53 protein-coding genes (2 of these 53 only partly in view) are annotated in these 56,177 nt (G+C 70.0%); 22 read left to right on the top strand and 31 right to left on the bottom strand.

Annotated features, from left to right (window positions below; translation table 11 throughout):
* Positions 1 to 877 carry the 3' portion of an acetyl-CoA carboxylase, carboxyltransferase subunit beta gene (gene accD / locus JJQ90_RS05560; RefSeq protein WP_216873450.1) on the top strand. Its footprint begins 62 nt before the window's first position, so the window shows 877 of its 939 coding nt (coding positions 63–939); the start codon falls outside the window, past its left edge; it ends in the stop codon at positions 875 to 877.
* Between the two features lie 5 nt (positions 878 to 882).
* Positions 883 to 2,208 carry a bifunctional folylpolyglutamate synthase/dihydrofolate synthase gene (locus JJQ90_RS05555; RefSeq protein WP_216873788.1) on the top strand — a complete coding sequence of 442 codons (1,326 nt, stop codon included), beginning with the start codon at positions 883 to 885 and terminating at the stop codon, positions 2,206 to 2,208.
* Here the strand turns inward: JJQ90_RS05555 and JJQ90_RS05550 are convergent.
* Positions 2,183 to 2,929, bottom strand: a complete 747-nt coding sequence (locus JJQ90_RS05550) for an AraC family transcriptional regulator (protein ID WP_230410347.1) — start codon at positions 2,927 to 2,929, stop codon at positions 2,183 to 2,185. The genes JJQ90_RS05555 and JJQ90_RS05550 overlap by 26 nt on opposite strands.
* A 105-nt stretch (positions 2,930 to 3,034) precedes the next feature.
* Here JJQ90_RS05550 and JJQ90_RS05545 point away from each other — a divergent pair, with 105 nt between their 5' ends.
* Positions 3,035 to 4,273, top strand: coding sequence for an MFS transporter (locus tag JJQ90_RS05545; protein WP_216873448.1), 1,239 nt, complete (start codon positions 3,035 to 3,037; stop codon positions 4,271 to 4,273).
* A gap of 267 nt (positions 4,274 to 4,540) precedes the next feature.
* Here JJQ90_RS05545 and JJQ90_RS05540 read toward each other — a convergent pair whose 3' ends face one another.
* Together JJQ90_RS05540 and trxB are read right to left on the bottom strand one after the other, a co-directional pair.
* Complete coding sequence (locus tag JJQ90_RS05540) at positions 4,541 to 5,449, bottom strand: LysR family transcriptional regulator (protein ID WP_216873447.1); 909 nt, start codon at positions 5,447 to 5,449, stop codon at positions 4,541 to 4,543.
* Between the two features lie 153 nt (positions 5,450 to 5,602).
* Entirely contained in the window at positions 5,603 to 6,574 is a 972-nt protein-coding gene (gene trxB, locus JJQ90_RS05535; RefSeq protein WP_216873446.1) for a thioredoxin-disulfide reductase, read from the bottom strand.
* Positions 6,575 to 6,753: 179 nt separating this feature from the next.
* Here trxB and JJQ90_RS05530 point away from each other — a divergent pair, with 179 nt between their 5' ends.
* Together JJQ90_RS05530 and JJQ90_RS05525 are read left to right on the top strand one after the other, a co-directional pair.
* Complete coding sequence (locus JJQ90_RS05530; RefSeq protein WP_216873445.1) at positions 6,754 to 7,242, top strand: Lrp/AsnC family transcriptional regulator; 489 nt, start codon at positions 6,754 to 6,756, stop codon at positions 7,240 to 7,242.
* Complete coding sequence (locus JJQ90_RS05525; RefSeq protein WP_216873444.1) at positions 7,239 to 8,564, top strand: hypothetical protein; 1,326 nt, start codon at positions 7,239 to 7,241, stop codon at positions 8,562 to 8,564. The genes JJQ90_RS05530 and JJQ90_RS05525 overlap by 4 nt, the downstream gene beginning before the upstream one ends.
* Here JJQ90_RS05525 and JJQ90_RS05520 read toward each other — a convergent pair.
* The 11 genes from JJQ90_RS05520 to carA all read right to left on the bottom strand — a co-directional run bounded on the left by JJQ90_RS05520 (position 8,551) and on the right by carA (position 22,784).
* Complete coding sequence (locus JJQ90_RS05520) at positions 8,551 to 9,060, bottom strand: MgtC/SapB family protein (protein ID WP_216873443.1); 510 nt, start codon at positions 9,058 to 9,060, stop codon at positions 8,551 to 8,553. The genes JJQ90_RS05525 and JJQ90_RS05520 overlap by 14 nt on opposite strands.
* An 89-nt stretch (positions 9,061 to 9,149) precedes the next feature.
* On the bottom strand, positions 9,150 to 11,591 hold the full coding sequence (locus JJQ90_RS05515; RefSeq protein WP_216873442.1) for a hybrid sensor histidine kinase/response regulator: 2,442 nt from the start codon (positions 11,589 to 11,591) through the stop codon (positions 9,150 to 9,152).
* Entirely contained in the window at positions 11,588 to 12,010 is a 423-nt protein-coding gene (locus JJQ90_RS05510) for a response regulator (protein WP_230410345.1), read from the bottom strand. The genes JJQ90_RS05515 and JJQ90_RS05510 overlap by 4 nt, the downstream gene beginning before the upstream one ends.
* A complete protein-coding gene (locus JJQ90_RS05505) occupies positions 12,007 to 14,646 on the bottom strand; it encodes a PAS domain S-box protein (protein WP_216873441.1) in 2,640 nt (879 codons plus the stop codon). Before JJQ90_RS05505 ends, JJQ90_RS05510 begins: the two co-directional genes overlap by 4 nt.
* 116 nt (positions 14,647 to 14,762) lie before the next feature.
* Positions 14,763 to 15,983 (bottom strand): threonine ammonia-lyase, encoded by a 1,221-nt coding sequence (locus tag JJQ90_RS05500; RefSeq protein ID WP_230410448.1) that lies wholly within the window; start codon positions 15,981 to 15,983, stop codon positions 14,763 to 14,765.
* A gap of 21 nt (positions 15,984 to 16,004) precedes the next feature.
* A complete protein-coding gene (gene greA, locus JJQ90_RS05495) occupies positions 16,005 to 16,478 on the bottom strand; it encodes a transcription elongation factor GreA (RefSeq protein WP_216873439.1) in 474 nt (157 codons plus the stop codon).
* A gap of 137 nt (positions 16,479 to 16,615) precedes the next feature.
* Complete coding sequence (gene carB, locus JJQ90_RS05490; protein ID WP_216873438.1) at positions 16,616 to 19,861, bottom strand: carbamoyl-phosphate synthase large subunit; 3,246 nt, start codon at positions 19,859 to 19,861, stop codon at positions 16,616 to 16,618.
* 1 nt (position 19,862) lies between these two features.
* On the bottom strand, positions 19,863 to 20,129 hold the full coding sequence (locus tag JJQ90_RS05485; protein ID WP_216873437.1) for a hypothetical protein: 267 nt from the start codon (positions 20,127 to 20,129) through the stop codon (positions 19,863 to 19,865).
* Positions 20,126 to 20,761, bottom strand: coding sequence for a LysE family translocator (locus JJQ90_RS05480; RefSeq protein ID WP_216873436.1), 636 nt, complete (start codon positions 20,759 to 20,761; stop codon positions 20,126 to 20,128). The genes JJQ90_RS05485 and JJQ90_RS05480 overlap by 4 nt, the downstream gene beginning before the upstream one ends.
* A 1-nt stretch (position 20,762) precedes the next feature.
* Positions 20,763 to 21,392: a LysE family translocator gene (locus tag JJQ90_RS05475; protein ID WP_216873435.1), complete on the bottom strand. Its 630-nt coding sequence runs from the start codon at positions 21,390 to 21,392 to the stop codon at positions 20,763 to 20,765.
* A gap of 3 nt (positions 21,393 to 21,395) precedes the next feature.
* Positions 21,396 to 22,784: a glutamine-hydrolyzing carbamoyl-phosphate synthase small subunit gene (gene carA / locus JJQ90_RS05470; RefSeq protein ID WP_216873434.1), complete on the bottom strand. Its 1,389-nt coding sequence runs from the start codon at positions 22,782 to 22,784 to the stop codon at positions 21,396 to 21,398.
* A gap of 125 nt (positions 22,785 to 22,909) precedes the next feature.
* Between carA and JJQ90_RS05465 the strand changes: the two genes are divergently transcribed.
* The 5 genes from JJQ90_RS05465 (at position 22,910) to JJQ90_RS05445 (ending at position 28,283) form a co-directional block, all read left to right on the top strand.
* Positions 22,910 to 23,374: a GatB/YqeY domain-containing protein gene (locus JJQ90_RS05465; RefSeq protein ID WP_216873433.1), complete on the top strand. Its 465-nt coding sequence runs from the start codon at positions 22,910 to 22,912 to the stop codon at positions 23,372 to 23,374.
* 49 nt (positions 23,375 to 23,423) lie between these two features.
* Positions 23,424 to 25,268, top strand: a complete 1,845-nt coding sequence (gene dnaG, locus JJQ90_RS05460; RefSeq protein WP_216873432.1) for a DNA primase — start codon at positions 23,424 to 23,426, stop codon at positions 25,266 to 25,268.
* A 111-nt stretch (positions 25,269 to 25,379) separates the two neighbouring features.
* Positions 25,380 to 27,299: an RNA polymerase sigma factor RpoD gene (rpoD, locus tag JJQ90_RS05455; protein WP_216873431.1), complete on the top strand. Its 1,920-nt coding sequence runs from the start codon at positions 25,380 to 25,382 to the stop codon at positions 27,297 to 27,299.
* Between the two features lie 3 nt (positions 27,300 to 27,302).
* Entirely contained in the window at positions 27,303 to 27,893 is a 591-nt protein-coding gene (locus tag JJQ90_RS05450; protein WP_216873430.1) for a GNAT family N-acetyltransferase, read from the top strand.
* A gap of 75 nt (positions 27,894 to 27,968) precedes the next feature.
* Positions 27,969 to 28,283, top strand: coding sequence for an ArsR/SmtB family transcription factor (locus JJQ90_RS05445; protein ID WP_230410344.1), 315 nt, complete (start codon positions 27,969 to 27,971; stop codon positions 28,281 to 28,283).
* A gap of 46 nt (positions 28,284 to 28,329) precedes the next feature.
* On the opposite strand, the gene JJQ90_RS05440 is transcribed toward JJQ90_RS05445, so the two are convergent.
* The 8 genes from JJQ90_RS05440 to JJQ90_RS05405 form a co-directional block, all read right to left on the bottom strand.
* Positions 28,330 to 29,913: a sensor domain-containing diguanylate cyclase gene (locus tag JJQ90_RS05440; RefSeq protein WP_216873429.1), complete on the bottom strand. Its 1,584-nt coding sequence runs from the start codon at positions 29,911 to 29,913 to the stop codon at positions 28,330 to 28,332.
* A 258-nt stretch (positions 29,914 to 30,171) separates the two neighbouring features.
* Positions 30,172 to 30,564 carry a DoxX family protein gene (locus JJQ90_RS05435; RefSeq protein ID WP_216873428.1) on the bottom strand — a complete coding sequence of 131 codons (393 nt, stop codon included), beginning with the start codon at positions 30,562 to 30,564 and terminating at the stop codon, positions 30,172 to 30,174.
* Positions 30,565 to 30,664: 100 nt separating this feature from the next.
* Positions 30,665 to 31,249, bottom strand: coding sequence for a nitrile hydratase subunit alpha (locus JJQ90_RS05430; protein ID WP_216873427.1), 585 nt, complete (start codon positions 31,247 to 31,249; stop codon positions 30,665 to 30,667).
* Positions 31,249 to 31,536: an SH3-like domain-containing protein gene (locus JJQ90_RS27455; RefSeq protein ID WP_216873426.1), complete on the bottom strand. Its 288-nt coding sequence runs from the start codon at positions 31,534 to 31,536 to the stop codon at positions 31,249 to 31,251. Before JJQ90_RS27455 ends, JJQ90_RS05430 begins: the two co-directional genes overlap by 1 nt.
* Positions 31,533 to 31,838, bottom strand: a complete 306-nt coding sequence (locus tag JJQ90_RS27450; protein ID WP_216873425.1) for an SH3-like domain-containing protein — start codon at positions 31,836 to 31,838, stop codon at positions 31,533 to 31,535. The genes JJQ90_RS27455 and JJQ90_RS27450 overlap by 4 nt, the downstream gene beginning before the upstream one ends.
* Positions 31,839 to 31,847: 9 nt before the next feature.
* Positions 31,848 to 32,828: an SH3 domain-containing protein gene (locus JJQ90_RS05415; RefSeq protein WP_216873424.1), complete on the bottom strand. Its 981-nt coding sequence runs from the start codon at positions 32,826 to 32,828 to the stop codon at positions 31,848 to 31,850.
* Between the two features lie 61 nt (positions 32,829 to 32,889).
* Entirely contained in the window at positions 32,890 to 33,264 is a 375-nt protein-coding gene (locus JJQ90_RS05410) for a DsrE family protein (protein ID WP_216873423.1), read from the bottom strand.
* A 39-nt stretch (positions 33,265 to 33,303) separates the two neighbouring features.
* Positions 33,304 to 34,128, bottom strand: coding sequence for a HesA/MoeB/ThiF family protein (locus tag JJQ90_RS05405; RefSeq protein ID WP_216873782.1), 825 nt, complete (start codon positions 34,126 to 34,128; stop codon positions 33,304 to 33,306).
* Positions 34,129 to 34,350: 222 nt separating this feature from the next.
* Between JJQ90_RS05405 and JJQ90_RS05400 the strand changes: the two genes are divergently transcribed.
* Entirely contained in the window at positions 34,351 to 35,034 is a 684-nt protein-coding gene (locus tag JJQ90_RS05400; protein ID WP_216873422.1) for an SGNH/GDSL hydrolase family protein, read from the top strand.
* Between the two features lie 166 nt (positions 35,035 to 35,200).
* On the opposite strand, the gene JJQ90_RS05395 is transcribed toward JJQ90_RS05400, so the two are convergent.
* Together JJQ90_RS05395 and JJQ90_RS05390 are read right to left on the bottom strand one after the other, a co-directional pair.
* A complete protein-coding gene (locus JJQ90_RS05395) occupies positions 35,201 to 36,592 on the bottom strand; it encodes an MBOAT family O-acyltransferase (protein WP_216873421.1) in 1,392 nt (463 codons plus the stop codon).
* A 4-nt stretch (positions 36,593 to 36,596) separates the two neighbouring features.
* Entirely contained in the window at positions 36,597 to 37,901 is a 1,305-nt protein-coding gene (locus JJQ90_RS05390; protein ID WP_216873420.1) for a GDSL-type esterase/lipase family protein, read from the bottom strand.
* A gap of 210 nt (positions 37,902 to 38,111) precedes the next feature.
* On the opposite strand from JJQ90_RS05390, the gene JJQ90_RS05385 reads away from it, so the two are divergent.
* On the top strand, positions 38,112 to 38,780 hold the full coding sequence (locus JJQ90_RS05385) for a DUF459 domain-containing protein (RefSeq protein ID WP_329959375.1): 669 nt from the start codon (positions 38,112 to 38,114) through the stop codon (positions 38,778 to 38,780).
* A gap of 12 nt (positions 38,781 to 38,792) precedes the next feature.
* Here the strand turns inward: JJQ90_RS05385 and JJQ90_RS05380 are convergent, their stop codons facing one another.
* Both JJQ90_RS05380 and JJQ90_RS05375 read right to left on the bottom strand, forming a co-directional pair.
* Positions 38,793 to 39,533 carry a sulfite exporter TauE/SafE family protein gene (locus tag JJQ90_RS05380; protein WP_216873418.1) on the bottom strand — a complete coding sequence of 247 codons (741 nt, stop codon included), beginning with the start codon at positions 39,531 to 39,533 and terminating at the stop codon, positions 38,793 to 38,795.
* Entirely contained in the window at positions 39,533 to 41,041 is a 1,509-nt protein-coding gene (locus tag JJQ90_RS05375) for a class I adenylate-forming enzyme family protein (RefSeq protein WP_216873417.1), read from the bottom strand. Before JJQ90_RS05375 ends, JJQ90_RS05380 begins: the two co-directional genes overlap by 1 nt.
* 119 nt (positions 41,042 to 41,160) lie before the next feature.
* On the opposite strand from JJQ90_RS05375, the gene JJQ90_RS05370 reads away from it, so the two are divergent.
* The 10 genes from JJQ90_RS05370 (at position 41,161) to JJQ90_RS05325 (ending at position 52,470) form a co-directional block, all read left to right on the top strand.
* Entirely contained in the window at positions 41,161 to 42,000 is an 840-nt protein-coding gene (locus JJQ90_RS05370) for a cupin domain-containing protein (protein ID WP_216873416.1), read from the top strand.
* A gap of 85 nt (positions 42,001 to 42,085) precedes the next feature.
* Positions 42,086 to 43,660, top strand: a complete 1,575-nt coding sequence (locus tag JJQ90_RS05365; RefSeq protein WP_216873415.1) for an ABC transporter substrate-binding protein — start codon at positions 42,086 to 42,088, stop codon at positions 43,658 to 43,660.
* Positions 43,657 to 44,667, top strand: a complete 1,011-nt coding sequence (locus JJQ90_RS05360; RefSeq protein ID WP_216873414.1) for an ABC transporter permease — start codon at positions 43,657 to 43,659, stop codon at positions 44,665 to 44,667. The genes JJQ90_RS05365 and JJQ90_RS05360 overlap by 4 nt, the downstream gene beginning before the upstream one ends.
* Complete coding sequence (locus JJQ90_RS05355; protein ID WP_216873413.1) at positions 44,664 to 45,515, top strand: ABC transporter permease; 852 nt, start codon at positions 44,664 to 44,666, stop codon at positions 45,513 to 45,515. The genes JJQ90_RS05360 and JJQ90_RS05355 overlap by 4 nt, the downstream gene beginning before the upstream one ends.
* Positions 45,516 to 45,660: 145 nt before the next feature.
* Entirely contained in the window at positions 45,661 to 46,638 is a 978-nt protein-coding gene (locus JJQ90_RS05350; protein ID WP_216873412.1) for an ABC transporter ATP-binding protein, read from the top strand.
* Entirely contained in the window at positions 46,635 to 47,609 is a 975-nt protein-coding gene (locus JJQ90_RS05345; RefSeq protein ID WP_216873411.1) for an ABC transporter ATP-binding protein, read from the top strand. Before JJQ90_RS05350 ends, JJQ90_RS05345 begins: the two co-directional genes overlap by 4 nt.
* Entirely contained in the window at positions 47,606 to 48,505 is a 900-nt protein-coding gene (locus tag JJQ90_RS05340) for an amidohydrolase family protein (RefSeq protein WP_216873410.1), read from the top strand. The genes JJQ90_RS05345 and JJQ90_RS05340 overlap by 4 nt, the downstream gene beginning before the upstream one ends.
* A gap of 127 nt (positions 48,506 to 48,632) precedes the next feature.
* Positions 48,633 to 50,171: an FAD-binding oxidoreductase gene (locus JJQ90_RS05335; RefSeq protein WP_216873409.1), complete on the top strand. Its 1,539-nt coding sequence runs from the start codon at positions 48,633 to 48,635 to the stop codon at positions 50,169 to 50,171.
* Entirely contained in the window at positions 50,168 to 51,832 is a 1,665-nt protein-coding gene (locus tag JJQ90_RS05330; RefSeq protein ID WP_216873408.1) for an alpha/beta fold hydrolase, read from the top strand. Before JJQ90_RS05335 ends, JJQ90_RS05330 begins: the two co-directional genes overlap by 4 nt.
* On the top strand, positions 51,832 to 52,470 hold the full coding sequence (locus tag JJQ90_RS05325; protein ID WP_216873407.1) for a YdcF family protein: 639 nt from the start codon (positions 51,832 to 51,834) through the stop codon (positions 52,468 to 52,470). The genes JJQ90_RS05330 and JJQ90_RS05325 overlap by 1 nt, the downstream gene beginning before the upstream one ends.
* Positions 52,471 to 52,476: 6 nt before the next feature.
* Here the strand turns inward: JJQ90_RS05325 and JJQ90_RS05320 are convergent, their stop codons facing one another.
* From JJQ90_RS05320 to JJQ90_RS05300, 5 genes are all read right to left on the bottom strand, one after another.
* Entirely contained in the window at positions 52,477 to 53,163 is a 687-nt protein-coding gene (locus JJQ90_RS05320) for a GntR family transcriptional regulator (protein ID WP_216873406.1), read from the bottom strand.
* Between the two features lie 149 nt (positions 53,164 to 53,312).
* On the bottom strand, positions 53,313 to 54,515 hold the full coding sequence (locus JJQ90_RS05315; protein WP_216873405.1) for a hypothetical protein: 1,203 nt from the start codon (positions 54,513 to 54,515) through the stop codon (positions 53,313 to 53,315).
* Between the two features lie 123 nt (positions 54,516 to 54,638).
* Positions 54,639 to 55,742, bottom strand: coding sequence for a chorismate synthase (gene aroC / locus JJQ90_RS05310; protein ID WP_216873404.1), 1,104 nt, complete (start codon positions 55,740 to 55,742; stop codon positions 54,639 to 54,641).
* A 73-nt stretch (positions 55,743 to 55,815) separates the two neighbouring features.
* Positions 55,816 to 55,995, bottom strand: coding sequence for a hypothetical protein (locus tag JJQ90_RS05305; RefSeq protein ID WP_216873403.1), 180 nt, complete (start codon positions 55,993 to 55,995; stop codon positions 55,816 to 55,818).
* A gap of 139 nt (positions 55,996 to 56,134) precedes the next feature.
* On the bottom strand, positions 56,135 to 56,177 hold the end of the coding sequence (locus JJQ90_RS05300; protein ID WP_216873402.1) for a hypothetical protein. 413 nt of this gene lie beyond the right edge of the window; 43 of the gene's 456 nt are visible here — the last part of the coding sequence; its start codon lies beyond the right edge, outside the window; it ends in the stop codon at positions 56,135 to 56,137.

Below are 56,177 nucleotides of genomic sequence, written 5' to 3'. Positions count from 1 at the left end.
GGTGCCGGACAATCTCTGGCACAAATGCCCGGCTTGCGAGCAGATGATCTTCCACCGCGACCTGGAGCGGAACCTGCATGTCTGCACCCATTGCGGGCATCACATGCGGCTGTCCGCCGCGGCGCGGGTGAAGGCGACGCTGGATGAGGGATGGTCGCGCATCGAGCTGCCGAAGGCGCCGGCAGACCCGCTGCGTTTCCGCGACCAGCGCAAATATGCCGACCGTCTGAAGGAAGCGCAGCAGAAATCCGGCATGGATGATGCGGTGCTGGTGGCGCAGGGCCAGATCCTGGGCCGCAAGGCGGTGCTCGGCGTGTTTGAATTCGGCTTCATGGCCGGGTCCATGGGCGCCGGGGTGGGGGAGGCGCTGGTGACGGCCGCCAAGCTTGCCGTGCTGCAGGATGCGCCGCTGATCGTCTTCACCGCCTCCGGCGGCGCGCGCATGCAGGAAGGCGCGATCAGCCTGATGCAGATGCCGCGCACGGTGATCGCGACGCGCATGGTGAAGGAGGCCGGGCTGCCCTTCATCGTCGTGCTCTGCGACCCGACCACGGGCGGCGTGACCGCCAGCTTCGCCATGCTGGGCGATATCCAGATCGCCGAGCCTAATGCGCTGATCGGCTTCGCCGGCGCCCGCGTCATCGAGCAGACGGTGCGGGAGAAGCTGCCGGAGGGCTTCCAGCGGGCCGAATACCTGTTGGAGCACGGCATCCTGGACATGGTGGTGAAGCGGCATGACATGCGCGCCACCCTGGCGCAGGTGATTTCCCTGCTGCGCGAGCCGACACTGCCGGCGGAGGCCCCGCCCGAGGCCCTGCCGGCCTTGGCGCCGCCGGAGCCCGCCGAGGTGGTGGCCGAGGCCGTGAAGCCGGCGTGAGCACCCTGCCATCCTCGCGCAGCGAGGAGATTATCGACCGGCTGCATGGCCTGCATCCGAAGCTGATCGACCTCAGCCTGGAGCGGCTGCAGCGCTGCCTGGCGGCGCTGGATCATCCCGAACGGCGACTGCCGCCGGTGGTCCATGTCGCCGGCACCAATGGCAAGGGCAGCACCTGCGCCTTTCTGCGCGCCATCGCGGAAGCCGCCGGGCTGCGCGTGCATGTCTTTACGAGTCCGCACCTCGTTTCCTTCCATGAACGCATCCGGCTGGCCGGTGAGCTGGTGACGGAAGCGGCGCTGATCGCGGCGCTGGAGCATGTGGAACAGGCGAATGCCGGGCTGCCGATCACGGTGTTCGAGGTGACGACGGCCGTCGCCCTGCACCTGTTCGCCAGCGTCCCGGCCGACCTGCTGGTGCTGGAGGTCGGGCTGGGGGGGCGGTTCGACGCGACCAATGTGGTGGACCGCCCAGCGGCGACCGCGATCGCCAGCATCTCCCTCGACCACATGGACTTCTTCGGCGAGGACATTTCCCGCATTGCCTGGGAGAAGGCTGGCATCATCAAGCCCGGCGTGCCCTGCGCCACCGGCGCCCAGCCGGCGGCGGCGCTGGCGGTGATCGAGGCCGAGGCCAGCGCCCAGGGCGCGCCCCTGGCGGCCCGGGGCCAGGCCTGGGACATGACGCGCCATGCCGACGGCACGCTGACCTTCCGCGACGGGGCCGGCACCCTCGACCTGCCGCGCCCCGGCCTGATCGGCCCGCACCAGGCGGACAATGCCGGCATTGCCATCGCCGCGCTGCGCGGCTGGAACCCGCCTTGGCTGACCGAGGCGGCGATCCGGGACGGTGTGGCGACCGCGAACTGGCCGGCGCGGATGCAGCGCCTGACCGGGCTGGCGGCGCTGCTGCCGCCGGATTGGGAGCTGTGGCTGGATGGCGGCCATAATGCCGGCGCCGGCGTGGTGCTCGGCCAGCATATCCGGGAGAGCTTTGGCGACCGGCCGCTGCATGTGCTGGTCGGCATGAAGGCCGGCAAGCAGGTGCCGGAATTCCTCGCGCCCATCATTCCCGCGGCCAGCAGCCTCTGGGCGGTGGCGGAGCCGGGGCAGCACCTGGCGATGAGCGTGGAGGGCGTGGTCGCCGCCAGTGGCGGCACCGCCCATCCGGGCGGCACGGTGGAACAGGCCCTGGCCGCCCTGCCGCGCGAGGGTGGCCCGGCCCGGGTGCTGATCTGCGGCAGCCTTTACCTGGCCGGGGAAGTGCTGAAACTCGAAAATCTCAACGGCGCGCCGCGTCCTATTCTCAACGGCGCGCCGCGCCGGGCGTGACCCCGAAGGCGGCCCGGAAGGCGGCACCGAAGGCCGGCGCGCTGGCATAGCCGACGGCGGCGGCGGCGCGGGCCGGGGGCTCGCCACCGGCCAGCCGGGCGGCGGCCTCGGTCAGGCGCAAGGTCTGGCGCCAGCGGGCGAAGGACAGGCCGGTTTCCGCCTGGAAGCGGCGCTCCAGCGTGCGCGGGCTGGCGCCGGCCAGCAGCGCCCAGTCCTCCAGCGTGCGGCCGCTTGCCGGGTCGGCGCGCAGGGCGGCGGCCAGGCGCTTGAGGCGCGGGTCATGCGGCTCCGGCACCCGGAAGGGCAGTGCGGGCGCGCGGGCGATCTCATCCAGGATCAGCGCGGCCAGATGCCCGCCCCGGCCCTGCGGGTCCCATTCCAGCGGCTCCGCGCAGGCGGCCAGGATCAGTTCCCGCAACAGGGGTGACACGGCGAGCACGGTGGTCGCGGCGGGGCCGGCCCGGGCGGCGTCGGCGCGCAGGAACAGCGCCCGCATCGCGACCTGGCCTTGCGTCACCACCTGATGCGCGGTGCCGGCGGGCATCCACAGCGCATGCAGCGGCGGCACCAGGAAGCCGGCCTCGTCGGTGGTGATCCGCATCACCCCCTGGGTGGCGTAGATCAACTGCACCCGCCCATGCATGTGACGCGGCGTGTGTTCGCCATCCGCATAGTCCCGGGCGAAGGCGGCCAGCGGGCGGTCCACTGCATCCTGCGGCATGTCGGCGCGCAGGGGGGCGGGAATTTGGCGAGTTCGCGACATGACCTGTCCGGACGTCGATCAGGCGCCAGGACTAGCATGCTTCCAGCAAGGGGAAACACCATCATGGACGCGGCCCAGCGGCAGATCTGGTTCGTCAACGCGGCGCATATCTTCACCCATTACGGGCTGCTGATCCTGGCCACCGCCGTGCTGGCCATCGTGCTGCAGGAACCGGCGATGTTCGGCACGGATTACGGGCCGATCCTGGCGCTGGGGACGGGGATGTTCGTGCTCTATGGCCTCGGCAGCCTGCCGATGGGCTGGCTGGCGGAACGCTTCGGGCGGCCGGCGCTGATGGTGGCCTTCTTCCTCGGCAGCGGCGCCGCGCTGGTGCTTTCGGCTTTCGCCCCCGGCCCGTACTGGCTGGCGGCGGGGCTGGCGCTGATGGGGGCCTTCAGCGCCATCTACCACCCGATCGGCACGGCGATGCTGGTGGATGCGGCCGGGGCGCGCGTCGGCGCGGCCATGGGCATCAACGGCGTCTTCGGCAATCTGGGCGTGGCGCTGGCGCCGGTCGTCACGGCCTTCCTCGCCGCCTGGCTCGGCTGGCGCTGGGCCTTCGCAGTGCCGGGCGCGCTCTGCATCCTGGTCGGGTTGCTCTATCTGCGGGAGGGGCCGGAGGACGTCGCCAAGAACAAGGCCGCCGGAAAGCCCTTTCCCGAGATTCCCGCTGCGGTGGTGCGCCGCGCGGTGGTGGTGCTGCTGAGCCTCGCCACCGTCTCCGGCTTCATCTTCAACGCCTTCACCCTGCTACTGCCGAAGCTGATGGCCGAACGGCTGGCGGACAGCCCGGACCTGCTGCCGGTGGTGGGTCTGCTCGCCTTCCTGGTGACGATCTGCGGCGGGCTGACGCAGTTCACCGTGGGGCGGATGATCGACCGCAACACGCTGAAGCGCATCTTCCTGCCGCTAGCCTGCATCCAGATGCCCGGCTTTCTGCTGCTGTCGCAATTGCAGGGCTGGATGGTGCTGCCGGTGGCCGGGGTCATCGCGGCGGCGATCTTCGGGCAGGTGACGGTGAACGAGACGATGACGGCGCGCTACGTCGCCCCGGCGCTGCGGGCGAAGCTGTATTCGATTCGCTTCTTCGTGGGGTTCCTGGGCGCCGCGGCGGCCAGCCCGGTCATCGCCTGGCTGCATGCCACGGCGGGCGGGCTGGGCAGTGTGCTGCTGCTGCTGGCCGGCGTCGCCGCCGTGACCTTCCTCTGCGCCCTGGCCTTCCCGGATCGGAAGGAGGAACTGGCGCCGGAACTCTGGGCGGCGCCCCGCCCTGGTCCTGCCACGCCGCAGCCGGCGGAGTAGGCCCCCCTGGCATGCCAAAAAAAAGGCCGCCAACCCGTTGGGGTAGCGGCCTAAGTCAAACAGGGAGGCTTCACGTCTGGGAGACGAAGGGGTTCGGGAGACCCGAATGACCCTGATCCAGCGTCGCCGCCGGAACACAGCCTACATAGTGTGCGCTGCGGCAAAAATGTTGGGCAAAAAGCCGCTACCCGCCATGCGCCAGACGCATGCAATATCGAACACAACCTCGTTAACCACAGAACTCAAGGCAGCGATCGCGAAATGCGATCAGCCGGCCTGCTGCATCCGGGCCGGCATCGCCAGCTCCGCCACCAGGAAGTCGCGGAACACGGCGACGCGCTTGGAATGGCGCAGCTCCTCCGGATAGACGAAATAGGCCTCGATCCGCGGTGCCTTGAGGTCGGGCAGCACCTGCACCAGCCCGTCCAGCTCCTCGCCCATGTAGTCGGGCAGGGCGGCGAGGCCGAGGCCGCTGCGGACGGCGGCCAGGATGCCGGGAAGGCTGTTCATCTCCAGCATCGCACGCCGGGTGGAGCCGGGGCGGCGCCCGGCCTCCTGCAACCAGTTGATGCTCTCCACCGGCGGGCGGTAGTCGCCATAGACGATCATGCGATGCGCATCGAGATCCTCGGCCCGCATCGGCATGCCGGCGGTCTTGAGGTAGTCGGGCGAGCCGCAGACGCGCCAGCCGAAATTGCCCAGGTTGCGCTGGATCAGGTCCGGCTGCCGGGGCGGATGCAGGCGGATGGCCACATCCGCCTCCCGCATCGCGAGATCCAGGTCGGCATCGTCCAGCACGATGGTCAGCGTCACATCCGGATGCATCTGCATGAAGCGGCGCAGCCGGGGCGCCAGCCAGAGGCTGCCGAAGCCGGTGGTGGTGGTGACCTTCAGCCGGCCGGTCGGCCGTTCCCGGCTTTCGGTCAGCAGCGCCTCGGTCATCGCCAGCTTGGCGAAAACCTCCCGCACCGCGCGGTTCAGGGTCTCGCCCTGCTCGGTCAGGATCAGGCCGCGGGCGTGGCGGTGGAACAGGGGGACCTGCAGCGCCTCCTCCAGCGCCTGGATCTGGCGGGAGACGGCGGATTGGGAGAGGTTCAGCGTCTCTCCGGCATGGGTGAAGGACCCGGCCTCGGCGACGGCGTGGAAAACGCGCAGCTTGTCCCAATCCAACGGCATGCCCGCGCCCGATTCCCTGTTTCAGTTCGTGGCAAGGTGACATGCCGCGATTCGGTTTGAGTAGCATGCTGATGACAGTTCGGGCGCTTTTTTCCCAGGCCTGCCGTCCAAAAGCGCAAAAATGCCTGTGCCGAACCGCCCCGCCCCGTCGGATCAGGCCGCCTCGACCTCCACGGCCGGCAGATGCGCCAGGAACTTCTCCGCCTCCAGCGCCGCCATGCAGCCGGTGCCGGCGGCGGTGACCGCCTGGCGGTAGATCTTGTCCTGCACGTCGCCGGCGGCAAACACGCCCGGGATGGTGGTCTGCGTGGTGCCCGGGGTGGTGCGGATATAGCCCTCCGCATCCATGCCGAGCTGGCCCTTGAACAGCGCGGTCGCCGGGTCGTGCCCGATGGCCACGAACAGCCCGTGCACCGGCAGCTCCCGCGCCGCCCCGGTCTTCAGGTTGCGCAGCGCCAGCGCGCGGGCCACCGCCACCCGGCCGCTGGCATCCGCCAGCACCGACTCCACCGCCGTGTCCCAGATGACCGTGACATTCGGCCGTTCGAACAGCCGCTGCTGGAGGATCTTCTCCGACCGCAGGCTGTCGCGGCGGTGGATCAGCGTGACGTGGCGCGCCAGGTTGGACAGGTACAGCGCCTCCTCCGTCGCGGAATTGCCGCCGCCGACCACGGCCACATCCTTGCCGCGATAGAAGAAGCCGTCGCAGGTGGCGCAGGCGGAGACGCCGAAGCCCGAAAGCTCCTTCTCCCCCGGAATGCCCAGCCAGCGGGCCTGCGCGCCCGTGGCGATCACCAGCGCCTCCGCCAGGTAGACCGCCCCCGAATCGCCGGTGCAGCGGAAGGGGCGGCGGCTGAGGTCGACGGCGGTGATGACATCCTGCACCACCTCCGCGCCCACATGCGTCGCCTGGGCCTGCATCTGCTCCATCAGCCAGGGGCCCTGGATCGGCTCGGCGAAGCCGGGAAAGTTCTCCACCTCCGTGGTGATGGTCAACTGCCCGCCGGGCTGAAGCCCGGCCACCACCAGCGGCTTCAACCCGGCGCGGGCGGCGTAGATGGCGGCGGTGTAGCCGGCGGGGCCGGCACCGAGGATCAGCAGGCGGGTGGCGATTGTCTGGGACACGGGATTGATCCGGCTGGAGGCAAAGCGTTGCGCTGCATATCGGCCGTGCCCGGTGAATGCTCAACCCGCCTTGTCGTCCTATGCCATCTCGCGTGTGAATCGACGGAGAACGTCTTGTAGATCGGCGAAGTCGAAAGGATATTGCGCCTGGAACCCCCAGCCGGGACATGACGGACTTAATGACCGAGGACCTTCCACCGGATATCGACGATGTGGACCGCCAGATCCTGGCGGAGCTGCAGGCCGATGGCCGGATGACCAATGTCGAACTGGCCCGCCGCGTCGGCCTTTCCGCCCCCCCCTGCCTGCGCCGCGTGCGGCGGCTGGAGGAGCAGGGGGTGATCCGCGGCTACCACGCCGACCTCGACCCGCAGGTGCTGGGCTGGGAGATCACCTTCTTCGCCCTGGTCGGGCTGGAAACCCAGAAGCAGTCGGTGCTCCAGGCCTTCGAGCAGATGGTCTGCGAATGGCCGGAGGTGCGCGAATGCCACATGATCCGTGGCGGCGGCGACTTCATGCTGCGCCTCGTCGCCCGCGACACGGCGCATGAGAACGCCCTGACCGGGCGGCTGACCGGCGCCGCCCATGTGCTGCGGGTGCAGACCCTGCAGACCATCCACACCACAAAGGACATCTCCGGCGTGCCGGTGGAGGGTGCGCCTGCGTGAGCCGTGCCGGCCGGGCCGCCGCGATCGCGGCCATCGCCTTGTGGCTGGGTGGGGCGGCCCTGGCCGCCGAGCCACCCGCCCCGGCGGAATGCCCACCCGGCCTGCCGGAGAGCACCACCTGCCTGCGCGGCCGTGACAGCCATGGCGCCTTCCTGCTGATCGCCCGGCCGGCGAACTGGCATGGGGGCCTCATCACCCATATCTTCGGCGGCCCGCGCATGGCCCCGCCGGCCCGCGACACCACCGATGAAGACCTGCTGCGCTACAGCGAATTCCTCGACCAGGGCTGGGCCTGGGTCTCCACCAGCCGCCGCCGCGCCGGCTTCGCCATCCGCCGCGCCGGGGAGGATACGCTGGAGGCGCGGCGGATCGCCGGGCAGGTGCTCGGGCCCATCCGCTTTAGCCTGCTGCATGGCCAGTCCTGGGGCGCCGCCGTCGCCGCCCGCGCGATCGAGACGTTGAACGAACCGGGCGCGGATGGCACCCGCCCCTGGCAGGCGGCGCTGCTCACCTCCGGCGTGCTGGCCGGGCCGAGCCGCGCCTATGACATGCGCGTCGACCTGCGCGCCGCCTTCCAGGCGATCTGCGGCACCCATCCCCGGCCGGAGGAGACGCAGTATCCTGTCACGCTGGGCCTGCCCCGCGGCGTCCGGATGGCGCGGCAGGAGCTGATGGACCGCTACCTGGCCTGCACCGGGGCGGAGCTGGCGCCGGAGCAGCGATCCCCGGCCCAGCTTCGGGCGCTGTCCGACCTCTCGGCCGCCAGCCGCATTCCGGAATGGGCGATTCCGGGCCACCTCACCTGGGCCACCACCCTGTTCGCCGATATCGCCTGGCAGATGATGGAGGGGCGCAGCGCCTTCGGGAACCAGTCGGTGCGCTACAGCGGCACCTCCGACGACGCCGCGCTCAATGCCCGCATCCCGCGCATCGCCCCGGACCCGTCGGCGGCGGCGCGCCTCGCGGAGGATGGCGACCCGACCGGCCGCATCGCCGTTCCCGTCCTGACCCTGCATGGGGTGGAGGACATGACCGCCTTCGTCGAGCATGAGGCCGCCTATCGCACCACGCTGGAGGCGGCGGGCACCGACCATCTGCTGCTTCAGGTCTTCACCGAGGAGATGGAGCATTCCAAGCTCTCCGGCCCGATCTACGCCGCCGCCGCCGCCGCGCTGCGCGACTGGGCGGAAACCCGGCGCCGCCCCAATGCCAGTGAAATCCGCGGCCGTTGCGAGGCCCTGGCCAGCCGCGCCACCGGCCCGTGCCGCATCCTGCCCGACTACCAGCCGCGACCCTGGACCAGCCGCGTCAACCCCAGGTGATGCGGGGCGGCGTGGCGGCCTCCGGCTCGGCGGGGTGCGCCGCTGCGCCACGGCCTGTTTTCAAGGGTGTCAGCGCATAGAGCGTCGCCGCCGTGAACAGGCAGACGGTCACCGCGACATGATAGCTGCCCAGCGCCACCGCCGCGCCCATGGCGCCGGTCGCCCAGATACTGGCCGCCGTCGCCGTGCCACGGATGGCCGCGCCACCCTTCAGGATGGCGCCTGCGCCGATGAAGCCGATGCCGGTGATCACGCCTTCCACGATGCGGGCAGTGGCTTCCGGGCTGTCGGCGGTGATGCTCTCCGCCGCCTGGACGAAGCCGCAACTGGCGATGGCCACCAGGGGGAAGGTGCGCAGGCCGGCGCTGTTGCTCTCCCGCTCCCGGTTCCAGCCGATGATGAAGGCCAGCGCATAGGCCAGGCCGAGATCCCGGATGTTCGGGCCGTAGCTCCGGGCCAGGTCACCGGCCAGTTCGGTCAGCCAACTCGTCTCCACGCGCAGCACCCTCCGCGCCCGGCCGGCGGTGGCCGTGGCGCGGCAGAACAACCCCGTGGCACAGGCGGGGTTGCATCGTCATCGCGCGGTCATGCGGCCGGCAGCGGCGTGTCCAGCACCTCCCGCACCTTCGCGGCCAGGCTGCGCGGCGTATAGGGCTTCTGGATGAAGGCGACGGAGGCATCCATCAGCCCGTGGCGGACGACGGAATCATCCGTGTAGCCGCTCATGAACAGGACCTTCACCGTCGGGTGCCGCGCCCGCAGCGCCCGCACCAGCTCCGGCCCGCCGAGCCGCGGCATGACCACATCGGTCAGCACCAGGTCGATCGGCCCGGCTTCCTCGGCCATGGCCAGTGCCTCCGCCCCATCGCGGGCGCATATCACCTTGTAGCCCTTCATCCCGAGGCCGATCTGCGCCAGCTTGCGCACGCCCTCATCATCCTCGACCAGCAGCACCGTCTCCTGCCCCCGCGCCGCCGGCGCCGGTCGGCTCCGGCTGGGGGCATCCGGTGGCTGCATCACCGCCGGCAGGTAGATCTTGAAGGTCGAGCCCAGCCCCGGCTCGCTGTAGACATGGATGCAGCCCTGGCTCTGCTGGACGATGCCGAACACCGTCGCCAGGCCGAGCCCGGTGCCCTTGCCGATTTCCTTGGTGGTGAAGAAGGGCTCGAAGATGCGGGCCTGCACCTCCGGCCGCATGCCGGCGCCGGTGTCGCTCATCGCCAGCATCACATGCGGCCCCGCGCGGCAGTCCATGGTGGTGGTGGCATAGCCTTCGGAGATGGTGACATTGGCCGTCTCGATGGTCAGCCGGCCGCCCTGCGGCATCGAATCCCGCGCATTCACCGCCAGGTTCATCAACACCTGGTCGAGCTGCGCCGGGTCCACCCGGACCCGGGCGAGGTCGGGGGCCAGCACCATGCCGAAGGCGATATCGGCGCCGATCAGCCGCTGCAGCAGGCGCCCGGTTTCCGTCACCGCCTGGTTCAGGTCGATCACCTTGGGCTGGAGCATGGTCTGGCGGCTGAAGCCCAGCAACTGGCGGGTCAGTTCCGCAGCCCGGTCGCCCGCGCGGGCGATGGCGGTGATCGATTCGCGCACCGCCGGCTCCAGCCGTGGATGCGCCAGGATCTCCTCGCTGTAGCCGGTGATGACGGTCAGGTGGTTGTTGAAGTCATGCGCGATGCCGCCGGCGAGGCGTCCCACCGCCTCCATCTTCTGCGCCTGCAACAACTCCCGCTCCAGCCGCTTGCGTTCGGTGATGTCGGTCTGGACGCCGACGAACCACGCCAGCGTGCCATCCTCGTCCCGCACCGGGTTCAGCGACAGCGCGTTCCAGAAGGGCGTGCCGTCCTTGCGGTAGTTGACGATCTCGACCTCGATGGGGCGGGCGGCGGCGATCGCTTCCCGCAGCCGGGCGACGGTTTCCCGGTCCGTCTCCGCGCCCTGCAGCATGCGGCAGTTGCGGCCCAGCGCCTCCGCCGCACTGTAGCCGGTCATCCGCTCGAAGCCGGCGCTGACATAGATGATGGGGTGCTCCGGCTGCCGGGCATCGGCCATCACGATCCCCTGGGAGACCACCTGGATGGCGCGGTCGCGCTGGCGCAGCGAATCTTCCGCCTGCTTGCGGTCGGTGATGTCGGAGAACACCGTGACGAAGAAGCGCGGCGCGTCCTGTTCATCCCGCACCGGGGTGGAGACCAGCTCCACCCAGATCAGGCTGCCATCCTTCCGGCGGTAGCGCTTTTCCCGGTTGTAGCGGGGCAGGCTGCCATCCAGCATGGCCTGCCGCGCGGCGTCATCCCGCGCGATATCCTCCGGCAGGGAGAGGTCCGTGAAGCTGAGGCCCAGCAATTCCTCCCGCCGATAGCCGGTCATCGCGCAGATGCGGTCGTTCACCCAGAGGAAGCGGCGGTCGAGGCCGATATGGGCGATGCCGATGGCGGCCTGTTCGAAGGTGGCGCGGAAGCGCGTTTCGCTGTCGCGCAGCCGGGTCTCGGCGCGCTCGCGTTCCGCCACCTCGCGCCGCAGTTCGAGGTTGGCGTGCTCGGTCTCCAGCACCTTTTCCTCGAGCTTCTGCAGCAGGACCTGGTTGTATTCCTGCAGCAGCACCCGGTCCTCCTGCGGCCGGGCGCGGCGCGAGGGCAGTTGCCCTTCCTCGCGCTGCGCCAGGGTGCGCCGGATGGCGGCCAGCATCGCCTCCGGCTCCATCGGCTTCAGCAGGAAGGCATCCGCGCCCATTGCCATCGCCAGGCGCTCGTCGCGCTGGGTGGTGTAGGTGGCGGTGAAGACGATGAAGGGAATCTCCCGCAGCCGCGGATCGGCGCGCCATCGCCGCAGCATGGAATAGCCATCCAGCACCGGCATCATCAGGTCGGAGACGATCAGCCCCGGCGGGTCCGCCCGCGCCAGGCGCAGCGCCTCCAGTCCATTCTCCGCCTGCTGCACGGTGAAGCCATTGCCCTCCAGCAGGGCGCGCAGCAGGTAGAGATTGTCCGGCCGGTCGTCGACGATCAGGATGCGGGTCATGCCGGCCTGTCCGAGTGGCCGGGCAGGAAGCGCGCCAGTTCGGCGACGAAGGTCTCCGGGTTGATCGGCTTCTCGATATAGCCTTCCGCCCCGGCCTGCCGGCATTTCTCCCGGTCGCCGACCATGGCGTAGGAGGTGACGGCAACGACCGGGATATGGCGCAGCGCGCCATCCGCCTTCAGGCGTCGCGCCACCTCATGCCCATCCATGCCCGGCAGTTGGATGTCGAGCAGGATCAGGTCCGGCCGCAGCGTCTCGGCCAGGGCCAGCCCCTCCGGCCCCGTCTCCGCCTGCGTCACCTCATGACCGTGATGTTCCAGCAGGAAGCAGGCGAGGTAGCGGTTCTGCGCATTGTCCTCGATCAGCAGGATACGTGCTTTCATCGGGGCCTGCATCTGGGCCTTCACAGTGTCCCTCATGGGGCCTCCTCCAGCGGCAGGGTGACGGTGAAGCGGCTGCCCTGGCCTGGGGTGCTTTCGGCGGTGACGCCGCCGCCCATCAATTCGCAAAGCCGCCGGCAGATGGCGAGGCCGAGGCCGGTGCCCTCGCTGCGCCGGGCGAGGCCGGAGGCGATCTGCCGGAAGGGCTGGAACAGCCCGGCCAGGTCGTGTTCGCGGATGCCGATGCCGGTATCGGCGACCGCCACGCGCAGCGCCGCGGGCGGCCCCGGCAGACGCTCCGCCGACAACTCGACCCGCCCCGCATCGGTGAACTTGATGGCGTTGCTGAGCAGGTTGAGCAGCACCTGCTCGAAGCGCCGGGCGTCGCCAATCCCCTGGCCGAGCGGCGCCGGCACGACCAGATCCAGCATCAGCCCCTTGGCCGCCGCCTGCGGTGTCACGGCGGCCATGACACGGTCGATGGCGCGGCGTGGGTCGAAGGCTTCCCGCTCCACCTCCAACTGCCCGGCCTCGATCTTCGAGATGTCGAGCACGTCGTTGACCAGGGCCAGCAGGTGCCGGGCGCTGTTCTGCACCATGCCGAGCTGCTTGCCCTGTTCCATGTTCAGCGGCCCGGCCAGGCCCTGGAGCATGATGCCGGTGAAGCCGATGATGGAGTTCAGCGGCGTGCGCAGCTCATGCGACATGGTGGCGAGGAAGGCGGATTTGATGCGGTCCGCCGCCTCTGCCCGGTGCCGCTTCTCCCGGTCCGACAGGTCGATCCCGGCGCCGATCAGGCAGGTCCGGCCCTCGAACTCCACCCGCCGTCCGGTGAAGAGATAGGGGTGGGAGGTGCCGTCGCGGGACAGGAAGGCCGCTTCCACCACCGCCTCGCCGTTCTCGAAGACCTGCCCGATGCGCTGTTGCAGCAGGGGCTGGTCCTCGGCGCCGAAGAAATCCAGCGGGTGCATCTGCACGATCTCCGCGGCGGAATAGCCGGAGACGGTCTCGAAATTCCGGTTCCAGCGCAGGAACCGACCATCCTGGTCGTAGAAATACAGGATTCCGGGCAGGCTTTCGATGATCGTGTCGGAAAAGAGCTTCTCGTGCCGCAGCCGCTCCTCCGCCGCGCGCCGGGCCACTTCCCGCTCCTGGTTGTCGAGGGCGAAGGAGATGTCGGTCGCCGCCTCCTCCAGCAGCGCCACCTCCTTGTCATGGAAGACATCCGCGCGGTCGGAGCAGACGGTCAGCACGCCGCGCACCGTGCCGCCCTGGCGGATCGGGATGGCGGCGCAGGCCTCCACCTCCCGCCCCGATCCATGCTGGCGCCAGGGCAGGATGGCGGGGTCGGCGGTCAGGCTGTTGTGGATGGAGGTCTCGCCGCTGCGGAAGGCCAGGAAGGCGGGGTCGAGCTGGGTCGCCTTGGCGAAGCCGCGCTGCACGTCCCGTTCGGCGACGCCATGGGCCGCCACCGGCCGAAGCTGGGCCAGGGCGGCATCCTGCCAGCCGATCCAGGCCATGCGGAAGCCGCCATGGGTCACCAGCGCCTCGCAGATCCGTTGGAACAGCGTGTCCCGGTCGCGGGTCCAGACGATGGCCTGGTTGACCTGGCTGAGCGCGGCATAGAGCCGGGACAGGCGCGCGATCTCCCGGTCGCGTTGCCGCAGCGTGGTGATGTCGCGCACGGCGCGGGAGGCGCCGACGACCTGGCCCTGCTGGTCCCAGATGGGGGAGGTGGTGACGGAGATGTCGATCAGGCGCCCATCCTTGGCCCGGCGCTGGGTTTCCACCACTTCCAGCTTCTCGCCGCGGCGCAGGCGGTCGATCCGCAGGGCGGCCTCCCGCTGCCGGTCGGGTGGCACCAGGCGGGTGATCGGCGCGCCGACCATCTCCACCGCGCTGTAGCCGAACATCGCCTCCGCCGCCGCGTTCCAGCTCATGATCCGGCCTTCCATATCCTCCGCCACGATGGCGTCGGAGGAGGATTGGACGATGGCGGCCAGGTGGTCGCGGATGCGCTCGGCCTGCTGGCGGTCGCTGCGGTCCAGCAGCATGGCGAGCAGCAGGCCGTCCGGCAGCGGGGTCACCACCACCTCCGCCGGCAGGGTGCTGCCATCCTTGCGGCGCAGCCGCCATTCCTGGCGGTGCCGCAGGCCGGCGTGAAGATCCCGCAGCGTGGCGCTGAGGCGCGCCAGCTCGCCCTCCGCCAGGATGTCGGCGGCGGTCATGCCGACCAACTCCTCCCGCGCATGGCCGAGCATGGCGCAGATGGCCGGATTGGCGTCGATGTAGCGGCTTTGCGGGTCGGCCAGCAGGATGCCGATCTGGGCGTGGTCGAACAGCGTCTGGTAGCGCGCTTCCCGCCGTTCGGGCGGGGCGGCCTGGGGCAGCGGGCGCAGGATTTCCGCATGGCCGGCCGGGGTGCCATCCGCCGCGCGAAGCGGCAGCCGGCTGCGACCTATCGCGCTGTCCGGGCCAGGCGGAGGCAGGATATCGGAGGCCTGGCAGCCAAGCACATCCGTCGCTTCATGGCCGATCAGTTCGGCGCAGACCGGATCCCAGGCGGTGATCCGGCCTTCCATATCGACCAGGCAGATGCCGACCTGGCCGAGTTGATCGAGCAGCGGACGCAGGCTGTCCAGCGGAACTGACGCTTCGGCCTGGCGGTGTGGCAAGTGGAACCCCCCGCGCTGTCACGGATGGATGCCCGGCACAGCTATGGGGAGAATGCCTCGTGACCGAAGCAACCGCAACGCGTGCAACCGCTTGCAGTGCGCCGTCGATGACGGATTCAGCCGCGGCGCACCACGTAGTCGGCCGCCTGAAGGGCGGCGATGATGGCATTGCCCTGGGCGCCGTCGCGCACCTCGACCATCAGGTAGAGTTCCGTGCTCTGGACGGTGGGCGCGCCGAAAAGCTGCTGGTGGTTCACCTCGATGACATTGCCGCCGAGGCTGGAGATGCGGGCGGCGATGTCAGCCAGCATGCCGGGGCGGTCCGGAATGTCGAAATGCAGGCGCAGGATGCGGCCATCGCGCAGCAACTGCCGCAGCAGCACGTTGGACAGCGCCCGGGCGTCGATATTGCCGCCGCAGACGGGGATGCCGACGCTGCGGCCGGCGAAACGCTCCGGATAGGCCAGCAGGGCGGCGAGGCCGGTGGCGCCGGCCCCCTCCGCCACCAGCTTGGCGCCTTCCGCCAGCAGGGCGATGGCCTGTTCGACGCTGCGTTCGGGGGCGACCAGGACCTCGATGCCCATGCGCTTGAGCCAGGCATAGGGCACCTCGCCCACGTCGCGCACGGCGATACCCTCCGCCACCGTGGGGCCGCCGACGGAGACGGGCTGGCCGGCCAGGCGCTGGTGCATGGCCGGATAGCCCTCCACCTCCACGCCGATGACGGTGATGCCGGGCTTCATCTCCAGCGCCGCCGCGGCGCAGCCGGTCAGCAGCCCGCCGCCGCCGACCGGGATGACCAGGGTGTCGAGATGCGGGAAATCCTCCAGCATCTCCAGGGCCGCGGTGCCCTGGCCGGCGATGACCGCGACGTCGTCATAGGGGTGGACGAAGGTCAGGCCGTGGTTCAGCGCCAGTTCATGGGCATGGGCGGCGGCTTCCGCCAGCGTCTCCCCATGCAGCACCACGCGGGCGCCCCAGCCTTCGGTGCGGGTCACCTTGGTGGCCGGGGTGAAGCGCGGCATGACGATGGTGGCACTGATGCCGGCCAGCGAGGCATGGCGCGCCACGGCCTGGGCATGGTTGCCGGCGGACATGGCGACAACGCCCGCCAACCGTTCCCGCGGCGTCAGCAGGGCGATGCGATTGGCCGCGCCGCGTTCCTTGAAGGCTCCCGTGGCCTGAAGGTTGTCCAGCTTCAGATGCACCTTCGCGCCGGTGGCGCGGGACAGGGCGTCGGAGAAGATGGTCGGCGTGCGCAGCACCGCGCCCTTGATGCGGGCGGCGGCGGCGCGGACATCGGCCAGGCCGATCGAGGGCGCCTCGACCGGCATCATGCTCACCACGGGGCTCATGGTCTAGACGAAGCGGACGGCGGCGATCTCATAGACCTTGGCGCCGCCGGGGGCCGGCACCTCGACGCTGTCGCCGACCTTCTTGCCGATCAGCGCCTTGGCGAGCGGGGAGGAGTTGGAGATCGACCCGTTCTTCATGTCGGCCTCATACTGGCCGACGATGCGGTAGGTCTTCTCCTGCTCCGTCTCCTCATCCACCACGGTCACATGGGCGCCGAACAGCACCTTGTTGCCGGTGAGCTTGGTGGAATCGATCACCTCGACGGAGGGGATGACCGATTCCAGCTCCGCGATGCGGCCTTCGATGAAGGACTGCCGTTCCCGGGCGGCGTGGTATTCGGCGTTCTCGGACAGGTCGCCATGGGCCCGCGCCTCCGCGATGGCGCGGATCACGGCCGGTCGTTCCTCGACCTTGAGCGCACGCAGCTCCTCCGTCAGTCGAGCCAGGCCTTCCGCGGTCATCGGGAACTTCTGCACGTCGCGTCCTTCCTCCGGGCACCCCGCGCCCAGCCTTGCCGTGGGCCAGCCGAACGGGCTGGTGACAGGCTGGCAGATCGTGGGGCGCGCTGAAACGGGCGAAGCGGGGAAAGGGTACGATCCCCATCCCCGCCCGCTCAGAATGAGCGTGTAAAATAGGCCTGAAGGGGCGTTACATCAAGGGTTCCGCCCTTCAAGGCGGCGATGGCGTGCACCGCCGCCCGGGCGCCGGCCAGTGTCGTGTAGTGCGGGACACCGTGCGTCAGGGCGCTGCGGCGGATGTCGAAACTGTCGGAGACGCTCTGCCCGCCGCTGGCGGTGTTGATGACCAGTTGGATCGCATCCGACTTGATCGCGTCCACGCAATGCGGCCGGCCTTCCGCCACCTTGTTGATCACCGCGCAATCCAGCCCGACCTCGCGCAGCCGGGCCGCGGTGCCGCGGGTGGCGAGGACCTTGAAGCCCATTTCGATGAGGCGGCGCGCCAGGGTCACGGCGCCGGCCTTGTCGCTGTCCTTGACGGACAGGAAGGCCGTGCCGGACTCGGGCAGCTTCACCCCCGCGCCCATCTGGGATTTCAGGAAGGCTTTCTCGAAGGACAGGTCGAGGCCCATCACCTCCCCGGTCGACTTCATCTCCGGGCCGAGGATGACGTCCACATTCGGGAAGCGGTTGAAGGGGAAGACGGCTTCCTTGACCGCGACGTGGCGCGACACCGCCGTGTCGTCCAGCCCGAACTTCTTCAGATGTGCGCCGGCCATCACCAGCGCGCCGATCTTGGCCACCGCGATGCCGGTGGCCTTGGCGACGAAGGGCACGGTGCGGCTGGCGCGCGGGTTCACCTCGAGCACGAAAATCTCGCCGCCCTTGACCGCGTATTGCACGTTCATCAGGCCCTTGACCTTCAGGGCCTTGGCCATGGCTTCCGTCTCCGCCTTCAGCTCCGTGATGATGGCGGGCGGCAGGGAATAGGGAGGCAGGGAGCAGGCGCTGTCGCCGGAATGGATGCCGGCTTCCTCGATATGCTCCATCACGCCGGCGACATAGACATCGCCGGTCTCGTCGGCGATGCAGTCCACATCGACCTCGATGGCATCGGCCAGGTACTGGTCGATCAGGATCGGATTTTCGCCCGAGACCTTCACGGCCTCCGCGCCGAAGCGACGGAGTTGCTCCTTGTTGTAGGCGATTTCCATGGCGCGGCCGCCCAGCACGTAGGATGGCCGGACAACGACCGGATAGCCGATGCGCTCGGCCTCGACCAAGGCTTCGTCCAGGTCACGGGCAATGCCGTTCTGCGGCTGCTTGAGGCCGAGCGACTTCAGCAACAGTTGAAAACGCTCGCGGTCCTCGGCGATGTCGATGGCCTCGGCAGATGTGCCGAGGATCGGGATGCCGGCCTTGTGCAACGCCTGGGACAGCTTCAGCGGGGTCTGGCCGCCATACTGCACGATGCAGCCCAGCAGCTCGCCGGATTCCTGTTCCTTGCGGCAGATCGCCAGCACGTCCTCCGCCGTCAGCGGCTCGAAATACAGGCGGTCGGAGGTGTCGTAGTCGGTGGAGACGGTCTCGGGATTGCAGTTGACCATGATGGTCTCGTAGCCGGCATCGCGCAGCGCGTAGCAGGCATGGACACAGCAATAGTCGAACTCGATGCCCTGGCCGATGCGGTTCGGACCACCGCCGAGGATGATGATCTTTTGCCGGTTCGTCGGCCGCGATTCGCATTCCGGCGTGCCGAAGCCGCCTTCGTAGGTCGAATACATATACGGCGTGTCGGAAGCGAACTCCGCCGCGCAGGTGTCGATGCGCTTGAACACCGCATGCACGCCCAGCGCGTCGCGTGCGGCGAAGACCTGCGCCTCCGTCCTGCCGGTCAGCTTGGCCAGGCGCGTATCGGCAAAGCCCAGTGCCTTCAACGCACGAAAGCCGTCGGCGGTCTTCGGCAGACCCTCCGCCTTCACCTTCTGCTCGGCGTCGACAATTCGGGAAATCTCGCGGATGAACCAGGGGTCGAAGCGGCAGGCCTCGTGGATGTCTTCCACGGACATGCCGGCGCGCAGCGCCTGCGCCACCACCAGCGCGCGGTCCGGCTTCGGGGTGGCGAGCGAGGTGCGGATGGCGGCGTGGCTGCCATCGCCCGGAACCTCGATCTCATCGAGCCCGGTGAAACCCGTCTCCAGCCCGCGCAGGCCCTTCTGCAGGGCCTCGGCAAAGCTGCGGCCGATCGCCATGGTCTCGCCGACCGACTTCATGCTGGTGGTCAACGTCGCCGGCGTGCCCGGGAACTTTTCAAACGTGAAGCGGGGGATCTTCACGACGACATAGTCGATCGTCGGCTCGAAGCTGGCCGGCGTCACCATGGTGATGTCGTTCTTGAGCTCGTCCAGCGTGTAGCCCACCGCCAGCTTCGCGGCGATCTTGGCGATGGGGAAGCCGGTGGCCTTCGACGCCAAAGCGGAGGAACGGCTGACACGCGGATTCATCTCGATGACCACCATGCGGCCATCGACGGGGTTGATGCCGAACTGCACGTTGGAGCCACCGGTATCGACGCCGATCTCCCGCAAACACGCGATGCTGGCATCGCGCATCCGCTGGTATTCCTTGTCGGTCAGCGTCAGCGCCGGGGCGATGGTCACGCTGTCGCCGGTATGCACGCCCATCGGGTCCAGGTTCTCGATGGAGCAGATGATGATGCAGTTGTCGGCGCTGTCGCGCACAACCTCCATCTCATACTCCTTCCAGCCCAGCACGCTTTCCTCGACGAGGACTTCCGTGGTCATCGATGCCGAAAGACCGGCGGCGACGATCTGCTCGAATTCCTCGCGATTATAGGCGATGCCACCGCCGGTGCCGCCGAGGGTGAAGCTCGGGCGGATGACGCAGGGCAGGCCGACCTGTTCCAGGCCGGCGCGGGCTTCTTCCATCGTATGCGCGATGGCGGATTTCGGGCTTTCGATGCCGATCTTCGACATGGCGTCGCGGAACTTCAGCCGGTCCTCGGCCTTGTCGATCACCTCCGCCTTCGCGCCGATCAGCTCGCAGCCATACTTCTCCAGCACGCCGGCCTCGGCCAGCTTCAACGCGGTGTTCAGCGCGGTCTGGCCGCCCATGGTCGGCAGCAGCGCATCCGGCCGTTCCTTGGCGATGATCTTCTCGACCATCTCGACCGTGATAGGCTCGATATAGGTGGCATCCGCCAGGCCCGGATCGGTCATGATCGTGGCGGGGTTGCTGTTCACCAGGATGACGCGAAAACCCTCGGCGCGCAGCGCCTTGCAGGCCTGGGCGCCGGAATAGTCGAATTCGCAGGCCTGGCCGATGACGATCGGGCCGGCGCCGATGATGAGGATGGACTTGATATCGGTGCGCTTCGGCATGTCAGGCTCCGGTCGAAGGGGTTTGGCGCCGCGCGCTCAGCAGCAGCAGCGGCAGGATCAGCAGATGGGGGATGCCCCAGAAGGCGAAGGCGAGCATCGCATTCTCGCCCAGCATCAATGTCGTCGCGCCATGCACCCCCGCCGAGAGCGCGAAGGCGGTCAGCGCCGCGCGCATCGGCGGCATCAGCCGGCGCAGCGAGGAGGCGACGGTGAAGAGCACCAGCCCGGAATAGGCGAGGGCGAACAGCCCGAAGGCGATGTCCATCATGTCGCGCGGCTCTCCGTCGCCAGCTTCACCGCCAGCAGCGCCAGCGCACCGCCGAGCACCCAGCGCTGCACCGCCATCCAGGTGGGGTTTTCACCGAGGAAGCGCGCCGCGCCCGCCGCGCCCCAGACCAGCGCGGCGTCCCAGGCGGTGCAGATGGCGATCTGCACGAAGCCGAGGATCGCGGCCTGGAGGAACAGATTTCCCCGAGCGGGATCGAGGAAGGGCGGCAGCACGGCCATGTAGAACAGCGCCACCTTCGGGTTCAGCGCCGCCGTGGCGAAACCCACCCAGAACAGCCGCGCGCGCGGTTCGCGGGGCATTTTCCGAGATGCAAAGATCGGCTGGCCACCCGGCCGCACGCTCTGCCAGGCGAGGTAGAGGAGGTACGCCGCGCCGCCAACGCGCAGAATGTCCCAGGCATAGGGGATGGCGAGCAGCGCCGCGGTGATGCCGGCGGCGGCGCAGACCATGATGGTGAAGGAGCCGAACTGGCAGCCCACCAGCGACACCATGCCCGCCCCGGTGCCCTGCGCGAGGGAGCGGGAGATCAGGTAGAGCATGTTCGGCCCCGGCGTGACCGCGAGGCCGAGCGAGAGCGCGGCGAAGACGAGGAGGGTTTCGGGGGAGGGCATCTCAGCGCCGCCCGTCGAAAGCCAGCCGCAGCGCCAGCCCGGTCAGCACGGTCGCCATCAGCCAGCGCTGCACCCGCTGCCAGACCGGCCGCCGCGCCAGGAACACGGCGACGGAGCCGGCGGCCAGCACGATCATCGCATTGACCGCGACGCTGACCGCGATCTGCGCGGCGCCCAGCGTGACGGATTGCGCGAAGACATTGCCCGAAGCCGGGTCGATGAATTGCGGCAGCAGGGACAGGTACAGCACCGCGATCTTCGGGTTCAGCAGGTTGGTCAGGAAGCCCATGGCAAACAGCCGCGCCGGGCTGTCCGGCCGCAACGCCTGCGGCGCGAAGGGCGTGCCCGGCGCGCGCACCGCCTGCCAGGCGAGGAACAGCAGATAGCCCGCGCCGGCCAGCCGCAGCGCGTCATAGGCAAAGGGCACCGCCATGACGAGCGCAGTAATGCCGAGCGCGGCGCAGAGCAGGTAGAAAACAAAACCCAGCGCCACGCCCGCCAGGGAGACGAAGCCCGCTGCCCGCCCCTGCAGGATGCTGCGGCTGATCAGATAGATCATGTTCGGGCCCGGCGTCAGCACCATGCCGAGCGCCACTGCCGCGAAGGCCAGCAGGTTGCCGGGCTCGACCATGGCTCAGCCCTTCGCCGCCTCGATCATCCCCACAAACCGCCGGAACAGATGGTGGCTATCCGTCGGCCCCGGGCTCGCTTCCGGATGGTACTGCACCGAGAAGGCCGGCTTCGTGGTGCTGGCGATGCCCTCATTCGATCCGTCGAACAGGCTGCGATGGGTCACCACCACGCCCTCCGGCAGGCTGGCGTCGTCCACGGCAAAGCCGTGGTTCTGCGAGGTGATCTCCACCTTGCCCGTCGCCAGCTCCTTCACCGGCTGGTTGGCGCCGCGATGGCCGCGGTCGAGCTTGTAGGTCTTCGCACCCAGCGCCAGCGCCAGAAGCTGGTGGCCCAGGCAGATGCCGAAGACCGGCAGCCCCGTCTCCAGCACGCCCCGGATCGCCGGAACCGCATAGGCGCCCGTCGCCGCCGGGTCCCCCGGGCCATTCGACAGGAAAACGCCATCCGGCTTGTGGGAAAGAATGTCCTCGGCGGTGGCGGTGGCGGGCACCACGGTCACGGCGCAGCCGGCGGAGGCGAGGCAGCGCAGGATGTTGCGCTTGGCGCCATAATCCACCGCCACGACCTTCACCCGCGGCGCGTCCTGCCGCCCAAAACCCTGGCCCCAGGCCCATTCGGCCTCGTCCCAGCCATAGGACTGGCGGGTCGAAACCTCCTTCGCCAGGTCCATCCCCTCCAGCCCCGGCCAAGCCTTGGCCTGTTCGATCAGTGCGGGAATGTCGAACCTGCCATCCGCCGGATGCGCCAGCACGCCGTTCGGCGCGCCGCCGTCGCGGATGCGGGCCGTGAGCGCGCGGGTGTCGATGCCGGCGATGCCGGGCACGCCATGGGACTTCAGCCAGTCATCCAGGTGGCGCGTGGCGCGGTAATTCGCCGGCTCGGTCAGGTCCTGCTTGACGATCAGGCCCCGCGCGGCGGGGGTGATGGCCTCGATATCTTCCGGGTTGGCGCCGACATTGCCGATATGGGGGAAGGTGAAGCAGATGGTCTGCCCGGCATAGGAGGGATCGGTCAGCACCTCCTGATACCCGGTCATGGAGGTGTTGAAGCAGATCTCCGCGACGGTGGTCGCCTGGGCGCCAAAGCCGCGGCCCCAGAAGACGCTGCCATCGGCCAGCACCAGGGCGGCGGTCGCGCCGGCGGGCGGGGTCTGGGCGGTCTGGGTCACGGTGCTGCTGTCCTTGCCGGGAGAAGGGGTGCGGGGCGTGGGCTGGGGTTGCGGCAGGTCGGCCAGGGTCAGGCCGGTGGCGGCCAGGATGGCGGACCAGTGCTTGGACGGCACGGCGCGCGCCTGGCGCCATTTGCGCACGGCCTCGGTGCCGATGTTCAGCCGCTGCGCCGCGGCTTCCGGTCCACCCATCAGGGCGATGATCTCTTCGACGCTTCGCATGGGAGAGATATGTGGGAATTTCCTTCCCACTGCAAGCGGGCCCATCGCAAGCGCGGGCCGCGCCTGGGAAGATTTTTCCCATGGGCCGTCCCGTGCTATATCCCCCCATCGAAGGAGAATACCCCATGGCCGACGACCTGCGCAGCCGATTCACCGCCAGCCTGAAGGAGTCGATGATCGCCAAGGATGCGGCGCGCACCTCCACCCTGCGGATGATCACGGCCAAGCTGAAGGATGTGGACATCGCCGCCCGCCCCAGCGGCGTGGAGAAGGTGCCGGAGGACCAGATCGTCGCCATGCTGCGCGGCATGGCCAAGTCCCGCGCCGAAAGCGCCACCATGTACCGCCAGGGCAACCGGCCGGAACTGGCGGAGAAGGAGGAGGCGGAGATCGCCGTCATCGAATCCTTCCTCCCCCAGCAGATGGACGAGGCGGCGATGGCGGCCGCCGTGGATGCGGCCGTCGCGGAATCCGGCGCCACCGGCGTGAAGGAGATGGGCAAGGTCATGGCCGTGCTGCGGGCCAAGCACGGTGCCGTGCTGGACATGGCCAAGGCCGGGCCGCTGGTGAAGGCGCGTCTCGGCGGCTGATTGTTCGGCGCGCTTGATCGGCGCGCCGATGTGCTAAGGGGGCAGGGCGATGGCGCTGCCCCCCAACTTCCTCGAGGAACTGCGACTCCGGACGCCGCTGGCGCCGCTGGTCCAGCGCAAGACGCGGCTGACCAAATCGGGCCGCAACTGGAAGGGCTGCTGCCCCTTCCATGGGGAGAAGACCCCCTCCTTCTACGTCTATGACGACCACTTCCACTGCTTCGGCTGCGGCGCGCATGGCGACGCCATCAGCTTCGTCATGCAGGCGGAAGGCCTGGGCTTCCCCGAGGCGGTGGAACGCCTGGCCGGGGAGGCCGGACTCCAGATCCCCCAGGCGACCCCCGAGGCCGCCGCCCGCGAACGCCGCGCCCGCGACCTCTACGGCGTGCTGGAAGCGGTGGAAGCCGCCTTCCGCCGCCGCCTGAACCTGCCGGAGGGGGCGGAGGCGCTGGCCTATCTCAGGCGGCGCGGGCTGACGGAGACCACCATCGCCGCCTTCGGCCTCGGCTGGTCCGGCGGCGGCCGGGGCGCCATTGCCGCCGACCTCAAGGCCGATGGCATCACCCCCGCCCAATTGGCCGAGGCCGGGCTGGTGCGGGAACGCGAGGGGGGGGAGGGCTATACCGACCTGTTCTTCAACCGCGTCATCTTCCCGATCCGCGACCGCCGCGGCCGGGTGATCTCCTTCGGCGGGCGCACGCTCGGCGACGGACAGCCGAAATACGTGAACGGGCCGGAGACCAGCCTGTTTTCCAAGCGCCGCAACCTCTACGGCCTGGACCTCGCCAAGGAAGCCGCCTTCCGCGGCAAGCCGGTGGTGGTGGTGGAGGGCTACATGGATGTCATCGCCCTGCACCAGGCCGGCTTCGGCGGCGCCGTTGCCCCGCTCGGCACGGCGCTGACGCCGGAGCAGATGGAGGAGCTGTGGCGGCTGACGCCGGAGCCGGTGCTGTGCTTCGACGGCGACGCCGCCGGCGGCCGTGCCGCGGCGAAGGCGGCCGAAGCCGCGCTGCCGCTGCTGACCATGGAACGCAGCCTGAAGCTGGCGACCCTGCCGCAGGGCGAGGACCCGGACACGCTGGTGGCCCGTCGCGGCCCCGGTGGCTTCACCACGGTGCTGGACGGCGCCCGTCCGCTGTCGGAGGCGCTGTTCGCCCTGCTGACCGAGGGCCGCCCTGCCAGCACCCCGGAACAGCGCGCCGCGCTGCGCCATCGCCTGGCGGAGGCGGCGAACGCCATCCCCGACAAGACACTGGCGGCGGAATATCGCCGCGCGCTGCTCGACCGCTTCTTCGCCGCCAGCCGGCCGCAGCGCGGCGGTGGCGGCCCTGGTAGCTCCCTTGGCCGTAAGCCGCCGGCGCCACCCCGCAACCGGCCGGCAATCACCCTGGAACGCACCCGGGCCGCCCAGGCCGCTGCGCTCTTCGCCATAACGCTGCGCCATCCCTGGCTGCTGGCGGAAGTGGAAGAATGTTTCGCGGCGATCGACCCCGGCGATGCGCGTCTTGCGGAATGCCGCGACCGCGTCCTCGCCTGGCTGGCAGAGGGCCATGAACTTGACTCAACCCGTCTGATGGACCAACTCGCCGGCATAGGCTTGGCGGAGCTGACAACCGGCCTGCTGCGGGACCCCGGCCTGCCGGAGGCCGCAAGCGCGGACGCCCAGCCGAAGGATGTGCTGGATGCCTGGTGGCACTTCTACGGCCTGCTACGGGGCGAGGCGGAGTTGATGGAAGACCTCGCCAGCGCGCGGCGCGACTGGGACGCGATGACGACCGATCCGGTCGTCCAGGCCCGGGCGCAGCAGCGGCTCATCCGGTTGACGCTGCTGCTGTCGGCGCAACGCCGCGGCGAGGCGGCGGAGACGGAGGAGGCGGCCCCACCGGTCGGCTGACGGGTTGGGCCGGATGGTGCGCGGTGGCGTGGGGCGTGGCGAATTCGCGCAGGCAAAGGCGGGGCCCAGGCCCGGCCTGGCCAGGGCGCCTTTGACGGAGCGGGAAAAGGCATGGCGAGCAAGGCCGCGAATGGCACCGACACGGCGGATGGACGCGACGAAGCGGTGGAAGGCGTGCTGCTCGACACCCTGACGGCCTCGGTCAAGAAGCTGATCGCCCGCGGCAAGGAACGCGGCTACGTCACCTATGATGAACTGAACGCTGCCCTGCCGTCCGAGCAGGTGTCCTCCGAACTCATCGAGGACACGATGGCGACGCTCAACGAGCTCGGCATCAACGTCGTCGAATCCGAGGAGACGGAGGACGGCGAGGCCGCGGCCGAAAAGCCCGCCAAGGCCGAGGAAGACGAGAAGGACGACGAGGAAGGCGGCGGCAATGTCGATGAGGCCAATCTCGGCCGCACCGACGACCCGGTCCGCATGTATCTGCGCGAGATGGGCAGCGTCGAACTGCTGTCCCGCGAGGGCGAGATCGCCATCGCCAAGCGCATCGAGGCCGGCCGCGACATGATGATCGGCGGGCTGTGCGAAAGCCCGCTGACCTTCAAAGCCATCGTCGCCTGGCATGAGGCGGTCAAGGAAGGCCGCATGCTTCTGCGGGATGTCATCGACCTGGAGGCGACCGCTGGCGCCAACACGCCGGAGGGCACGCCGCCGCCCGAGGAAGAATATGAGGAAGGCGACGAGGCCGCCGAAGGCGTCGGCCTGTCCCTCTCCGCGCTGGAGGAAAAGCTGAAGCCGGAGGCATTGCTCGCCTTCGAACAGATCGAGAGCCTGTTCGGCAAGCTGCAGAAACTCTCGTCGAAGCGGATGGATGCCTATACCTCCGGCGGCGAGAACTCGCAGCGTTCCGAGAAGACCTATGAGAAGCAGCGCCAGGAACTGGTGGGGCTGGTGGAGAAGGTGCATCTCCACAACAACCGCATTGAGGAGCTGGTCGACCAGCTCAAGGGCCTGAACCGCCGCCAGACCACGCTGGAAGGCCAGGTGCTGCGCCTGGCCGAGGCTCAGAAGGTCAAGCGCGAGGAATTCCTGGAACAGTGGCGCGGCAGCGAGCTGGACCCGGCCTGGTTCGAGCGTATCAGCAAGTTGCAGACGCGCGGCTGGAAGACCTTTGTTGCCCGCTCCAAGGACGATGCGGAAGCCATTCGCGCCGAGATCGCGCGGGTTGCCGCCGATACCGGCCTGCCCGTGCCGGACTTCCGGCGCGTCTACCAGACCGTGTCGCGCGGCGAGCGCGACATGACCCAGGCGAAGAAGGAGATGATCGAGGCCAACCTGCGCCTCGTCATCTCCATCGCCAAGAAATACACCAATCGCGGCCTGCAGTTCCTGGACCTGATCCAGGAAGGCAATATCGGCCTGATGAAGGCCGTGGATAAGTTCGAGTACCGCCGCGGCTACAAGTTTTCCACCTATGCCACCTGGTGGATCCGGCAGGCGATCACGCGCAGCATCGCCGACCAGGCGCGCACGATCCGCATCCCCGTGCATATGATCGAGACGATCAACAAGCTGGTGCGCACGTCTCGGCAAATGCTGCACGAGATCGGCCGCGAACCGACGCCGGAGGAACTTGCCGAGAAGCTCGGCATGCCGCTGGAAAAGGTCCGGAAGGTGCTGAAGATCGCGAAGGAGCCGATCAGCCTCGAAACGCCGATCGGCGACGAGGAGGACAGCCACCTCGGCGACTTCATCGAGGACAAGAACGCCATCATCCCGCTGGATGCCGCGATCCAGTCCAACCTGCGGGAGGCCACCACGCGGGTCCTGTCCAGCCTGACGCCGCGCGAGGAACGCGTGCTGCGCATGCGCTTCGGCATCGGCATGAACACCGACCACACGCTGGAGGAAGTGGGCCAGCAGTTCAACGTGACGCGGGAACGCATCCGCCAGATCGAGGCGAAGGCGCTGCGCAAGCTGAAACACCCCAGCCGCAGCCGCAAGCTGCGCAGCTTCCTGGACAACTGAGCCATGGCGACGCCGGCGCGCAGCGGCATCCGCGAACCGGTGCAGCGGATCGAGGTGGATGTCACCTTCCTGCGCATGGATGCGCCGCCCGGCGGCGCCCCGCCGGATTTTCCGCCCGGCGCCAGCGTGGTGCGGCTTGCGGCCTGTTCCGTGCCCTTCTATCGCTACCTGTATGACACCGTCGGCCACGACTATGTCTGGTGGCTGCGCCGTACCGTGGCGGATGCGGAAATCGCCGCGCTGCTGGCGCGGCCGGAGATCAGCATCCATGTCCTGTACCAAAGCGGGGAGCCGGCAGGCTTCTACGAGCTGGAACGCCGCGGCGGCGACCATGGCTGCAACCTGTCCTATTTCGGCCTGATGCCCCATGCCATCGGCCGTGGCGCGGGCCGTGCCTTGCTGCGCCATGCCATCGACACCGCCTGGGCCGAGCGGCCGCGCCTGCTGACGGTGAACACCTGCACCGCGGACCATCCCCGCGCCCTGCCCAATTATGTCGAGGCCGGGTTCCGCATCATGCGGGTGGTGCGGGAGCTTTGGCCGGTGCCGCTGCGCCTCGGCCTGCCGATTCCGGAACGGCTGCGGGCGGGCTGACCCGCCGAGCGCCCGGCGGGTGACAGCGTCGTGCCCGGTTTTTCAGAATATCCGGATATTTGAGGACAAGGCAGGATGGATACGGTGGCCATGGCGACGCTGGGGGCGAAGGCGGAGGAGGCGGCGCGGCTGCTCTCCGCTTTGGCCCATGGCAAGCGCCTGATGGCGCTGTGCCATATGGTGGAGGGTGAGAAATCCGTCGGCCAATTGGCCGAGCTGGTGGACCTCGCCCCCTCCGCCCTGTCGCAGCACCTGGCGCGGATGCGCGACCTGCGGCTGGTGGAGACGCGGCGCGACGGCCAGACCATCTTCTACAGCCTGGCCAGCCCGGAGGCGGCGGCTGTGCTGGAGACGCTTTACCGGCTTTACTGCGCGCCCGAAAAGCGCTGAGGGCAGCAGCCCCCGCGCGCCTTCAGCGCGACAGTCCCCGCGCGCCTTAGCGCGACAGGTTGCTCGCGCGCATTTCCTTCGGCACTTCGCTGACCATCCGCACCTCCACCCGGTTGCGGCCCTTGGCCTTGGCGAGGAACACCGCGGCATCGGCGCGCCGCAGCATCTCCTCCGCCGAGGCATCGCCCGGCAGCAGGCCGGTGACGCCCAGGCTCGCCGTCATCCGCGCCGGCACATCATCCCCCACGAAGCGGAAGCTGTGGCGGGCGACGGTGGCGCGCAGCCCCTCCGCCAGCGCCGCCGTCTCCGCCGTGCCGGTGCCGGGCAGGGCGATGGCGAAGACCTCGCCGCCGATGCGACCCAGGATCGCATTCCACCCCGTCACCTGGGTCGTGCAGAGCTGCGCCACCGCCTGTAGCGCCGCATCGCCGGCGGCATGGCCGCGCATGTCGTTCAGCGGGCGGAAATGGTCCAGGTCCAGCACCAGCAGCCCCAGCGGGCTGCCGCGGCGTCGCGCCTCGGCGAAACCCTCCTCCATCAGGCGCAGGAAATGGCCCCGGTTGCCGATGCCGGTCAGGTCATCGGTTTCCGCCCGGTGGCGCAGCTCCGCGGTGCGCGCGGCAACCTCCGCCACCAGCCGCACATTGCTCTCGGAGAGCAGCGTCTCCGCCTCCCGCCGCTCGCTCAGCAGGGCCATCAGGGCCAGCGCATTGGTGGCCATCAGCACGATCATCATGCCGACGGCGCGCAGCGGGTTGGGGACCACGTCCGGCTGGAAGGGGCCAAGCCCGGCCAGGGTGCCGACGGTGGCCACCACGCTGATCAGCGTCAGCAGCCCATAGGCGGCGCGCAGCGAAATGCGCAGCGTCACCCAGGTGACCGGGATGGTCAGCAGCGCCACCGCCTCCGGCTGCACCAGCGCGGAGACGGAACGCGGCAGGGCGAAGACCAGCGCGGCGACACCGGCGGTCGCCGCCAGCACCAGCGTGTCGCCACGCGCGATCTGCTGGCCGGGGGAGGAGGGTGTGCGCTCCACGCCCAGCCACAGCATCACCAGCGGCGCGAAGAAGAACACGCCCCCGGCCTCGCACAGCGCCCAGCGGGAGAAGATGGAATAGGCGGCTTCCATCGGCACGGCGCCGGTGACAACCAGCGCGGCGGTGCCGCCGAGCCCGGTGAGCACGGCCTGGAGCACGACGCAGCCGGCGACGAAGCCCAGCACGCCCTGCAGGCGGGTGAACAGCCCGGTCGGAGGGCGCATCGCCCGGGTCAGCAGGGCGCCGGCCAGGGGACCGAGGCTGTTGGAGAGGGAAATCAGCGCGGCGGAGGCCAGGGCGGCATCCAGCAGCAGCCAGTTCACCGCGAAGGAGCCGAGGAACAGCCCCGGCACCAGCCGGATTCCGCCGGTCATGCAGGCCACGGCGGCGATGCCGGCCGGCAGCCAGATCGGCGCCGGGAACAGCCCGTATTGTGCGAAGAACAGCCCCACCGCGGCGCCGAGCCCGCCATAGAGCAGGGCCGCGAGCAGATTGGCCACCACCAGGCGCAGGGGAGTCCGGAGCAGGGACTGGCCGGGCCAGACCGTGCGCGGGGCCGCGGAAAATGCGCCGATCGGGGAGTGGGACTGCATCGGCTCGAAGTGCCTTACGCGAAGCGGCTGTGGCGGTAACCTGCGACGCGCCGATTCGCTGAGGCCCAGCAATCCACGCTTTGCTGATGGCATCCTGACATCGGCCGTGCCGCACCGCAACAATAGGTTGACCGGGGTTGGGCCGATCTTACCTTTGCTTGCAAATACTTCCCCGTGCCCGGGCCGCTATCGCCGCAGGCAGAACGCCTCCGCGACGCGTCGCGTGTCTCACGTCAGCGACGCTTCGCGTGCTCCACGTTAGCGACGCTTCGCGTCGACACTCCACGGCCCCGGCCCGGCGGCGACGAGGTAGAGGAAGACGAAGCAATACAGGATGGCGGCATCGCCGCCATTGTTCACCGGGAAGAAATCGCGCGGCGCATGCGCCATCCAATAGGCGGCCGCCATGGTGCCGGAGGCGATGAAGGCGGCAGGCCGGGTGAACAGGCCGATCGTCAGCAGCACGCCCGTTACGATCTCGATCACCCCGGCGATCCAGGGCAGGGACATCGCGGCCGGCCCACCGCCGGAGCCCGGCGGGAAGCCCAGCAGCTTCTGGGTGCCATGCGCCATGAAGATCAGCGCGGCGACGATCCGCAGCACGGAGAGCAGGCGCGGCGCCCAGAGGGCGAGCGAAGTCTGGGTCGACATGACGAAAATCCCATTGTTGATTCAATGGGATGTCATGTGGTTGCTGCACTGCACAATACGACAGCCGCGCCGCGCTGGCTCGCGCAGCCGTGACCGGCATTCAGCCCGCGACCGGCAACTGGGTGCCCACCAGCACATCACGCCCGACCAATCCGGCCAGCCGCGCCGCATCCCAGCCCTCGGTGCCGGTCGGGCGCAGCGGCAGGACCATCCAGCGGTAATCCGCCGTGCTGTCCACCACCCGGATCTCGGTGCCTTCCGGCAGGGTGGTCCCCCATTCGGCCAGCACCCCGCGCGGGTCGCGCACCGCGCGAGCGCGATAGGCGGCGGATTTGTACCAATGCGGCGGGTAGCCCAGCACGGCGCGCGGGTAGCAGGAACACAGGGTGCAGACGACCAGGTGATGCACCCCCGGCCGGTCGACCAGCACGCCGAGCGGCGGCGCCCCTGCCATGGAAACCCCCATGGCCTCCGCCGCCTGGCTGCCATCGCGCAGCATCAGCGCGTGATAGTCCGGATCGGTCCAGGCACGGGCCACCATGGCGGCGCCGATGCGCGGATCGGCGAGGTCGGTGCGTTCGATCTGCGCGGCGATCTGCGCCTCCGTCACCACGCCACGGGCGGCCAGCGCCGCCGTGAAGCGGTCGAGCAGGGCGATGCTGTCGGGGCCGGGGGCGTGGGCCATCAGGCGGCGGGCTCCAGCCAATGCTCGTAGAGCTCCACCAGCACCGTGTCGCCCGCCTGGCCCTCATTCCACAGGGCCGGCTGGTCGAAGCGCACATGATACAGTGGGATGGTCGCTGCCGGCCGGGCAAAGGCCAGGTCCTCCGGATTGCGGAAGGCGCCCAGATGGCGCTCCACGAGCCCTTCCCGCCCGCGCAGGTAGTGCGGGGTGCGGATGTGGCAGGGGCCGCGCGTCTCGGGGAAATCCGCCTTCACGCGGATTCGGGCGCCGGGGGTGAAACGGGTCATGGGTGCAGCTCCTCCGGCAGGACGACGCCCTTTTCCAGCATCAGGGCGGTGATCGAGCGCAGCCAGCGTTCGTAGTAGCCGAGGGCGTGGTACTCGGCCTCCGGAATCGCCTCCACCCCGCGCCGCAATTCGTCCACCGTCATCAGCCCGCGCTGGGCGAGCAACTGCCGCAGCGCATCGACGCGCTTGCCGAAGGCGTCGGGCGGGGCCTCGTCATCCGGTTCCACCGGGGTGCAGCGGAAGCGCGGGGCGCCGCCGATGTCGTGGGTCGCCGGGACAGGCAGGGGGGCTTCGTCGGGCATGGCGGGAGCCTATTGGATCTCCTCGTCGCTGCCCACGCCCCAGATCTCGGCGCGACGCAGAAAGCCGCGATGGCCGGCGGCCTGCAATTCGCACCAGGCGCTGTTGGCGCCGCATTCGCGGATGCGGGCGATGACGCCGGGGCGGAAGCGGGCGATGGCGGCGGCGCTGTCCTCCGGCCTTCGGCGCAGCGTCGCCTCCCCCAATGCGGCACTGCCGGCGCCGGCCAACTGGGTGGCCGGGCGCACCAGCACGGTCCGGCGCCCGGCCAAAGTGGAGGAATGCACCCAGCCCTCGGCGCCGTCCGGATCGCGGATGCGGCGCCAGAGCTGGAACTCCCCGATGATCTGCACCGGCAGGTCGCGGCGCTGGAAGGTCCATTCGATGGGGTAGGAGGTGCTGGGGCCGACCCGCATGTTCACCTCATCTGAACGCAGCGAGGCGAAGCGCGGCAGCGGCAGGCCGGTGACGGGCCCGGTGCTGGGCGCGGCCGGGCGGGGCGGCAAGGCCGGTTCCGGCGGGCGCGCCGTGGCGGCGGTCGCGGCAGTCGCTGCCGCGGCAGCGGCAGCGGCGCCGGCCGTCGCGGCCACCGGGCGGCGATTCGGTGGCGGCGTGGCGCCGCCGACCGTTGGTGTCCGCTGCCCGGGCGGATTGGCGCGCGGCGCCTGCGGCCGGGCCGGCGTGGCGGGGGCCTGGGCCTGCGGCCGCGCGGGCGGCCGGGGCTGGGCCTGCCGGGGTTGTGTCGGGCTGGGTTGGGCCTGGCTGGGCTGGGCGCGCGGCGGTGTGGCGGGCCGGGCCGGGGGCGCGGCCAGGTTGCGCGGCTGTTCGGACGGCACCAGCCTCGGTGTCGCCTGGCCGGCCGGGCGCGGCGGTGGCAGGCTGCCCTGGCTCGGCGCCAGGCTGGACTGGGCCAGCGCCGCCTGGCCCAGCAGCGAATGGGCGCCCAGGGCAAACAGGGACAGCGCGAGCAGGGCGGGACGGACAGGAACCATGACCGATCCCTCTCCCATCCGCCCGTGTCGGGTCAAGCGTTCAGACGCGGCCCGGTGATCGCTAGATCGTGACGATCTGCCCGGCCCCGATCGCGGCCAGGAAGGTCACCACCCCCGCCACCTCGACGCCCGGTGCCAGCGCCGCGGGCGCCAGCCCCTCGGCCTTCAACCCGGCCTCGCAGGCGATGCGGCGGATGCCGAGATCGGCGGCGGCTTCCGCCAGCACGGCGAGGGTGGCGACGCCGCGCTCGGCCAGAAGCGCCTCCCTGGCATCGGCCAGCAAAGGGGTGTCGGCCAGTAACAGGCGGCAGCCGGCATTGCTGGCGAACAGCACCACCTCCCGCCCGATCGCCGCCGCCCCGGTGGCCAGGACCAGGGCGTAATGCGCGCGGTCATGCGCGCCGGAGAGCAGCAGGATGCCGAGGGGGGGGGTCATGCGGCGGCCCTGCTGTCCTGGCTGGCTCGCTCGCCGTCCCTAGACCGCACAGGCCGTCGCCGCAGGGCTGGCATGGGCGGACAGGTCGTGGATGGTCGGATGGTCGCCGCACAGGGCGCAGGCCGGGTCGCGGCGCAGCTTCACGGTGCGGAACCGCATGTCCAGCGCATCCCACAGCAGCAGGCGGCCGGACAGGCCCTCGCCGATGCCCATCACCAGCTTCAGCACCTCCGTCGCCTGCAGCGTCCCCATCACCCCGGTGACGGCGCCGAGCACCCCGGCCTCGGAACAGGTCGGCACCAGTCCATCCGGCGGCGGCTCTGGGTGCAGGCAGCGGTGGCAGGGATGCGGCGCACCCTCATGCCCGCGAAAGACCGAAAGCTGGCCCTCGAAGCGCAGCACGGCGGCCGAGACCAGCGGCCGGCCGAGCAGGTGGCACGCATCGCCCAGCAGGAAGCGGGTGGCGAAGTTGTCGGTGCCGTCGCAGACCAGATCGTAATTCGGGATATTGGCCCAGGCCCATTCGGCATCCAGTCGCCGCGCATGCACCTCCACCTGGGTTTCCGGGTTCAGCCGGGCGATGGTCTCGGCGGCACTTTCGGCCTTGTTGCGGCCGATGCGGCCTGTGTCATGGATGACCTGCCGCTGCAGGTTGGAAAGTTCCAGCCGGTCATCGTCGATCAGCCCCAGCTTGCCGATCCCCGCCGCCGCGAGGTAGAGGCCCAGCGGCGAGCCAAGCCCGCCGGCACCGACCAGCAGCACGCGCGCCTGGCGCAGCTTCGCCTGGCCGATGGCGCCCACCTCCTCAAGCAGGATGTGGCGGGAATAGCGGCGGATCTCCGCCTCGGAGAAGTCCAGGTCCATGGCGCCGATATGGGCGCGGCAGGGGGCGGCTTGCAAGCCATGCGGCTGGCGGTTCATCGCCGGTTAGCGGTTGCGGTGGCACATGCCACCATAGAAGGCGGATCGGTCACTTGACCGATCCGAGCGCCCGAACGGGCGCCGCCGCTGCTTATGCGGCGAAGCCAAGGAAACCGGAGGTTTCCGCCCGGCGTATGAGGGTATAGAGAGGAAACTGGTTTGCGGATGCGATGGCTGGCCTGTGCGGCACTGGGACTGGGGCTCTGGGCGGCGGTGCCGGGGCAGGCCGATGCGGCCTGCCCGGACCTGCTGCTCGGCGACAGCCTCGCGGTGGGCATGGCCGATTTCGCCCGCGCCGAAGGCTATCAGGTGGTCGCCCAGACCGGCGCCGGCCTCACCTGGCTGCGGCAGCAGGCGCCGCGCTGCGTCGACCGTCTGCTGCTGGTCTTCGGCACCAATGACCTGCGCGGCCTGGCGCCGGAGGCGGCCGAGGATTACGCCCGGCAGATCGCCGCGGTGATGGAGAACTGGCCGGCGGCGCGCATCATCTGGGCGACGCCGGGCTGCTTCGCCCGCGACCGGGCGCTGGAATCCGGCAGCCAGTCGCTCGACCGGGCGCTGCTGCGGGCGCAGACCCTGGCCGATGCCAGCCTGGCGCATCTGCCGGCGCTGCATCGCGGCCGGGTGGCCCGCTGCGACTATCCCAGCGCCGATGGCGTGCACCCGACGGCCGCGGGCTATCGCGCCTGGTGGCAGGGGTTGCAGGGGGTGATGGCTCAGCGACCCAGGCCGAGCAGCCCGCGCGCCGCTTCCACCGATTCCGTCACGCCGAGCATGGCCATGGCGCCATCCCAGCTTTCCGTGACGACGATCAGCGCCTCCGTCCCCGGCAGCACGTCCAGCCCATAGGCGGCATCGAGGATCGCGCCGGACCGGCCGGCGGCGAAGACCAGCAGCGCCAGTCCGACCACGCAGGCCGCGCGGCCTGCCGTCATGGTGGCGGAGCGGGGCGAGAAATCGTCGGGCCGGGTGTTCGGCGTGGGCTGGAGCCAGGGCTGGCGCATCGGCGGTCCCCTCAGAACTGGAAGTAGATGAAGGGGGCGACGCCCTCCGGCGCCGCCAGGATGATGACGAGCATGGCCAGGCCGAAGACCAGGCCGAGGAGTGGCGCCGGCAGCGGCCGCAGCACCGTCTCCAGCCGCTGGCGCAGATCCGGCGGCAGGAAATGCAGGCCGAGGCCGAGCGCGATGATGACCAGCAGCCGCGGCGTCCAGGCCGTGTCCGCCGCGCCGGCCAACAGCCCCTGGCCCAAGGTGCCGATGGTGGCGAGGTCCGGCGCGCGGAACAGCACGAAGGCGGCGACCACGATGTGGAAGGTGATCGCCCAGCGCAGGACGCGTCCCGCCGCGCTGGCCGGCACGTCGCGCAGGCCCAGCCAGCGCTCCACCACCAGCGCGGCCCCATGCAGCGCGCCCCAGGCCAAGAAGGTCCAGGCGGCGCCGTGCCAGATGCCGCCCAGCAGCATGGTGACCAGCAGGTTGCGCGCGGTGCGCCCTTCGCTGCCGCGGCTGCCGCCCAGTGGCTTGAACAGGTAGTCGCGCAGCCAGGTCGACAGCGAGATGTGCCAGCGCCGCCAGAAGTCCGACAGGGTCAAGGCGCGGAAGGGCTGGTTGAAATTCTGCGGGAAATGGTAGCCGAGCAGCGCCGCCAGCCCGATCGCCATGTCCGAATAGCCGGAGAAATCCAGCCAGATCTGGATGGTATAGCCATAGCAGGCCAGCAGGATGTCGCCCGCCCCGAAGCCGAGGGGGTCGCGGAAGACCGGGTCCACCAGCCCGGTCGCCAGCTCATTCGCCAGCAGCATCTTCTTGGCCAGCCCGCCCAGGATCAGCAGCCCCGCCATCACCACCGGCACCCGCCAGCGATCCGGCAGCTGGGCGAGCTGCGGCAGGAAATGCGCGGCGCGGACGATGGGGCCGGCGGCCAGATGCGGGAAGAAGGTCAGGTAGACCAGCACCTTCAGCGGCCAGCGCTCCGCCGGCACATCACCGCGATGGGTGTCGACCATGTAGGAGATCGCCTGGAAGACGTAGAAGGAAATGCCGACGGGCAGCAGCACCTCCGGCACCGGCAGCGGCGGCAGGCCCAGCGCGACGCCGATGGGGGAGGCCGTCCCGGCCAGGAACCCCGCATATTTGAACCAGCCGAGCCAGAGCAGCGTGCCGGCGATGCCGAGCTTCAGAAGCCCCGCCCGGCGCTGCCCCGCGCAGATCCGCCCGAAGGCCCAGGCCCAGAGGCCGAAGACCACGAGCGCCGCGCAGAATTCCACGCTGAAGGCGGCATAGAAGACCAGGCTGGCCGCCAGCAGGAAGGGCAGGACGGCGCGGGGCGCGTGGCGCACCAGCAACCAATGCGTGCCGAAGACGCAGGCGAAGAAGATCGCGAACAGCCCGGTCGGGAACAGCATGGTCTCAGGCCGCGGCCCCGCCGAGGCCCGCGCCGCGCAGCAGATTCGCGTGCAGCCGCTCCGCCGTCAGCCGGTAGCCATCGGTGGTGAAGTGCACCAGGTCCGGCCGCATCAGCGGCGGGGTGGCGCGCGCCAGGCTGGGCAGGCGGCAGAGCCCGCCGGTCACCTCCTCCGCCCAGTCGAAGAAGCCGACACGCTCGGCGGCGGCGACGCGACGCTGGGTGCTGCGCACCGCCGCCAGCGCCGGCAGGGGCGTGACCGGGCAGGCGCCGCGGCCCCGGCGGATCGGGCGCCCCGCATCCGGCGCACCCATCAGCAGAATGCCGCTGCGCGGGCTGGCGGCGCGCAGCGCGGCGATGCGCCGCGACAGGGCCAGGCCATAGGCGGCAGGGTCGAAATCCCGGTCGGTCGCCTCATTCGTCCCGTATTCCAGGATGATGAGCGCCGGCGGCGCCACCGACAACTCTCGCGCCACGATCGCCGGATCGCGATTGTCGAGCGTCGCCAGGGTGGCGCCATTGATGCCGAAGGATTCCACCATTGCGCCCCGGCCGCGCCGGTCAACGCCCCAGCCGAGCAGCGTCACCGGCCCATCGCCCATCAGTTCCAGCGTCACGGAACGCTGGCCGGGCGGCAGGTCCAGCCGGATCAGGCGCAGCCGGGGCGCGGCGGTGCGGGTCGCGCGCGGCGCCTCCGGAATGCCGGCGCCGATCAGGCGAAAGCTGCCGCTCTCCGGTCCGCATTGCAGCGTCAGGTGCAGCCGGTCGAAGCCGCGCGGGTCGGCGCTGGCCAGGCTGAGATGGTCGCCGGCCTGGCTGCCGGTCAGGCGATAGCCGGCCAGGCCGAAGGGGCCGGGGGTGGCGGCACGCAGCGCATGAGCGGTGCTCCAGCTTCCCTCCTGGATCAGGGTGATGCCGGCGGGGACGAAGCTGCTCTGCGCCCGGCCGGGCGGCATGCGGCCGGGGCCGACGGCGCCGAAGCGTACCTGCAGCAACTCGCGCAGCCGTTCCGCCATGCGCGGGAAGGCGGTGTGGCTGTCGCCCAGCATCAGCACCAGGGCGCGGCCCTGCCGTCCCGCCTCCAGCCCGCGCAGCGCGGCGCCGAGCGGGGCATAGGGGTTGCCGGCGGGGCTGGCGGTCAGCAGCGCCTCGAAATCCGGGTCGGGGCCGGGGTCGAGCCCTTCCGCCCGTCGCGCCGCCTCGGCCGGCGGGGTGCCGCCGGGCGCGGGGTCGCTGCGGCAGCCCGGCAGCAGGGTGGCCAGGCCGAGTCCCGGCAAAAAGCCCCCGATCAGGCGACGTCGATCCAACATCCTGCGGTCGCCATCCTTATCTCGTTCACGCTCCGCTGCTACTCTGCCCCAATTCCCAGTGGATGCGGAGTGCCCCGGATGCGGCCTGGTCGCGATGCTGCCTTTTTGTCCCGGCGTGGCCTGATGCTGGCTGCCGTCGCTGCCGGTGGCGGGGTTGGTCCGTCCAGGGCCGAATCCATCCGAGCACGATCTGACTCCGCGCCCCCTGTGGTGCCGCCGGATCGCGTCAACCTGCTGCTGCTGGGGGACTCCCTGGCCCAGGGCATGTTCCTGTCGCTCAACCCCGTGCTGCGCCGCCGGCCGACGCCGCGCGTCATCAATGGCACGCTGCATGCCACGGGCGTGACCCGCATCGACGAACATGACTGGACCGCGGTGACCCGCGACCTGGTGGCGCAGCACCGGCCGCAACTCGTCGCCTTCTGGATCGGCGCCAATGATTTCCGCCCCCTGGTGGTGCGGGAGGAGCGCACCCGCTACCGCTTCGGCAGCGCGGGCTATGCCGAGCACTATGCCCGGCGGGTGACGGAAATGGTGGGCCACGCCACCCAGGCGGGCAGCCGCGTGGTCTGGCTCGGCCTGCCCAATATGCGGGAATCGCAGTTCGCCGGCGCGGTGCGGCAGCTCAATACCATCCAGCATGACGCGGCACTGGCTGCGGGCGCCGTCTGGGTCGATACCTGGGAGGCGACGAGCGACGCCGAGGGCCGCTACATGCCCGCCATTGCCCTGGAAACCGCGAGCCGCAGCTTCCGGGCGGAGGATGGGGTGCATTTCACCAGCTGGGGCTATCTGCGGATCGCCGGGCTGCTGTTCGACGCGGCCTCGGAGCATTTTCCCGAGCTGGAACCGGCGCTGGGCCGGCTGAGCGAGATCTGAACCCCGCCGGGTCTATGGCAACGCGTTCCCGACCAGGGTCGCGCCTGACAGCGCCAGCAGCACCAGAACCACATCCTGGAAGCGCCGGTCGCTGAGCCGGCGATAGGCGCGGATGCCGAGCCAGGCGCCGGCGAAGGTGCCGGGCAGGGCGATGGCGACCATCAGCCCCAGCCGCGCGGTGACCAGCCCGCTGGCCGCGTGCCACAGCACCACCGTGCCCAGGATGGCCAGGTTGAAAAGCTGGAACACGCCGCGCCGCTGGTCCTTGCCCCAGCCGCGCAGGGTCGCCCAGATGGTGGGCAGCGGCCCCGACAGCCCGGCGAGCCCGCCGAGCACGCCGCCGCCGAACCCCACTGCCGCATCGGCGAGCCGCCCGCCCCAGGCGATGCGCGGCTGGAACCGTCCGAGCAGCATGAAGGCGGCATAGCCCAGCAGCAGCAGCCCGATGCCGAGCCGGAAGCTGTCCAGCGCCACCCGTGTCAGCAGCAGCGTGCCCAGCGGAATGCCCAGCAGCCCGGCGAGCACCATCGGCCAGACCCGGCGATGATCGACCGCCGGCCAGATGCCCGGCAGGTTCTGCGCCTGGGCGGCGACGGAGCAGATGGCGACCAGCGTCGCCGCGGCGGAAGGCTCCACCACATGCAGCCAGAAGCCGAGCGCGATGAGGCCGGTGCCGAAACCGGCGAGGCCGGAGATGAAGCCGCCGGCGAAGGCCCCGCCCGCCAGCAGGGCCACCGCCGTGGCGGTCAGCATCAGACGGCTTCGCGCCGCAGCTGGTCCTTCAACTCCCGCCGCAGCACCTTGCCCATGGCATTGCGCGGCAGAGCGGGCATGAAGCGGATGTCCTTCGGCACCTTGTAGCGCGAGAGGCGGTCGCGGCAGAGCGCCGCCAGTTCCTCCGCCGTCACGTTCATGCCGGGGCGGGTGACGACGAAGGCGGTGACGGCTTCGCCCCAATAGGGATGCGGCGCGCCGGTGACGCCGCATTCGGCGATGGCGGGATGCGCCAGCAGCACCTCCTCCACCTCGCGCGGATAGATGTTCTCCCCGCCCGAGATCACCATGTCGTTCTTGCGATCGACCAGATAGAGGTAGCCTTCCTCATCCTGCCGGGCGAGGTCGCCGGTGACGAACCAGTCGCCGCGCGTGCCCGCCGCGGTCTGTTCCGGCAGGTTCAGATAGCCCGAGAACATATAGGGGGAGGAGACCCAGAGCTCCCCCACCTCGCCCTGCGCGACACGCTGGCCGTCGCCGTCGCAGATCTTCATCTGCGTCGCCGGATAGGGCAGGCCGACGCTGGCCTGCTTGCGGAGCTGGTCGGGCGGGCTCAGCGAGCAGGCGATGGAGGTCTCGGTGGTGCCGTAGCGTTCGTACAGCTTGCCCTCGCCGAAGAAGCCGACGATGCGTTCCTTCGTGGCCTGCGGCAGCGGCGCGGTGCCGGAGATGGCCGCCTTCATGCTGCGCACATCGTAGCGCGCGCGCGCAGCTTCCGGCAGCGCGAAGAGCGCGGCGAAATGGGCGGGGACGATATAGGCGCTGGTGGCCTGGATGCGGGTGATGGTGGTCATCAGCGCCTCGATGTCGAAGCGCGGCATCACCTCCACGAAGCCGCCGAAGAAGATCGGCGTCAGCGCCATCAGGAAGCCGGCGCCGTGGAACATCGGCGTGGTGGCGACGGCGCGGTCATAGGGCGTGTAGCAGCCATGTTCCGCCGCCATCGCATAGGCGGACAGCACGCGGCCACGATGCGCCAGCCGCACGCCCTTGGCCCGGCCGGTGGCGCCGGAGGTATAGGGGACGGAGAAGATGTCGCGCTCATCCACCTCCACCGCGCAGGGTCCGGCGGAGGCCTCGGCCAGCAGCGCCTCATAACCCGGGCCGATGACGATGAAGCGTTCGACGCTGGCGGGTGCTGCGGCGCGGGCGGCTTCCTCCAGCGCGGCGGAAACGAACATCACCCGCGCGGCGCTGTCGTCGCAGATGAAGCGGATCTCTGGCGCCGAGGCGGCGGGGCCGATGGTGGCGGCGGCGATGCCGGCCTCCGCCATGCCGGCGACGATCTCGACATATTCCAGGCAATTCGCCGAGAACACCGCGGCATGTTCGCCATGCCGCAGGCCAAGCCCCGCATGGCAGAGATTGGCGACGCGGGCGATGCGATCGACCAGCCGCGCATAGGTCAGCTCCCGCCCGGTTTCGCGCATCGCGATCTTGTCGGGGGTGCGGCCCGCGGAAGCGCGGATACCATCGGAGATCAGCATGCAGCGCGAGGCGCCGCGTCGGGCGAATTCAGCCATGCGCGGCAGGATCGGGGTGCTTTCCCACCGCTGTCAATGGACAGGACATTGACAGGCGTCGTGCAACGGGGCGCGATGCAGGCATGGCACGTCCCCACATCGAATGGATCCAGGCGCAGGCGCTGTCATGGCAGCCCGACGCCGTCGCCGCCCGGCCCGGTGCCGAGGCCAAGATTCTCTCGCGCGACGCGGAGAGCGGCGCGCTGTCCTGCATCCTGCGCTACCCGCCCGGCTATCGGCTGGGCGCGGACCACCTGGCGGTGGATGAGGAATTCTGGGTGCTGGATGGCGGGATCGAGCTGGATGGGATCGCGTACCGCGAACACAGCTATGCGCATCTGCCACGGCTGATGCCGCGCAGCGGCTTTTCGTCGGCGGACGGCGCGGTGGTGCTGACCTTCTTTTCGGGCACGCCGGTGGCGCGGCCCGGCGTGGCGCCGACGCCTTTCGATGAACGCCGGCTGGTGCGGCACCTTTCCGCCACCGACAATGTCTGGGATGGCGACTTCGCGTCGATGGGCCTGGAATCCATGGCCGCCACCGCCCGCATGCGCACGCTGCGGCGCGACCCCGACAGTGGGGAGGTCACCTACCTGACGTGCACCATGCCCTTCCGCCAGGGCGAGCGCAGCGAACGCCATCCGGTGGTGCAGGAGTTCTTCATGATCTCCGGTGAATTGGCGGGCGATTTCGGCGTGATGCAGTCGGGCGCCTATTGCTGGCGGCCGCCGATGATCAAGCACGCGCCCTATGGCTCCTGGACCGGCACGGTGCTGCTGTTCCGTTCGGTCGGCGGGCCGCAGAGCACGCTGTGGGAAGACCCGGACCAGGCCTTCACCTGGAAGCCGGACCACAAGCCGGTGCTGCCGCCCGATATGGCGCCACTGATGGCACAACCCTGGAAGCGGCCCGACCGTTACTGAGGGATCGTTGACTTGTATCCAAGTTGACGTCTAGCCTTGTCCGGACATTACGGCGCCGGCCCCGCGCTGGCGTGAGGAGGATGCCGTGAACGCGCCACGCCGCCTGCTGCTTGCCGCCGCCACCCTGTTCGCCAGCTTCGGCGTGACGCCGCAGCCGGCCCTCGCACAGGACCGCACCATGGTGATGGCCATGGTCTCCACCCCACGCGGCTTCGACCCCGACATCTGGGTGCCCGGCCAGATCGAGGCCTCGGTCAATGTCTATGAGGGGCTGACCCGCTTCGGCACCCGCACGGTCGATGGCCGCACCGAACTCGACCCCGGCAAGGTGGAGCCGCATCTGGCGGAATCCTGGACGGTGTCGGAGGACGGCAAGGAATACGTCTTCCGCATCCGCCCCGGCGTGCGCAGCCCCTTCGGCAATGAGCTGACCGCCGCCGACGTCGTCTGGACCTTCGAAAAGTCCAACGCCCAGCGCCGCACCGGGTTGTTCATTCGCAACGTCGCCCGCATCGAGAGCGTGGAGGCGGTTTCGCCGAATGAGGTGCGCTTCCGCCTGCGCGACGCCAACCGCATCTTTCTCAGCGTCCTGACGCTGCATATCCCGGCGATCTTCGACAGCACGGAAGCGAAGAAGCACGCGACCGCGGAAGATCCCTTCGCGGCGCGCTGGCTTGGCTCCAACACGGCCGGCTTCGGCCCCTATCACGTGCAATCGGTGACGGCGGGGCAGCAGGCGATCTTCGTCGCCAATCCGAACTACGTCTTCGAACGCCCGCATTTCACCCGCATCGTCTGGCGCGAAGTGCCCTCGCCGGCGACCCGCGTGGCGCTGGTGCGCACCGGCCAGGTGCAATACGCCGAGCAGATCCCGCTTCAGCAGATCGCCGACATCCGCCGCGACCGCAACATCCGCGTCGAAAGCGTGGCTGCGCCGGGCAGCGCGACGGTGCGCATGAATCCGCGCATCGCGCCCTTCGACGACCAGCGCGTGCGCCAGGCCGTCGCCTATGCCACCGACTACAATGCGATCGGGGAGGCGGTGTTCCTCGGCCTCGGCACGCGCAGCCGTTCCATGCTGAACCCGCCGATCCCGGGCGCCATCGACGCCTATGCCTATGAGACCGACTACGACCGTGCGAAGGCCCTGCTGGCGGAGGCGGGCCACCCGAACGGCCTCGACGTCACGCTGGAATACAGCACCAACTGGTGGTGGGAGGAGCCGCTGGCCCTGCAGATGCAGGCGAGCCTGGCGCGTGCCGGCATCCGCGTGACGCCGCGCCGCATACCGGCAACGGAAATGACGGCGCGCCGCGCCATCAATGTGTGGTCGCTGCCCTTCATGACGCATCTGACCTCCTCCTTCGTGCCCGATCCCTCCTACAACATGTTCCTCACAGCCCATTCGCGCGGCGGCTCCAACGTCAACGGCAACAACAATGCCGAGCTCGACCGGCTGATCGACGCCTCCGTCGTGGAGCGCGACGAGGCGAAATGGCTGGAGCTGGTGGCGGAGGCGCAGCGCAGCCAGGCGAACAGCGCGACCTTCATCGAGACCTTCCTGCCCGGCACGCATGAGGTCTTTGCGAGCTGCATGCGTGGCTTCACCTGGCGGCCGCACAACCGGCTGGTCTGGAAGGACCTGGTCTGCAATCGGTGACGCTGGGCGGCTTCCTGCTGCGGCGCGCGCTGGTCGCGCTGCCGGTTCTGCTCGGCATCCTGTTCCTGACCTTCATGCTGGTGCGCATCGGGGATCAGGACCCGGTGGCGATGCTGGCGGGACCGATGGCGGATGCGCCGATGCTGGCGCGCATCCGGGCGGAGCTGATGCTGGACCAGCCGCTGCTGACGCAGTTCTGGGGATATCTTGGCCGGCTGGTGCAGGGTGATCTCGGCATGTCCTGGCAGGGCAATTCCCCCGTCACCCAGGCCATCGCGGACCATCTGCCGGCGACGCTGGAGTTGGTGACGCTGGCCGTCGGCATCGGTGCGCTGGTCGGCGTGCCGCTCGGGCTGCATGCGGCGGAACGGCCGAATGGCTGGTTCGACCAGCTTTCCCGGTTTGGCTCCCTGTTCGGATTCTCGCTGCCCACCTACTGGCTCGGGCTGATGGCGATCTTCGTCTTCTTCTACCTGCTGGGCTGGGCGCCGGCGCCGATGGGCCGCGTTTCCATGATGGTGACGCCGCCGGAGGTGGTGACGGGCTCCGTGCTGATCGACAGCCTGATCGCCGGGAACTGGGAAGCCGCCTGGTCCGCCGCCGGGCAACTCGTGCTGCCCGTCGGCTGCTTCACCATCGTCGCCACCGCGCCGATCATCAAGCACACCCGCGCCATCGCCATCGAGGTGATGGGCTCCGACTATATCCGCTATGCGCGGGCCTGCGGCTTCCCGCGCCGCGTCATCCGCCGCATCGCGCTGCGCGCGGCGCTGGTGCCTGTCATCACCTTCGTCGGGTCGGAATTCACATCCCTGCTCGCTGCCGCCAGCCTGATCGAATTCGTCTTCGCCTGGGGCGGGCTCGGCCATTGGGGGCTTAACGCCATCCTGCTCGGCGATTTCGCGGCGGTGCAGGGCTATGTGCTGGTACTGGCGCTGGCCTCCGTGCTGGTCTTCGCCTTGGTCGACCTGGTCGTCATGCTGCTGGAGCCGCGGGCGCGGGCATGAGCTTCACCCATGTCCTGGGCATCGCCCGCCGCAGCCCGACTTTTGCCGTGGGATTCGGCATCATCCTGGTCTTCGCGGTGATGGCGGCCCTGGCCGATGTCATCGCGCCGCTGCCACCGACGCTCTCCTTTCCCTATGCGACGCTGAAGCCGCCGGGGACGGACCCGTTTCTGTGGGGCAGCGACGGCAATGGGATGGATGTGTTTTCCCGCACCATCCATGGCGCGCGCTACGCCTTCGGCATCGCCTTGCCGGCCGGCGTCATCATGGCGGTGGTCGGCATTCCACTCGGCCTGATCGCCGGCTGGCGCGGCGGCTGGGTGGACGAGATCCTTCTGCGGATCCTCGATGTGCTGCGGGCCTTTCCGACCATCATCCTGGCGCTGGCGATCGTCGCGGCGACGGGGCAGGGGTTTCTCAACGTCATCCTGGTGGTGGGCTTTCTCGACAGCCCGATCTTCGCGCGCATCGTGCGGGCGGAGGTGCTGTCGCTGCGCAATGCCACCTTCGTGCGTGCCGCCGTCGCCGCGGGCAATCCGGAATGGCGGGTGCTGCTGGTGCATATCCTGCCCAACGCCATCCTCGGCGCCACCGCGCAATTGCCGCTGCGCATGGCCTGGGCGGTGCGCATTTCCGCCACCCTCGCCTTCATCGGCATCGGCGTGCAGGCGCCGGCGCCGGAATGGGGGGCGATGATCCGGCAGGGATCGGAATATGTGATCTCCGGCGAATGGTGGGTGGCGCTGTTCCCGGGCCTGGCGCTGATCGCCATGGTGCTGGGGTTGAACCTGGCGGGGGATGGGCTGTCGGACCTGCTCGATCCGAAGCGGCGGGCGACGGGCAAATGATGGCCATCCGGAGAATGATCCCGTTGCGGCCCGAAGGGCCGAGCGCCCGAATGGGCGCCGCGCCTGATGGCGCGAAGCCAAGGGCCGCGGATGCGGCCCGCCCGGCGTCTGAGGGGGACGAAGGCGAAGCCTTCGTCCGGTCCATATGACCCTGCTTGACGTTCAGGACCTGCATGTCGAATTCGTCGCGCGCGGGCTCGACAACCAATTGCGCATCGCGCGCGCGCTGAACGGTGTCTCCTTCACCGTCGCGGCTGGCGAGGTGGTGGGGCTGGTCGGCGAGACCGGCGCTGGCAAGTCGCTGACCGCGCTCGCCGCCATGGGCCTGCTGCGCCCGCCCGCCCGCATCCCGCGGGGCTCCATCCGCTTCGAAGGCCAGGAGATCATCGGCCAGCCCGATCGCGTATTGGAAAAAATCCGCGGGCGGCGGATGGCGATGATCGTGCAGTCGCCGCTGACCTCGCTCGACCCGCTGAAGCGCGTCGGCGACCAGCTTGTGCGCATGCAGCGCGTGCACGGCACCGCGCGTGGCGCGGCGGCACGCGCGAAGGCGGAGGCGATGCTGGCCGCCGTGCGGATTCCGGACCCGGCGCGGCGCATGCAGGCCTGGCCGCATGAATTGTCCGGCGGCATGGCGCAGCGCGTGCTGATCGCCATGGCACTGGTCAACGACCCCGCCCTCATCATCGCGGACGAACCCACCACGGGCCTGGACGTGACCGTGCAGGCGCAGGTGCTGGACACGCTGCGGGACATCGTGGCGGCGCGGAACCTGGGTGCGCTGGTCATCACCCATGACCTCGGCGTGGTCGCGCATTACTGCCAGCGCGTGGCGGTGATGTTCGCCGGCCAGATCATTGAGGACGGGCCGGTGCAGCAGGTCTTCGCCCGCCCCGCCCATCCCTATACCCAGGCGCTGATCGCCAGCACGCCGGGCCGCATCGCGCAGCTCGGCTGGACGCTGACCGGCGGCACGCCGCCCGACCTCTACAACCTGCCGACCGGCTGCCTGTACCGCGACCGCTGCCCCCGCGCGACCACTGCCTGCCTGGCGCCACCGCCGCGCATCGCCGTCTCCGACAGTCACGGCGCCGCCTGCCATTTCGCGGGGGAGGCGGCATGAGCCCCGTCCTCTCCGTCCGCAACCTGATCCACCGCTTCCCCGGCGGCGTGCATGCCGTCAACGATGTCTCCTTCGATATCGCGGCCGGGGAGACGCTCGGGCTGGTCGGCGAATCCGGCTCCGGCAAATCCACCATCGGCCTGCTGGTCACGCGGCTGCTGGCGCCGACCGGCGGGCAGATCCTGTTCGAAGGCGAGGACATCACCCATCTCGGCGCCGCCGCGCTCCGCAAGCTGCGTGCGCGCCTGCAGATCGTCTTCCAGGACCCCTGGGGCGCGCTGAACCCGCGCATGACCATCGGCCACCTGATGGAGGAACCGCTGACGCTGCACGGCCAGGGCGATGCCGCCAGCCGCGCGGCGGAGATCCGCCGGCTGGCGGATCGCGTGCGCCTGCCGGCGGCCTCGCTCGCCCGCTATCCGCACGAATTGTCGGGCGGGCAGTTGCAGCGGGTCTCCATCGCGCGCGCCATCGCCAACCGGCCGAAGCTGATCGTGCTGGATGAGCCGACCAGCTCGCTCGACCTCTCGGTGCGCGCCGGCATCCTGCAATTGCTGGACGAGTTGCAGCGCGAATCCGGCGTGGCCATGCTGTTCATCAGCCACGACCTGGAAACGGTGCGCCTCGTCTCCCACCGCGTGGCCGTGCTGTATCTCGGCCGGGTTGCGGAACAGGCGCCGGCGGAACAGCTTTTTGCCAACCCCGCGCATCCCTACACCCAGGTGCTGCTGTCGGCGCATCTGCCGCCGGACCCCTTGGTGAAGCTGCGGCGGCATGAGGTGGTGGGCGAAATCCCATCCCCCGTGAACCTGCCCCCCGGCTGCTTCTTCGCCGGCGGCTGCCCGTTGGTGCGGCCCGACTGCACCACCGGCCCGCCCCCCTTCGAGGAGGTGGAAGCCGGACACCGTGCCGCCTGTGTCCGCATCACGGACGGCACCAACCACCTTACCCCTGCCGAGGAACGTCCATGACCACCTTCGACCCCGCCGCCACCCGCACCGGCTATGGCGCGATCGACATCGTGGTGAATGTCTTCACCCCGGAAGCCTTCGCCGAGGGCCGCATCCCGACCGATGACCGCTTCCGCAGCCAGGTCAGGACCAAGGAGGATGACCGCCGCGGCGTCTCCATCGAGGACTACCTGCGCAAGATGGACCGCGCCGGCATCGAGCGATCCTTCCTGATCGCCGTGCGCTGCGGCGACCTGCGGGTGCGGGGCTCGATCGAGATCCCCTATGAATGGGTGCGCGACATCTGCGCGAAGTATCCGGACCGCTTTTCCGGCCTCGCCGGCATCGACCCGACCCGCGGCATCGCCGGGCTGAAGGAACTGGATGTCGCGATCAAGGAATACGGCTTCGTCGGCGGGCATTTTTACCCGCACTGGTTCAGCGAGGCGCCGGATGCGGCGATCTACTACCCCTACTACGCCCGTTGCGCGGAATTGGGCGTGCCGATCATGATGCAGGTCGGGCATTGCCTGGTCTATCAATCCGACCGCCGCCTGCCTTCCGTCGGGCGGCCGATGACGCTGGACCGGGTGGCGATGCACTTCCCCGAACTGACCATCATCGGCATCCATCTGGGCTACCCCTGGACCGACGAGATGATCTCCGTCTGCACGAAACACCCGAATGTGTACATGGCGGGTGATGCCTATGCGCCGAAACATTGGCCACAACAGGCGGTGCACTATGCGAACACCTACGGCCAGGACAAATTCCTGTTCGGCACGGATTGGGCGGTGATCGACCCGGAGCGCGCGATGAACGAGATGCACGACCTGGCCTTCCGGCCCGAGCCGCTGAAGAAGATTCTGCGGAACAACGCCATCAGAATCTTCAACCTCAGAGATACGCCGGCATGACACGACGCAAGCAAGATCGGCGCAGCCTGCGGCCGGCTCTGGCCGGCCGAGCGCCCGAACGGGCGCCGCCGCCAATGCGGCGCAGCCAAGGCCGCGGAGCGGCCGCCCGGCGTCTGAGGGCAGTACAGTGACATCCCTTGCGGCGGCGCTGGCGCAGCGGCTGGGCGCGGCGCATGTCGCGACGGATGCGGCCTCCTGCGCCCTGGCCACCGCCGACCTGTTCGACTGGCCCGGCGCGGCGCCGGCCGAGATGGTCATCCGCCCCGGCAATACGGAGGAGACGGCCACCGCGCTCCGCCTGCTGGCGGAATTCGGCCGTCCGATCGTGCCGCGCGGCGCCGGCCTGTCCTACACCGCCGGCGTGGTGCCCAATGCGCCGGCCGTGGTGGTGGATACGGTGCGGATGGATGGCATCCGCATCGATGCCGCGAACCTCACCGCCGTGGTCGGCGCCGGCGCCACCTGGCAGGCGCTGGCGACCGCGCTCGCGCCGCATGGGCTGCGCGCCGCCCAGGCCTCGCCCATCTCCGGCTCGGTCAGCACCATCGGCGGCACGGTGGCCCAGAACCTGCCGGGCGGGATGGATGGCATTCTCGGCCTGTCCGTGGTGCTCGCGGATGGCAATGCGGTGCGCACCGGCGCGCTGGCGCTGCGCAACGCACCGCCCTTCTGGCGCCATATGGGCCCGGACCTGACGGGCCTTTTCCTCGGCGATTGCGGCGCCTTCGGGGTGAAGACCGAGGTGGCGCTGCGCCTGGCGCCGGAGCGGGAGGCGGCCTTCGGCTCCTTCACCTTCGAAAGCGGCGCGGCGATGATGGCCGCCATGGTGCGCGTGGCGCAGGCCAATTGCGTGACCCGTGCCTTCGCCATGGACCCCGTCCGCAGCCGCAGCGCCGCGAAGGTGGAGGCGGTGGAGGCGCTGCGCACGGCAGGCGCCGTCGCCGCCCGGGCGGGCTCCGTCTACAAGGCCATGCGCGATGTCGCCGGCCTGGCCCGCACCGCCCGCGCAAGCCGGGTGGAACCCGCCTGGTCGCTGCACCTGACGGCGGATGGCGTGACGGAGGCCGCCGCCGCGGCCGGCATCGAGGTCGCCCGCCGCCTGTGCCTGGAAGCGGGCGGGACGGAGGTGACGCCCTCCATCCCCAAGGCCCTGCGCGCCCGGCCCTATTCCATCCGTGGCCTGGTGGGGCCGGATGGGGAACGCTGGGTGCCGGTGCATGGCATGCTGTCGCTGGGCGCTGCCAGCGCCTGCCTCGCGGCGCTGGAGGCTGAATACGCCACGCTCTCCGTGGAGCTGGCGGAGGCCGGGGTCAGCATCAGCCACATCATCTCCTCGCTCGGCGCCTATGTGACGATCGAGCCGATGTTCTATTGGCGCGACGCGCTGGACGCGCTGCATCTGCAGAACCTGTCGGAGAGCAACCGCGCGCGCTTCAGCAGCTTCCCGCCCAACCCGGCGGCACGCGACCTGGTGCGGCGGGCGCGGGACACGCTGTCGGGCATCATGGACCAGCATGGCGCGGTGCATGCCCAGATCGGCCGCTTCTACAAGCTGGGCTCGCGGATGGAACCGGGGGCGGCGCAGTTGCTGCACACGGTGAAGGCCATGCTGGACCCGCGCGGACGGATGAATCCGGGGGCGCTGGAAGGGTCGCAGAAGACATGAAACTGACGCGGCATTTCCTGACGATCGGCAATCGCCGCGTCCACTACACGCGGATCGGGCAGGGGCCGGCGGTGGCTCTGCTGCACGCCTCGCCCTGCTCGGCCAAGGTGCTGCAACCGGTGCAGGAGGTTTTTGCGGGCAGCTTCACCGCCCTGGCCTTCGACACGCCGGGCTTCGGCCTGTCCGACCTGCTGCCCAACGACCCGCCCGAGATCGAGGATTTCGCCGATGCGCTGGCGGAGGCTCTGGCGGCGCTGGGCGTCGAGCAGGCCTCCACCTATGGCCGGCACACGGGTGCCTCCATCGCCGTGGAATATGCGCGCCGCCATCCGGACCGCTGCGCCATGGCGCTGACCGACGGCTTCCCGGTCTTCACCGCCAAGGCGGCGGAGGAGCGACTGAAAAAGTACCTGCTGCCCTTGGTGCCGGAATGGGATGGCAGCCATCTGGTCTGGCTTTGGTATCGCTACCGCGACCAGCATGTCTTCTGGCCCTGGCACAACCAGAGCCTCGCCTTCCGCGCCGATACCGACGCGCCCGACCCGGAGTTCAACCATCGCGGCGTGGTCGAATTGCTGGAGGCCGGGGACGGCTACCGCATCGGCTATGCCGCGGCCTTCCGCCATGCCGGCCTGGCGGTGCTGCCGGAGCTGCACGTGCCAGTCTGCTTCGGCAACCGCCCGGGCGACAGCCAGCACCGCACCATGGCGGCCTATCCGCCCGAGGCCTGGGTGCAGGAGATGCCGCGCGATCCGCTGGCGGCCGCGGCGGCGGAGCGCGCCATCCTGCTGCGCCATCCGCCGCGCGGCGATGTGCCACCGGCCCCGATGGCCACGCCCATCGCCGGGCGCAGCACCACCAACTACGTCGATGTCGGTGGCCGCCAGGTGCTGGTGCGGGTGGTGGGCGACATCCATGCCGGCCCGCCCCTGGTCTTGGCGCCGCATGTCCCGGGTGCCTCCGCCCTCTATGAGGAATTGCTGGGCGCGCTGGATATCCCGACCATCGCCTTCGACCCGCCCGGCCATGGCGAGAGCGAGCCCCGGGAGGATGGCGCGCAGGGGCCGGAAGCCTGGGCGGAGGCGCTCTGGGGCGTCTGCGACGCGCTCGGCGTGCCGGCGGCGCATCTGTTCGGCCATAATGCGGGCGCCTCCACCGTGGTGGCGGCGGCGACCGCCCGGCCGGACCGGGCGCTGTCCGTGCTGCTGGCCGCGCCGATCGCGCTGCCGCCGCGGCTGCGGGCGGAATGGGCGCCGCGCTGGGCGCCGGATGTGACGCCGGTCTGGGACGGCTCGCACCTGTTGCGGATGTGGCACATGCGCCGCGACATGGGCCTGTGGTTCCCCTGGTGGGATCGCCGGCTGGAGACGGCCCGCGCTGTCGAGCCCCGCATCGAGCCGGAACGGCTTCAGGCGGAAATCCGCCAGGTGGCGAAGAACCCGGCCAGTTTCGGCCCGGCCTGGCAGGCGCTGCTCGCCTGGCCGTTGCAGGAACGCCTGGCGGCCCTGCCGCATCGCGTCGTGCTGCTGGAGGCGGAGAACGACCTGTTCGGCCAGTGCATGCCCCTGGTCCAGGCGGTGCGGCCGGAAGCCAGCCTGCTGCGCTGCGGCGACAACGTGCCGGACAAGGTCGCGGTGATCCGGGCGGCGCTGGCCGGCTGATGCCGCCGGAGCTGGAGGCCGCCGCCCGGGCGCTTTTCGCCTTCCTGGCGGTGCCCGATCCGCCGGGGCCGGCGGACCTCATCGTCTGCCTCGGCAGCTACGACACCCGCGTCGCCGTCCATGCGGCCGGGCTGGCGCGGCGCCATCCGGCGGCCCGCGTGATCTGCACCGGGCGCGACGGCAACTGGACGCGCGGCCGCTGGCCGGCGACGGAGGCGGAGGTTTTTGCGGGCATCATGCTGGACCATGGCGTTGCGCCTGGGCGCATCACGCTGGAGCCGCGCGCCACCCATATCGGCGAGAACATCGCCTTCGCCCGCGCGCTCAGTGCCTGGTGGCAGGTGGCGCAGGCGGTCTTCGTGACCAAGCCGCAGACCATCCTGCGGGTGCGGCATACCCTGCCCGTGCAATGGCCGGGGCTTGCCGCGCGGGTCGATGCGCCGCCGCTCGGCTTCGACGCCTATGTCACCGATGCGGATTTCCGGCACCGGCTGGTCAATGAGATGGTCGGCGATATCGACCGGCTGATCGCCTATCCGGCCCTGGGCTTCCAGACGCCCTGCGAGGTGCCCGCGCCGATCAGGGCGGCGCGGGACCTGCTGAAGGCGAACGGCTTCACCGAACACGCCTTGCCATAGCCGGGATCAGGCGGTCAGCTCCGGCTGCATCACCCCGGCGGGCAGCACCACGCGCAGTGCCAGGTCGCGGTCGGCGCGCAGGTGCTGGCGCATCAGCTCCTCGGCATCCTCGGGCCGGTTGTCGACCAGCGCCTCGATGATCTGGCCGTGCTCGGCCAGGGCGCGCTCCACGCGGCCATGGCGCAGGGTCAGCAGGCCGAAGCGGTGCACCTGGTCGCCGAGCTGCGCCATGAACTGCACCAGCCTGGTATTGCCGGCCAACGCGATGATCCGGCTGTGCATCAGCACGGAACAGTCATAGGCCGCGCGAAGCCGCCCGGCCTGCATATGCGCCAGCGCGTCGCGATGGTCCGCCATCAGCCCCTCGGCATCCGCCGGGCCGAGGCGCTCCGCCGCCACCCGCACCGCGAAGCCCTCGAGCTGTTCGCGGAGCTGGTAGACCTCGACGATGTCATGCACCGAGAGTTCGGAAACCACGATGCCCCGCTGCGGCAGGATGCGCACCAGCCCGCCGCCGGCGAGCTCGCGCAGCGCCTCCCGGATCGGGGTGCGGCTGATCTCCAGCTCATCGGCGAGCTGGTTTTCCGACAGCAGCGCGCCGGGGGGGTAGCGGGAATCGAGGATGCCGCGCTTGATCGCCTCATAGGCCTGCTCGCGCAGGCTGCGCGGCGGATCGCTCTTGTCCCGTGTCATCGGCGTTCCCGGTTCCATGTCGGCCGATTTCGTCTCCGCCATCGGCAGAGTCGGCCTGGCCAAGATGTATACTGGCCGGCGCCATCGCGGCAAAGTTGCCGCGTTTCCAGATCGGTCCCGCGCAGGTGATCGCCGGCCGCGATGGCCTGTCAGGGGGAGGAGGCGACCGCCGGGGCGAGGGCCGGGTTCTTTCCCATGGGATGGCCGGGGTTGCGGAAGCGCAGCTCCCCCTCCGGCGCGCCATCCGGCGGGGCCACGCCGAACAGCTCCATCCGGCTGGTGCAGGCCACGGCGACCACATGGCGCGCGGCGGGTTCCGTCATCCAGCGCCGGGCGGCGCCTTCCAGGTCCAGCCTTTCGCGCAGGCCCCGCCATTCGGCGCGGTCCATGTCATCGACGAAGATCGCCAGCAGCCCGGGCCGCGTGCCGCTGAGCCGGCTTTCCGCCACCAGGCCGCAGCGGCGGGTGACGGCGCCGGCGATGGAATTCTCCCGCCCCGCGCGCGCCGCCATGACGAAGACGGAACCGCCCCCGGCCGCGGCGGTGACGGCCAGGTGCGCTTCCTCCCCGAACTGGGCGCGGAGCTGGGCGGGCAGGCCCTGGGTGCTGGCCTGGGCGCCGGCGAGCACCAGCGGGTCGAGCTTCAGCACCGCATCGGCGCTGGAATCCTGCCGCTTCTGCGCCGCCAGCAGCGCGGCGATGCGGCCATGCAGATCGGCCACCTGGCTGTCGGTGGCCATGCCACCGGGCAGGGTCATCTTCAGCAGGTAGCGGCCGGGATGCGCGGCGAGCCAGGTCTGAAGCTCCGGATTCACCTTGTCGACCAGGGCGCACCAGTCGCCGCGATGCACTTCCCGGCCTTCCTCGGCGGAGACGGTTTCGCAGACCACCTCGGCGGCAACGCCGTCGCGGCGGATCAGCAGGTCGAAGGGCGTTTCCTCGGCGAGGCCGGTGAACTCCACCGCAAAACCACGGCTGCGATGCAGCGCGGCGGTGCGCAACAGATGAAACAGCGGCATCAGCGTCGCCTCGCCGGTCAGGCCGGCGGCGATCTGGTCCCGCAGCCGGGCGCGCTGCGGGGCCGGCAGGCTGGCGGCGAGCTTCACCGCTTCCCGCGCAAAGGCAGCCGCATGGCGTTCGGCGGGGGTGGCGCGGGCCAGGGCCTTCGGATCGCAGAGCCGGGCCAGCACCAGTTCCAGCGCATGGCGCTGCTGCGCGGCGCGGCCGGAGAGGGAAGGCAGCGCGGTGCGTTGCTGGATATCGCCGAGCCGCTTGGCCCAGAGGCGCGCGCCGCACAGCGTGCGGAAACGGTCGAGGTCGGCCGGTTCCGGCCGATGGTCGGCGAAAGGCATGACTGCGACCCGATCACGTTGACGCCTCTCCCTAAGCCCTTGCGGAGGGAAAACGTCAAGCGCCGGATGCGTGATAGGCGAGTATTTTTGTCGGATATACGTTTGGCGGCCTCGGCGGCCGCCTCAGTTGCGCGGCAGGCGGGCCTGGCCGGGGGCATCCGGGTTCTGGGCGCGGTGGCGCAGCAGGGCATCGGCCAGGACCAGGGCCAGCATCGCCTCCCCCACCGGCACGGCGCGGATGCCGACGCAGGGGTCGTGGCGGCCCTTGGTCAGCACCTCCACATCCTGGCCGAAGCGGTCGACGGAATGGCGTGGCGTCAGGATGGAGGAGGTGGGCTTCACTGCGAAGCGGGCGACGATCGGCTGGCCGGTGGAGATGCCGCCCAGGATGCCGCCGGCGTGGTTGGAGCCGAACTGCACCAGGCCATCCGGCCCCATCCGCATCTCATCGGCATTGCCTTCGCCGGACAGGGCGGCACTCGCAAAACCATCGCCGATCTCGACGCCCTTCACGGCATTGATGCTCATCAGCGCGCTGGCGAGTTCCGCATCGAGCTTGCCGTAGATCGGCGCGCCGAGGCCGGGGGGCACGCCTTCCGCCACCACCTCCACGATCGCGCCGAGGGAGGAGCCGGATTTGCGGGCGGCGGTCAGCTTTTCTTCCCAGCGGGCGGCGGCGAGCGGGTCGGGGCAGAAGAAGGGGTTCTGGTCCACCTGCGCCCAGTCGAAGCGGCTGCGGTCGATTTCGTCGCCGCCGATATTCACCAGGGCGCCGCGGATGGTCACACCTTCCAGCACCTTGCGCGCCACGGCGCCGGCGGCGACGCGCATGGCGGTTTCCCGGGCGGAGGACCGGCCGCCGCCGCGATAATCGCGGACGCCGTATTTCAGCTCATAGGTCAGGTCGGCATGGCCGGGCCGAAAACGGTCCTTGATCTCGCCATAGTCCTTGGAGCGCTGGTCCGTGTTTTCGATGTGCAGCGCGATGGGGGTGCCGGTGGTGACGCCCTCAAAGATGCCGGAGAGGATCTTCACCTGATCGGCTTCCTGGCGCTGCGTCACGAATTTGGATTGGCCAGGGCGGCGGCGGTCCAGGAAGGGCTGGATATCCGCCTCCGCCAGCGCCAGGCGCGGCGGGCAGCCATCGACGACGCAGCCGATGGCGGCGCCGTGGGACTCGCCCCAGGTGGTGACGCGGAAGAGGTGGCCGAAGGTGTTGTGGGACATGGCCCGCCCCGCTTACCGCAACGAGGCGCGGAGGGCGAGGCCGCGACGCCGCCTCGGCACCCAGTCGGAGTGGTCAGCGCGCCGCGATCAGGCAGCGAAACCCCAGGAAATGCGTCTGCGGCGTTGGCCGCATGCTGTAGGTGCGAACGCTGTCCGGCTGGCACATGCCGCTCTGCTTCAGCACGATCGCCTGCCCTGCGATGGTGATGGCGACGCGCAGCATGCTGCCAGCAGGGCAACGGTGCTGTGCCACGGCATCCTGCACCTGCTGCGCTGTGCGCGGAGATTCGCTGGAGGCGGCGCAGGCGGGCGGTTGCTGGGCCGTGGCAAGGGCCGGTCCGAGCAACAGAAACAGGGATAGCGCAGCGATCCGATGCAAGGGCTTTGCTCCTCTATCGGCAGGGCTTTTGGCCACCTGCTACTGCTGAGTGACGG

Source organism: Falsiroseomonas oleicola, assembly GCF_019029495.1.
Classification (GTDB): Bacteria; Pseudomonadota; Alphaproteobacteria; order Acetobacterales; family Acetobacteraceae; genus Falsiroseomonas; species Falsiroseomonas oleicola.
The sequence above is the reverse complement of the archived record's forward strand: the minus strand, read 5'-3'. Positions and strand labels throughout refer to the sequence as shown.

Coding starts and splice junctions, on each gene's coding strand:
- JJQ90_RS05545 (WP_216873448.1), top strand. CDS start 3,035: ATGGACGCGGCCCAGCGGCAGATCTGGTTCGTCAACGCGGCGCATATC.
- JJQ90_RS05330 (WP_216873408.1), top strand. CDS start 50,168: ATGAAACTGACGCGGCATTTCCTGACGATCGGCAATCGCCGCGTCCAC.
- JJQ90_RS05405 (WP_216873782.1), bottom strand. CDS start 34,128: ATGGACCTGGACTTCTCCGAGGCGGAGATCCGCCGCTATTCCCGCCAC.
- JJQ90_RS27455 (WP_216873426.1), bottom strand. CDS start 31,536: ATGACCCGTTTCACCCCCGGCGCCCGAATCCGCGTGAAGGCGGATTTC.
- JJQ90_RS05390 (WP_216873420.1), bottom strand. CDS start 37,901: ATGTTGGATCGACGTCGCCTGATCGGGGGCTTTTTGCCGGGACTCGGC.
- JJQ90_RS05540 (WP_216873447.1), bottom strand. CDS start 5,449: ATGCCGTTGGATTGGGACAAGCTGCGCGTTTTCCACGCCGTCGCCGAG.
- JJQ90_RS05320 (WP_216873406.1), bottom strand. CDS start 53,163: ATGACACGGGACAAGAGCGATCCGCCGCGCAGCCTGCGCGAGCAGGCC.
- JJQ90_RS05350 (WP_216873412.1), top strand. CDS start 45,661: ATGACCCTGCTTGACGTTCAGGACCTGCATGTCGAATTCGTCGCGCGC.
- JJQ90_RS05435 (WP_216873428.1), bottom strand. CDS start 30,564: ATGTCGACCCAGACTTCGCTCGCCCTCTGGGCGCCGCGCCTGCTCTCC.
- aroC (WP_216873404.1), bottom strand. CDS start 55,742: ATGTCCCACAACACCTTCGGCCACCTCTTCCGCGTCACCACCTGGGGC.
- rpoD (WP_216873431.1), top strand. CDS start 25,380: ATGGCGAGCAAGGCCGCGAATGGCACCGACACGGCGGATGGACGCGAC.
- JJQ90_RS05410 (WP_216873423.1), bottom strand. CDS start 33,264: ATGACCCCCCCCCTCGGCATCCTGCTGCTCTCCGGCGCGCATGACCGC.
- JJQ90_RS05450 (WP_216873430.1), top strand. CDS start 27,303: ATGGCGACGCCGGCGCGCAGCGGCATCCGCGAACCGGTGCAGCGGATC.
- JJQ90_RS05550 (WP_230410347.1), bottom strand. CDS start 2,929: ATGCCGCAGGATGCAGTGGACCGCCCGCTGGCCGCCTTCGCCCGGGAC.
- JJQ90_RS05530 (WP_216873445.1), top strand. CDS start 6,754: ATGACCGAGGACCTTCCACCGGATATCGACGATGTGGACCGCCAGATC.
- JJQ90_RS27450 (WP_216873425.1), bottom strand. CDS start 31,838: ATGCCCGACGAAGCCCCCCTGCCTGTCCCGGCGACCCACGACATCGGC.
- JJQ90_RS05370 (WP_216873416.1), top strand. CDS start 41,161: ATGGCACGTCCCCACATCGAATGGATCCAGGCGCAGGCGCTGTCATGG.
- JJQ90_RS05355 (WP_216873413.1), top strand. CDS start 44,664: ATGAGCTTCACCCATGTCCTGGGCATCGCCCGCCGCAGCCCGACTTTT.
- JJQ90_RS05375 (WP_216873417.1), bottom strand. CDS start 41,041: ATGCTGATCTCCGATGGTATCCGCGCTTCCGCGGGCCGCACCCCCGAC.
- JJQ90_RS05440 (WP_216873429.1), bottom strand. CDS start 29,913: ATGCAGTCCCACTCCCCGATCGGCGCATTTTCCGCGGCCCCGCGCACG.
- JJQ90_RS05315 (WP_216873405.1), bottom strand. CDS start 54,515: ATGCCTTTCGCCGACCATCGGCCGGAACCGGCCGACCTCGACCGTTTC.
- JJQ90_RS05340 (WP_216873410.1), top strand. CDS start 47,606: ATGACCACCTTCGACCCCGCCGCCACCCGCACCGGCTATGGCGCGATC.
- JJQ90_RS05400 (WP_216873422.1), top strand. CDS start 34,351: ATGCGATGGCTGGCCTGTGCGGCACTGGGACTGGGGCTCTGGGCGGCG.
- JJQ90_RS05445 (WP_230410344.1), top strand. CDS start 27,969: ATGGATACGGTGGCCATGGCGACGCTGGGGGCGAAGGCGGAGGAGGCG.
- JJQ90_RS05515 (WP_216873442.1), bottom strand. CDS start 11,591: ATGACCCGCATCCTGATCGTCGACGACCGGCCGGACAATCTCTACCTG.
- JJQ90_RS05475 (WP_216873435.1), bottom strand. CDS start 21,392: ATGGTCGAGCCCGGCAACCTGCTGGCCTTCGCGGCAGTGGCGCTCGGC.
- JJQ90_RS05510 (WP_230410345.1), bottom strand. CDS start 12,010: ATGAGGGACACTGTGAAGGCCCAGATGCAGGCCCCGATGAAAGCACGT.
- JJQ90_RS05465 (WP_216873433.1), top strand. CDS start 22,910: ATGGCCGACGACCTGCGCAGCCGATTCACCGCCAGCCTGAAGGAGTCG.
- carA (WP_216873434.1), bottom strand. CDS start 22,784: ATGCGAAGCGTCGAAGAGATCATCGCCCTGATGGGTGGACCGGAAGCC.
- JJQ90_RS05395 (WP_216873421.1), bottom strand. CDS start 36,592: ATGCTGTTCCCGACCGGGCTGTTCGCGATCTTCTTCGCCTGCGTCTTC.
- JJQ90_RS05485 (WP_216873437.1), bottom strand. CDS start 20,129: ATGATGGACATCGCCTTCGGGCTGTTCGCCCTCGCCTATTCCGGGCTG.
- JJQ90_RS05325 (WP_216873407.1), top strand. CDS start 51,832: ATGCCGCCGGAGCTGGAGGCCGCCGCCCGGGCGCTTTTCGCCTTCCTG.
- JJQ90_RS05500 (WP_230410448.1), bottom strand. CDS start 15,983: ATGATGCCGGTCGAGGCGCCCTCGATCGGCCTGGCCGATGTCCGCGCC.
- JJQ90_RS05430 (WP_216873427.1), bottom strand. CDS start 31,249: ATGGCCCACGCCCCCGGCCCCGACAGCATCGCCCTGCTCGACCGCTTC.
- JJQ90_RS05415 (WP_216873424.1), bottom strand. CDS start 32,828: ATGGTTCCTGTCCGTCCCGCCCTGCTCGCGCTGTCCCTGTTTGCCCTG.
- carB (WP_216873438.1), bottom strand. CDS start 19,861: ATGCCGAAGCGCACCGATATCAAGTCCATCCTCATCATCGGCGCCGGC.
- JJQ90_RS05480 (WP_216873436.1), bottom strand. CDS start 20,761: ATGCCCTCCCCCGAAACCCTCCTCGTCTTCGCCGCGCTCTCGCTCGGC.
- JJQ90_RS05345 (WP_216873411.1), top strand. CDS start 46,635: ATGAGCCCCGTCCTCTCCGTCCGCAACCTGATCCACCGCTTCCCCGGC.
- dnaG (WP_216873432.1), top strand. CDS start 23,424: ATGGCGCTGCCCCCCAACTTCCTCGAGGAACTGCGACTCCGGACGCCG.
- JJQ90_RS05380 (WP_216873418.1), bottom strand. CDS start 39,533: ATGCTGACCGCCACGGCGGTGGCCCTGCTGGCGGGCGGGGCCTTCGCC.